Annotated in this window: 51 protein-coding genes and 1 pseudogene (1 of these 52 running past the window's edge); 29 read left to right on the top strand and 23 right to left on the bottom strand. The window is 46.4% G+C overall.

Annotated elements, in window-relative coordinates; translation table 11 throughout:
* From bioA to QUA44_RS05300, 4 genes are all read left to right on the top strand, one after another.
* A protein-coding gene (gene bioA, locus QUA44_RS05315) for an adenosylmethionine--8-amino-7-oxononanoate transaminase (protein ID WP_333309541.1) crosses the window boundary here: on the top strand, window positions 1-263 show its 3' portion. 1,066 nt of this gene lie to the left of the window's left edge; the window shows 263 of its 1,329 coding nt (coding positions 1,067-1,329); its start codon lies off the left edge, out of view; its stop codon occupies window positions 261-263.
* Window positions 264-280: 17 nt separating this feature from the next.
* Window positions 281-1,306 carry a biotin synthase BioB gene (gene bioB / locus QUA44_RS05310; protein WP_333251867.1) on the top strand — a complete coding sequence of 342 codons (1,026 nt, stop codon included), beginning with the start codon at window positions 281-283 and terminating at the stop codon, window positions 1,304-1,306.
* A gap of 156 nt (window positions 1,307-1,462) precedes the next feature.
* Entirely contained in the window at window positions 1,463-2,074 is a 612-nt protein-coding gene (locus QUA44_RS05305; protein ID WP_333251868.1) for a class I SAM-dependent methyltransferase, read from the top strand.
* Window positions 2,075-2,231: 157 nt separating this feature from the next.
* The gene (locus QUA44_RS05300; RefSeq protein WP_333251869.1) at window positions 2,232-2,906 is read left to right on the top strand and encodes an SDR family oxidoreductase; all 675 of its coding nucleotides are present in this window, start codon (window positions 2,232-2,234) and stop codon (window positions 2,904-2,906) included.
* Between the two features lie 104 nt (window positions 2,907-3,010).
* On the opposite strand, the gene QUA44_RS05295 is transcribed toward QUA44_RS05300, so the two are convergent.
* Window positions 3,011-3,550, bottom strand: a complete 540-nt coding sequence (locus tag QUA44_RS05295; RefSeq protein WP_333309538.1) for a hypothetical protein — start codon at window positions 3,548-3,550, stop codon at window positions 3,011-3,013.
* 82 nt (window positions 3,551-3,632) lie between these two features.
* On the opposite strand from QUA44_RS05295, the gene petN reads away from it, so the two are divergent.
* The 4 genes from petN (at window position 3,633) to QUA44_RS05275 (ending at window position 5,183) form a co-directional block, all read left to right on the top strand.
* Window positions 3,633-3,722 (top strand): cytochrome b6-f complex subunit PetN, encoded by a 90-nt coding sequence (gene petN / locus QUA44_RS05290; protein ID WP_071883976.1) that lies wholly within the window; start codon window positions 3,633-3,635, stop codon window positions 3,720-3,722.
* A 136-nt stretch (window positions 3,723-3,858) separates the two neighbouring features.
* A complete protein-coding gene (locus QUA44_RS05285; RefSeq protein ID WP_333251871.1) occupies window positions 3,859-4,458 on the top strand; it encodes a DJ-1/PfpI family protein in 600 nt (199 codons plus the stop codon).
* Window positions 4,455-4,709, top strand: coding sequence for a DUF167 domain-containing protein (locus QUA44_RS05280; protein ID WP_333251872.1), 255 nt, complete (start codon window positions 4,455-4,457; stop codon window positions 4,707-4,709). The genes QUA44_RS05285 and QUA44_RS05280 overlap by 4 nt, the downstream gene beginning before the upstream one ends.
* 285 nt (window positions 4,710-4,994) lie before the next feature.
* The gene (locus tag QUA44_RS05275; protein WP_333251873.1) at window positions 4,995-5,183 is read left to right on the top strand and encodes a CsbD family protein; all 189 of its coding nucleotides are present in this window, start codon (window positions 4,995-4,997) and stop codon (window positions 5,181-5,183) included.
* Between the two features lie 269 nt (window positions 5,184-5,452).
* Here QUA44_RS05275 and QUA44_RS05270 read toward each other — a convergent pair whose 3' ends face one another.
* The 4 genes from QUA44_RS05270 to QUA44_RS05255 all read right to left on the bottom strand — a co-directional run bounded on the left by QUA44_RS05270 (window position 5,453) and on the right by QUA44_RS05255 (window position 10,251).
* The gene (locus QUA44_RS05270) at window positions 5,453-5,707 is read right to left on the bottom strand and encodes a DUF4926 domain-containing protein (protein WP_333251874.1); all 255 of its coding nucleotides are present in this window, start codon (window positions 5,705-5,707) and stop codon (window positions 5,453-5,455) included.
* Window positions 5,708-5,717: 10 nt separating this feature from the next.
* Window positions 5,718-6,053, bottom strand: coding sequence for a DUF6883 domain-containing protein (locus tag QUA44_RS05265; RefSeq protein WP_333251875.1), 336 nt, complete (start codon window positions 6,051-6,053; stop codon window positions 5,718-5,720).
* Window positions 6,054-6,508: 455 nt separating this feature from the next.
* Complete coding sequence (locus QUA44_RS05260; protein ID WP_333251876.1) at window positions 6,509-8,497, bottom strand: calcium-binding protein; 1,989 nt, start codon at window positions 8,495-8,497, stop codon at window positions 6,509-6,511.
* 620 nt (window positions 8,498-9,117) lie between these two features.
* Window positions 9,118-10,251, bottom strand: coding sequence for a cob(I)yrinic acid a,c-diamide adenosyltransferase (locus tag QUA44_RS05255; RefSeq protein ID WP_333251877.1), 1,134 nt, complete (start codon window positions 10,249-10,251; stop codon window positions 9,118-9,120).
* 227 nt (window positions 10,252-10,478) lie between these two features.
* Between QUA44_RS05255 and fraC the strand changes: the two genes are divergently transcribed.
* The 5 genes from fraC (at window position 10,479) to larE (ending at window position 14,947) form a co-directional block, all read left to right on the top strand.
* A complete protein-coding gene (fraC, locus tag QUA44_RS05250) occupies window positions 10,479-10,997 on the top strand; it encodes a filament integrity protein FraC (RefSeq protein WP_333251878.1) in 519 nt (172 codons plus the stop codon).
* A 5-nt stretch (window positions 10,998-11,002) separates the two neighbouring features.
* Window positions 11,003-12,001: a DUF5357 family protein gene (locus QUA44_RS05245; RefSeq protein WP_333251879.1), complete on the top strand. Its 999-nt coding sequence runs from the start codon at window positions 11,003-11,005 to the stop codon at window positions 11,999-12,001.
* A 217-nt stretch (window positions 12,002-12,218) separates the two neighbouring features.
* The gene (locus QUA44_RS05240) at window positions 12,219-12,992 is read left to right on the top strand and encodes an ABC transporter permease (RefSeq protein WP_333251880.1); all 774 of its coding nucleotides are present in this window, start codon (window positions 12,219-12,221) and stop codon (window positions 12,990-12,992) included.
* Window positions 12,993-13,149: 157 nt separating this feature from the next.
* On the top strand, window positions 13,150-13,950 hold the full coding sequence (locus tag QUA44_RS05235) for a Uma2 family endonuclease (RefSeq protein ID WP_333251881.1): 801 nt from the start codon (window positions 13,150-13,152) through the stop codon (window positions 13,948-13,950).
* Window positions 13,951-14,086: 136 nt separating this feature from the next.
* Window positions 14,087-14,947: an ATP-dependent sacrificial sulfur transferase LarE gene (gene larE, locus QUA44_RS05230; protein ID WP_333251882.1), complete on the top strand. Its 861-nt coding sequence runs from the start codon at window positions 14,087-14,089 to the stop codon at window positions 14,945-14,947.
* Between the two features lie 561 nt (window positions 14,948-15,508).
* On the opposite strand, the gene QUA44_RS05225 is transcribed toward larE, so the two are convergent.
* On the bottom strand, window positions 15,509-17,371 hold the full coding sequence (locus QUA44_RS05225) for a polysaccharide biosynthesis/export family protein (protein ID WP_333251883.1): 1,863 nt from the start codon (window positions 17,369-17,371) through the stop codon (window positions 15,509-15,511).
* Between the two features lie 333 nt (window positions 17,372-17,704).
* Between QUA44_RS05225 and QUA44_RS05220 the strand changes: the two genes are divergently transcribed.
* Window positions 17,705-18,388 carry a class I SAM-dependent methyltransferase gene (locus QUA44_RS05220; RefSeq protein ID WP_333251884.1) on the top strand — a complete coding sequence of 228 codons (684 nt, stop codon included), beginning with the start codon at window positions 17,705-17,707 and terminating at the stop codon, window positions 18,386-18,388.
* A gap of 39 nt (window positions 18,389-18,427) precedes the next feature.
* Here the strand turns inward: QUA44_RS05220 and QUA44_RS05215 are convergent, their stop codons facing one another.
* Complete coding sequence (locus tag QUA44_RS05215) at window positions 18,428-18,718, bottom strand: type II toxin-antitoxin system RelE/ParE family toxin (protein ID WP_333093098.1); 291 nt, start codon at window positions 18,716-18,718, stop codon at window positions 18,428-18,430.
* Window positions 18,706-19,041, bottom strand: a complete 336-nt coding sequence (locus QUA44_RS05210) for a hypothetical protein (RefSeq protein ID WP_333251885.1) — start codon at window positions 19,039-19,041, stop codon at window positions 18,706-18,708. The genes QUA44_RS05215 and QUA44_RS05210 overlap by 13 nt, the downstream gene beginning before the upstream one ends.
* A 130-nt stretch (window positions 19,042-19,171) precedes the next feature.
* Between QUA44_RS05210 and QUA44_RS05205 the strand changes: the two genes are divergently transcribed.
* The 5 genes and pseudogenes from QUA44_RS05205 to QUA44_RS05185 form a co-directional block, all read left to right on the top strand.
* Complete coding sequence (locus QUA44_RS05205) at window positions 19,172-19,810, top strand: histidine phosphatase family protein (RefSeq protein WP_333251886.1); 639 nt, start codon at window positions 19,172-19,174, stop codon at window positions 19,808-19,810.
* 115 nt (window positions 19,811-19,925) lie between these two features.
* A complete protein-coding gene (locus QUA44_RS05200; RefSeq protein WP_333251887.1) occupies window positions 19,926-20,693 on the top strand; it encodes a YebC/PmpR family DNA-binding transcriptional regulator in 768 nt (255 codons plus the stop codon).
* Window positions 20,694-20,880: 187 nt separating this feature from the next.
* A complete protein-coding gene (locus tag QUA44_RS05195) occupies window positions 20,881-22,470 on the top strand; it encodes a hypothetical protein (protein WP_333251888.1) in 1,590 nt (529 codons plus the stop codon).
* Window positions 22,471-22,509: 39 nt separating this feature from the next.
* Complete coding sequence (locus tag QUA44_RS05190; protein WP_333251889.1) at window positions 22,510-23,070, top strand: restriction endonuclease; 561 nt, start codon at window positions 22,510-22,512, stop codon at window positions 23,068-23,070.
* A gap of 50 nt (window positions 23,071-23,120) precedes the next feature.
* Window positions 23,121-23,315 (top strand): annotated as a pseudogene (locus QUA44_RS05185) (YebC/PmpR family DNA-binding transcriptional regulator); the annotation flags it as partial.
* Between the two features lie 10 nt (window positions 23,316-23,325).
* On the opposite strand, the gene QUA44_RS05180 reads toward QUA44_RS05185, so the two are convergent.
* The 8 genes from QUA44_RS05180 to QUA44_RS05145 all read right to left on the bottom strand — a co-directional run bounded on the left by QUA44_RS05180 (window position 23,326) and on the right by QUA44_RS05145 (window position 35,676).
* Complete coding sequence (locus tag QUA44_RS05180) at window positions 23,326-23,928, bottom strand: Uma2 family endonuclease (protein WP_333251915.1); 603 nt, start codon at window positions 23,926-23,928, stop codon at window positions 23,326-23,328.
* A gap of 254 nt (window positions 23,929-24,182) precedes the next feature.
* On the bottom strand, window positions 24,183-26,021 hold the full coding sequence (locus QUA44_RS05175; protein WP_333309535.1) for an adenylate/guanylate cyclase domain-containing protein: 1,839 nt from the start codon (window positions 26,019-26,021) through the stop codon (window positions 24,183-24,185).
* A 195-nt stretch (window positions 26,022-26,216) separates the two neighbouring features.
* On the bottom strand, window positions 26,217-29,525 hold the full coding sequence (locus tag QUA44_RS05170; protein ID WP_333251891.1) for a PAS domain S-box protein: 3,309 nt from the start codon (window positions 29,523-29,525) through the stop codon (window positions 26,217-26,219).
* A gap of 399 nt (window positions 29,526-29,924) precedes the next feature.
* Window positions 29,925-33,044 (bottom strand): AAA family ATPase, encoded by a 3,120-nt coding sequence (locus tag QUA44_RS05165; RefSeq protein WP_333251892.1) that lies wholly within the window; start codon window positions 33,042-33,044, stop codon window positions 29,925-29,927.
* Between the two features lie 65 nt (window positions 33,045-33,109).
* The gene (locus QUA44_RS05160) at window positions 33,110-33,451 is read right to left on the bottom strand and encodes a type II toxin-antitoxin system PemK/MazF family toxin (RefSeq protein ID WP_333251893.1); all 342 of its coding nucleotides are present in this window, start codon (window positions 33,449-33,451) and stop codon (window positions 33,110-33,112) included.
* Window positions 33,444-33,719, bottom strand: coding sequence for a hypothetical protein (locus tag QUA44_RS05155; protein ID WP_333093089.1), 276 nt, complete (start codon window positions 33,717-33,719; stop codon window positions 33,444-33,446). Before QUA44_RS05155 ends, QUA44_RS05160 begins: the two co-directional genes overlap by 8 nt.
* 337 nt (window positions 33,720-34,056) lie before the next feature.
* Window positions 34,057-35,166: a hypothetical protein gene (locus QUA44_RS05150; protein WP_333251894.1), complete on the bottom strand. Its 1,110-nt coding sequence runs from the start codon at window positions 35,164-35,166 to the stop codon at window positions 34,057-34,059.
* Between the two features lie 231 nt (window positions 35,167-35,397).
* Window positions 35,398-35,676, bottom strand: coding sequence for a hypothetical protein (locus QUA44_RS05145; protein ID WP_333251895.1), 279 nt, complete (start codon window positions 35,674-35,676; stop codon window positions 35,398-35,400).
* A gap of 149 nt (window positions 35,677-35,825) precedes the next feature.
* Between QUA44_RS05145 and QUA44_RS05140 the strand changes: the two genes are divergently transcribed.
* Window positions 35,826-36,365: a cyclic nucleotide-binding domain-containing protein gene (locus QUA44_RS05140; RefSeq protein WP_333251896.1), complete on the top strand. Its 540-nt coding sequence runs from the start codon at window positions 35,826-35,828 to the stop codon at window positions 36,363-36,365.
* A gap of 102 nt (window positions 36,366-36,467) precedes the next feature.
* On the opposite strand, the gene QUA44_RS05135 is transcribed toward QUA44_RS05140, so the two are convergent.
* The gene (locus QUA44_RS05135; protein WP_333251897.1) at window positions 36,468-36,881 is read right to left on the bottom strand and encodes a hypothetical protein; all 414 of its coding nucleotides are present in this window, start codon (window positions 36,879-36,881) and stop codon (window positions 36,468-36,470) included.
* A 531-nt stretch (window positions 36,882-37,412) separates the two neighbouring features.
* Here QUA44_RS05135 and QUA44_RS05130 point away from each other — a divergent pair.
* Window positions 37,413-38,099, top strand: coding sequence for a RusA family crossover junction endodeoxyribonuclease (locus tag QUA44_RS05130; RefSeq protein WP_333251898.1), 687 nt, complete (start codon window positions 37,413-37,415; stop codon window positions 38,097-38,099).
* A gap of 662 nt (window positions 38,100-38,761) precedes the next feature.
* On the opposite strand, the gene QUA44_RS05125 is transcribed toward QUA44_RS05130, so the two are convergent.
* Window positions 38,762-39,622 carry an FAD-binding domain-containing protein gene (locus QUA44_RS05125; protein ID WP_333251899.1) on the bottom strand — a complete coding sequence of 287 codons (861 nt, stop codon included), beginning with the start codon at window positions 39,620-39,622 and terminating at the stop codon, window positions 38,762-38,764.
* Window positions 39,623-39,816: 194 nt separating this feature from the next.
* Between QUA44_RS05125 and ribD the strand changes: the two genes are divergently transcribed.
* Together ribD and QUA44_RS05115 are read left to right on the top strand one after the other, a co-directional pair.
* Window positions 39,817-40,992 (top strand): bifunctional diaminohydroxyphosphoribosylaminopyrimidine deaminase/5-amino-6-(5-phosphoribosylamino)uracil reductase RibD, encoded by a 1,176-nt coding sequence (gene ribD, locus QUA44_RS05120; RefSeq protein WP_333251900.1) that lies wholly within the window; start codon window positions 39,817-39,819, stop codon window positions 40,990-40,992.
* Window positions 40,993-41,034: 42 nt separating this feature from the next.
* Complete coding sequence (locus tag QUA44_RS05115; RefSeq protein WP_333251901.1) at window positions 41,035-41,646, top strand: hypothetical protein; 612 nt, start codon at window positions 41,035-41,037, stop codon at window positions 41,644-41,646.
* A 191-nt stretch (window positions 41,647-41,837) separates the two neighbouring features.
* On the opposite strand, the gene QUA44_RS05110 is transcribed toward QUA44_RS05115, so the two are convergent.
* Complete coding sequence (locus QUA44_RS05110; protein ID WP_333251902.1) at window positions 41,838-42,752, bottom strand: PPC domain-containing protein; 915 nt, start codon at window positions 42,750-42,752, stop codon at window positions 41,838-41,840.
* A gap of 99 nt (window positions 42,753-42,851) precedes the next feature.
* Here QUA44_RS05110 and QUA44_RS05105 point away from each other — a divergent pair, with 99 nt between their 5' ends.
* The 5 genes from QUA44_RS05105 to QUA44_RS05085 all read left to right on the top strand — a co-directional run bounded on the left by QUA44_RS05105 (window position 42,852) and on the right by QUA44_RS05085 (window position 48,109).
* Window positions 42,852-44,549, top strand: a complete 1,698-nt coding sequence (locus QUA44_RS05105; RefSeq protein WP_333251903.1) for an NAD(P)/FAD-dependent oxidoreductase — start codon at window positions 42,852-42,854, stop codon at window positions 44,547-44,549.
* A 329-nt stretch (window positions 44,550-44,878) separates the two neighbouring features.
* Window positions 44,879-45,361, top strand: coding sequence for an FxLYD domain-containing protein (locus QUA44_RS05100; RefSeq protein ID WP_333251904.1), 483 nt, complete (start codon window positions 44,879-44,881; stop codon window positions 45,359-45,361).
* 80 nt (window positions 45,362-45,441) lie between these two features.
* A complete protein-coding gene (locus QUA44_RS05095; protein ID WP_333251905.1) occupies window positions 45,442-47,199 on the top strand; it encodes an ABC transporter ATP-binding protein in 1,758 nt (585 codons plus the stop codon).
* A 173-nt stretch (window positions 47,200-47,372) separates the two neighbouring features.
* The gene (locus QUA44_RS05090) at window positions 47,373-47,789 is read left to right on the top strand and encodes an element excision factor XisH family protein (protein ID WP_333251906.1); all 417 of its coding nucleotides are present in this window, start codon (window positions 47,373-47,375) and stop codon (window positions 47,787-47,789) included.
* Window positions 47,777-48,109, top strand: coding sequence for a XisI protein (locus tag QUA44_RS05085; protein ID WP_333251907.1), 333 nt, complete (start codon window positions 47,777-47,779; stop codon window positions 48,107-48,109). Before QUA44_RS05090 ends, QUA44_RS05085 begins: the two co-directional genes overlap by 13 nt.
* A 128-nt stretch (window positions 48,110-48,237) precedes the next feature.
* Here the strand turns inward: QUA44_RS05085 and QUA44_RS05080 are convergent, their stop codons facing one another.
* A complete protein-coding gene (locus QUA44_RS05080) occupies window positions 48,238-52,731 on the bottom strand; it encodes a WD40 domain-containing protein (RefSeq protein ID WP_333251908.1) in 4,494 nt (1,497 codons plus the stop codon).
* Window positions 52,732-53,236: 505 nt separating this feature from the next.
* Here QUA44_RS05080 and QUA44_RS05075 point away from each other — a divergent pair.
* Window positions 53,237-53,593, top strand: a complete 357-nt coding sequence (locus QUA44_RS05075) for a hypothetical protein (protein WP_333251909.1) — start codon at window positions 53,237-53,239, stop codon at window positions 53,591-53,593.
* Window positions 53,594-53,645: 52 nt separating this feature from the next.
* On the opposite strand, the gene QUA44_RS05070 is transcribed toward QUA44_RS05075, so the two are convergent.
* The 3 genes from QUA44_RS05070 to QUA44_RS05060 all read right to left on the bottom strand — a co-directional run bounded on the left by QUA44_RS05070 (window position 53,646) and on the right by QUA44_RS05060 (window position 57,383).
* Window positions 53,646-54,659 carry a YegS/Rv2252/BmrU family lipid kinase gene (locus QUA44_RS05070; protein ID WP_445243668.1) on the bottom strand — a complete coding sequence of 338 codons (1,014 nt, stop codon included), beginning with the start codon at window positions 54,657-54,659 and terminating at the stop codon, window positions 53,646-53,648.
* 135 nt (window positions 54,660-54,794) lie between these two features.
* Window positions 54,795-55,523 carry a DUF3891 family protein gene (locus QUA44_RS05065; RefSeq protein ID WP_333251910.1) on the bottom strand — a complete coding sequence of 243 codons (729 nt, stop codon included), beginning with the start codon at window positions 55,521-55,523 and terminating at the stop codon, window positions 54,795-54,797.
* Window positions 55,524-55,778: 255 nt separating this feature from the next.
* The gene (locus tag QUA44_RS05060; protein WP_333251911.1) at window positions 55,779-57,383 is read right to left on the bottom strand and encodes a metallophosphoesterase; all 1,605 of its coding nucleotides are present in this window, start codon (window positions 57,381-57,383) and stop codon (window positions 55,779-55,781) included.
* Between the last annotated feature and the right edge of the window lie 288 nt (window positions 57,384-57,671).

Here is a 57,671-nt window from a genome sequence, read left to right as displayed (position 1 = left end):
ACCTGAATCAATGGCTGAGAGATCATCCTAAACTCGAACGGATTCGGACTTGCGGCACCATCGCAGCAATGGATGTGAAAACCGAAAGCAGTTCCGGTTATTTTAATGAGATCGGCCCTGTATTGAAAGCCAGATTTCTCGAAGCGGGGTTTTTGCTCCGTCCCTTGGGAAACACGCTTTATGTGATGCCTCCCTACTGCATTTCTCCTGATGAATTAGAATCGATTTATCGGGTGATCCGTCAGGTTTTGGATACTTTGTAAACCCTTTAATTTTAGTGATGAATTTACCCAATTGGAACGATTTGGCTGACGACGCGCTGGCGGGCAAATGTATCTCTCGCGAGCAATCTTTAGCCGTATTGCGTGCACCGGATGAGGTTTTGCTGGAACAACTAAACGCAGCTTATCGGGTGCGCCGCCATTACTGGGGAAACCGCGTCAGATTGCACTATTTGCTAAACGCTCAAAGCGGCCTTTGTCCTGAAGATTGCCATTATTGTTCTCAGTCCAAAATCTCGACTGCGGAAATAGAGAAATATCCGCTTTTAGCTAAGGAAAAAATTCTGGAGGCGGCCGGGCGCGCGGCAGATTTAAAAGCTGGTACGTTTTGTTTGGTAATTTCTGGCCGCCAACCCAACGCATCTACTTTCGATCGCGTTTTGGATGCTGTCGAGACTGTGAAAGCAAATTATAACCTGAAAATTTGCGCTTGTTTGGGGTTGTTGAGCGAGGAGCAAACTCACCGTTTGGCTAAAGCTGGAGTCGATCGGGTAAATCACAATCTCAACACTTCCGAATCATACCACACGGAGATTTGCACAACTCACACTTTTGCCGATCGCACAGAAACCGTCGAAAACGTCAAAGCAGCCGGAATCACCACTTGTTCCGGCGGAATTTTGGGGATGGGCGAATCGGATGATGATGCGATCGATTTAGCGCTGTCGTTGCGGAATTTGGGCGTTACCAGCGTACCAGTCAACTTTTTCATTCCAATCCCCGGAACGCCCTTTGCCGAGGTTAATCGCTTAAATCCCCGCCAATGTTTGCGGATTCTCTGCTTGTTCAGATTTTTGCTTCCCAGCCAAGAAATTCGGATTGCTGGGGGACGGGAGGTGCATTTGCGTTCCTTACAACCCCTCGGACTCTACGCAGCTAATTCTATCTTTGTGGGCGATTATCTGACTACTCCCGGACAAGCGGCCAATCAAGATTGGGATATGATTCGAGATGCGGGATTTGCGATCGAATCTCCCGACGGTTCTATCTTAGAAGTTAATTCAAAAGATCAGACGGCGGTTTAAACCGCGCCTACAAAAACGATGTCCGCCTCCGCGGACTAAAGAATTTCACCGCCAATTCTTCAACCCGCGGAGGCGGGTTTTGTCTGTGTAGACGCGAATTCTATTCGCCCGGTCTTCTTGAATTAACCAATATCAAATCATACAATAGGGGAAACTGTGGACAAACGCGAAGAAATTACGATCGCAGAATACCAAGCAACCGCCGAATCTTTCCTGCAAGGAACATGGCATCACGACGTATCCCAAAATCGCGACGCACTCACCGCTGCCATGCCCCGCAATCCCGGTAAAATCCTCGATATAGGATGCGGGCCAGGACGAGACTTAGTAGCGTTTAAAAGCCAAGGACATACAGTTGTAGGATTAGATGCAACTCCGGCTTTTGTAGAAATAGCAAAGAAATTATCCGGCTGCGAAGTTTGGCAGCAATCTTTTCTGAATCTCGACTTACCAAAGGCAGAATTTGACGGTATTTTCGCCAACGCTTCCATGATTCACATTCCCAGCGACAAAATGGTGAAAGTGCTGCAAGATTTGCACAAAGCCTTAGTTATTGGCGGTGCAATTGTCATGTCAATGTGCCGGGGAAATTGGGAAGGCTACGACGAACGGCCGACAGGAAAACGCTACACCGCGGGATGGGAATACGAAACTTTAACACCCTGTTTAGAACAAGCAGGATTTGCAATTGTCAATCATTACTATCGCCCTCCCGGCTTACCGCGCGAAGCTCAATCTTGGCTAGTAATGGTGGGAAAAAAAATCTAATATAAATCAGCAATTGCCAATCTTTCCCCTCTCTTCCTCTGCGCCCTCTGCGCCCTCTGCGGTAAAAAAAAACTAATTCAAAAAATCACAGAAGATTGTTGTATACTATTCCCAAGTCAAAAAAACCAACTTCTGCACAAATTAAAACAAAATTAATATGACAGATAAATCGCACATCTTTTTAGCAGGTGCTAGTCGAGGCGTCGGCCTAGAAATCGCAAAATGTCTCGTAGCACAAAAGATGCAAGTAACAGCACTTTTGCGATCGCCCGCAACGCGCACCGAATTAGAAGCAATGGGCATCAAAGTCATGACTGGCGATGCTTTGGACACTGCGGCTGTCGAAGCTGCAATGGCTGGCAGCGAACCAATTCATGCCACAATCAGCACCGTTGGCGGCTTGCCAAAAGATGGGGAAAGAGCCGATTATTTGGGAAACAAAAACTTGATTGATGCTGCCGTTAAAGCAGGCGTGCAAAAGTTTATTTTAGTCTCATCTATTGGTAGCGGTAATACTGCCGCCGCTTTGCCGCCGCAAGCTTTAGAAACTTTGCGCCCGGTGTTAATTGAAAAGGAAAAAGCGGAAAATCATTTGATCGCAAGCGGGATGATTTATACTGTGATTCGTCCGGGCGGATTGAAATCGGAACCGGCGACGGGGAACGGTGTTTTAACGGAAGATTGTCGGGTGGCGGGAACGATTCACCGCGCGGATGTGGCGCAGTTAGTTTGTCAGTGTTTAGTTTCTGATGCTGCTAACAATAAGGTTTTGTCGGCGGTAGACAAGCAAATGGTTTACGGCAATCTAGAATATGAAGTATTAAATCTCTAGGGGCGGGCTAGAAGCCCACCCCACAAGAAAATTTACTTGTTGTGGAACAGGCAAGATGCCTGTTCAAAAAAATGGCGCCTGATGCGAGTAAAATCCGATCGCACTCAAGAATCAAAAGGTTTAATCAATGATCGCCCGTTAGCGAAGCCCGCCCCTACGGGGGCTACGCCAACGAAGAGGATCGCCCAATCCAACACCAAACGTGCGATCGCAAACAATACCACACTCTCGACACCACCAACCGCAAACGGCAATAACTCCTGTGGGGCGGGCATCTTGCCCGCCTCAAAAAAAAGTCCCGCCTCAAAAGACAATCCAGCATCCAACTGTCCAAAAGCGCGCACCAGCCCAAAAGCCAACACCACACCAGATTTAAGGTGCGGGTTAGTATCGCGGCGGATAGCGTAACGGTAGGTAACGCCGAACAAGAAACCGCCCAAAAGCGCCATCACTCCTCTGAAGGCAAAATTTAGGTCAATTGCCCTTACCTGCAAACTCGCCAGAGAATCCCACCTCTGGGCTAGGATTAAGCTGTTAACAAGGGCGATCGCCCCAAAACCCAGCAAACAAGACAAAGCAGCTACACTCCCTGCCTTCAAAGATTCTACCCGTTCAGCCGCACTAAAATTTGATGAATCCTTCACAGCACCTTCATTCCAAAAATGGCTCAAATTAAATTATCATAAGGGTTGGAGTCACTTTGTACAGTTCGTTCAGTAAATAGCTATGGATATTTTGTCACTCGGTTGGGTTTCGGTGCTAGTTTTGTTCTCCTTCTCAATTTCAATGGTGATTTGGGGCCGCAACGGTTTCTAGATCCCAAATAAGATGTACGGTTGAAACCGCCGAGTCTTCAACCCGCGTCGGCGGGTTTTGTTTGTGTAGACGCGGTTTCAACCGCCGAGTCTTTTAAATCCTATTTAACCAAAACTAAATAACAGGAGTTACAAATATGACAGCCAAAAAAATCTTAATGCTAGTCGGCGACTTTGTAGAAGACTACGAAGTAATGGTACCATTCCAAGCACTACAAATGGTAGGTCACACGGTCCACGCAGTCTGCCCCGACAAAGCCGCAGGTCAAACAATTCGCACTGCAATTCACGACTTTGAAGGCGACCAAACCTACAGCGAAAAACCCGGTCACAACTTCACTTTAAACGCGACTTTTGACGAAATCAACTGCGCCGATTACGATGCTTTAATTATCCCCGGAGGAAGATCCCCAGAATACATCCGCCTCAACCAAAAAGTGCTGCAAATTACCCGCTACTTTGCTAATAATAAAAAGCCGATCGCATCTATATGTCACGGCTTGCAAGTCCTCACCGCCGCCGGCGTGCTCGAAGGCAAACGCTGCACTGCATACCCCGCTTGCAGCCCCGACATACTCCGGGCCGGCGGCAAATATACCGAAGTTCCCGTTACCGAAGCCGTAGTAGATGGCAACTTAGTCACAGCCCCCGCGTGGCCTGCTCATCCTAACTGGTTAGCTGAATTTCTGAAGGTTTTGGGAACAAAGATCGAACATTCAGAAACAGTTGAAGTATGACGATTTTTACAGTCAAAGTCAAACCAAATTCCCAACAGCAAAGCATCGAAGAGCAACCAGACGGCAGCCTCAAATTACATCTCAAATCGCCACCAGTCGATGGAAAAGCTAATCAAGAATTAATCGTGTTGTTGGCGAAAAAGTTTAAAGTGCCTAAATCTGCGATCGCCATTAAATCGGGTTTGTCGTCCAAAAATAAACTTGTCGAAATTGCGATCGAACCTTTCATTCAGTTGACAGTTGACAGATGAGTGCGACCTCTACCTAGAAGGAAGAGGATTGAAGTAATGAATAGTTTTCTTTTAATTTCTCCCGATCAGGGAGAGGCTTTAAACCAATTCTTTCTGGTAACTTAGAAATAAGCTGTTAGTCATTTAAATTTTTTGCTTGAACCCCTTACAGTATGGGGTATAGACCACAAATAATGCAGTTTAAATGTAGAACAGCTTAAAGGTAATAACAAATCTATCTAAAGAGAGATACAGACTCAAATTTAAAGTCCTATATTAATAGTTGTAGAGTTAGAATATAAAATTATGAGCATTGAAAATAGAGTCGAAGCAACAGCGAAGAATATTGAAGGCAAAATCCAAGAAGCTGCTAGCGAAGTTACAGGCAATCAGAAAGATAAATTAGAAGGTCAAGCCAAGCAAGACCAAGCATCAGCAATTCACCTGAAAGAAGACCTCAAAGATAAAGCAAAAGAGATTGTAGACAAAGCTTAGTAACAGTATTTGCTACAAGTTTCCTGCCTACTAAATCCCGCAAACGATATGTTTGCGGGATTTTTTATAATGATCCTAAATTATTTGTACCAATATCTTGGGGCGGGTTTTACCAACCATAATTGCCCAAAACTAACCATCTCATAAACCCGCCCCCACCCACCCAAAATTCAGAATTAATTGAATTTAACGGTTGGGCGACGATGCTTAATCGGGGTTATTCGTTGGGTGGGGGCGGATTTATCAACATTATTGGTGCGTGGCAAAATTCATCGGCGAACCGCCCCTACAGATTCTAGTAATTCATAATGCAAAAGCATTAATTTTGTGGCGGGAATTGTTTCCATTGCATAAGTTGTGCCATCTTGATGAGAAAATTCTACCTCAAAAGCACTGCCATCAAATTCCATCACAACTGTTCCTACTTGTCCTTTATATAATTTAAGGATTTGTTTTGTTTCAAAATGGGTTGCTTCTAAATCTTCAGTTAAAGCAACAATATCTAGGTCTTTAATTGTTTTCATTGTTTTTACCTCACTTTTTGACGGGATAACAACTTGTTAATCTGGGGAAACTTTCACCGGAGCGGACGATCCAAGCTGCTAGAATCAGAGATTCACCTACTGCGGTTTTTAGCCCGAATTTCATGTTGTAATGTGTTCCGTATTCATTGTTTTTTTGAATAACAACATCTTCGTTGATAGCAGCTTCTTTTAAAGCCTGTTTGAGCATTTCAGCATTTTTTAGGGTAATGCCTAACTTACTGGCAAACAAAATAGCTTTATTTTTTCCTTCTTGGTGATTCAGATTTAGAGAATATTCTTCTATTTTATTGCCTAAATCTGCTAGATGACCATTGGGCAGTTTCACTATTGACAACTTTTTTTGAAGGACAAAAAAAATATTGGTCTGCTACGATAATCGACTTTTACCAGAAAGAATTGGTTTAAAGCCTCTCCCTGATCGGGAGAAATTAAAAGAAAACTATTCATTACTCCAATCCTCTTCCTTCTAGGTAGAGGTCGCACTCATCTGTCAACTGTCAACTGTCAACTGAATGAATCATATCTCAATTATATCGTCTTTGAGTTGGGGGCTGGTTTATCAAGATTAATGGTGGGTGGCAAAATTCATCGGCTAACTGCCCCTTCCTTCCAATGCCCAATGCCCGATTCCCAATGCCCAATCCCCAATGCCCAATCCCCAATGCCCAATGCCAATAAAAAAGCCAGGGATGGATATCCCCAGCTCGAAACATAGCACAATTAGTTTTGAGAGTTGGTAGGGCGATGTTTCACAATCGACCCCACCCACTTTTACCCAAATTAAATCAGGGTAATGTCAGCAGCCGTAATGCCAGGTCTGCCATTCAGAATTGCCAGCGTAACGCCTGGGTCAGAACCACCAAAACCGTCAGAGTCAAATCCTAGTCGTCCAGTTGAATTTTCATAAAAGACGAACGGCTCTGTCGGCCCCGCCCCTGCTGGACCAAAACTGCTGTTGTACACCCCACTCTCAAGCGCCAAGAACGCCTGCGAAGAAAGTCGATTCGTATTTTGCACTCCCCTCAAGTTGGGGAAGCCGTTGGAGTTATTGATTTGGAAGATAAACTTGTCTTGCCCGATCGTAAAATCGCCGATTTGGTCTGCGTTAGTAGTACCCGCCGCGACGCCCTCGCCGAAGTTGTTGTAGTAGAAGCTGTCATTGCCCAATCCGCCAGTCAGGGTGTCAGCACCAGGCCCCCCACCGAGAGAGTCGTTACCTTCACCTCCGCTCAAATTGTCGTTACCAAAGCCGCCCAGCAACGTGTCGTTTCCGGCACCGGCATTTAAGGTATCGTTCCCGGCTCCTCCGAGGGCGTCGGTAGCATTGAATGAGTCGCCGAACAGGATGTCATCCCCGTTACCAGTAGTGACCACATCAGTGCCGTTGCCACCAATAATGAAGTTGCTGCCTACAGTATCGGTAATCAAGTTGACGACTGTGCCGGTAAAGGTGACGCTGCTAGCGTAGGAGATGAAGTCGTTACCCGCAAAGTTGCCAATCAGGCGATCGAACTGGCTGCCAAAGATGATGGTGTCACTTCCCTCGCTACCGTTCATGAGGTTGGTGACGGTGAAGCTGCTGGCAGTAGTAGGATTGGTGTAGCCAATTAACGAATCGTTACCCAGCCCGCCTTCGAGAGTAATCAAAGCAGTACCAGTACCACCAAAAAAGGCCTTGGTAGCATCGATAGTATCGTTGCCATCTCCACCGGCTGCGTTAGTAAATGTACCGCTCAAGCTGTCGTTGCCTTCGCCGCCGATCATTGTATCAGTCGCAAAAGCTGCAACGATCGTGTCATTGCCTACTCCGCCGTCGAGCAAGTTGCGACCCGCGAAGCCTGGAAATGAACTGGAGGCGCCTACGCTCGAAATTACATTCGGCACCGACGCCGACATGATGAAGTCGTCGCCTGCACCTCCCAACGCAGTATCAGAAGTGGCAAAAACGTTGATTGTGTCGTTACCGTCGCCACCGTCAAAGAAGTTTCTGCCACCGCCAAACTCGCCGATCGCGCCTTTGAGAGAATCGTTGCCGGCACCGCCGAGCAAGGTGGTTCTCTCAATGCCGATCGTGATCACGTCGGAAGTAAATGGGCTGGTTTGGGTACTGTTGGTAATGACTAAGATGTCGTCATCAAGATCGCCCGACAGGTAGCTGTTGCTGGCCACACCGTACAGTGTGTCGTTGCCTTTACCGCCGAAGAGAGTGTCTCTTACATTGATACCTACAACCAAGTCGTCGCCCAAGTCGCCCCGCAAGAAGTTGCTGCCTTCATTGCCAGCGAAGCCAATACCCAAACCACCCTCTAAGGAGAGGTTGTTGCCACCGCCTGCGATGAAGAAGCCGATCGAGTCATTGTCCTTGCCGCCGTAGAGCGAGTCTCTTCTCTGCGCTCCTCCCAGCATCGTATCCGCGCCCTCATTACCAAACATGAGGTTAGCTTCGACAGTACCTTGGAGGAAGTCTTCTCCCGCACCGCCGTACACCGTAGCGCGGGCTTCAGCGACTATGGTGTCTGAGCCTCCGTCGCCAAACAGCAAAGCCGGAGTCCGCTGGGATCTGATTGAATCTTCGTCGTCGCCGCCGTACAGTGTATCGTCCGGGCCAACTGAAGTCAGAGTATCGTTATCGGCTTGGCCAAATATTAAGCTGCCGCCCAGGGTGGAAGTTCTAACGAAATCCGCTCCGGCTCCGGCGAATACTGTATCCGGGCCCAGTCCCGGAAGGTTTAAATCTAATTGATTAGGATCGTCACTTAAAGTTGTCATACAGCTTCACTCCTCTACTTGTTGGTCATCGCTGGTGCGACTACAGACACTGCCTAGAACACCGAATGTTTGGATTCCGCTGTAGTTTAACCTGTTTGCCAGCCGCAAGTCTAGCCTACTGGCGTTAACCCTGTCTAGACTTTCTCCCTCGCGGATTTTTTGCTTGTAAGCTTTTATTTTCAATGTCTTCACCCTTTAATAATCCTGGTGCGCTGTCTCTGGTGCTCACGCTCAAGAAGACGTGGCTCATATTCTTAATGTTCCATTCTGGATTGGCGATCGGGGATCGCGTCCAGGGGAGGAAATTAAAGATTACAAAAGGCAGATCTGGGTGATCGGGAAGACAAGGGAAATTGGGAGATTTGTTACTGGGTAACAAGGCTTTGTGGCAATTTCCGGTTTTCCAGGCAGGGCCGTCATTTAATAATTCTGGCTTGGATCGAACTCGCCAACCGCTGCAGGGCTGTTTCATTCTCTTGTAGGGGCTGCCCCCCGTGGCTGCCCCTATCTCGCCAAACACCTACCAAATCGTGGATGGGGAGGGTCGGCACGGGGGCACGACCCCTACAAAACCCTGGTTTTCCTGAGCAATGTTACAGCCCTCCGTACCGCTCCGGGCTTTAAAAGTCTACGCCCCGCTTGAGTTCTACGCCCCGATCGCCGTAGTGTTTGTGACAGTATACCTCGGAGTGTACGCTTGCCAAGTCAAAGTAAGCGTGGGGTTTGTGGCAACGCCCGGTGATAATAATTTCTGTATCCCGCGGCTTGCGTAGCAGGGCTTCGACGATCGGCTCTACTGGCAGCAGCTCTAAGTCTACTGTGGGATTGAGTTCGTCGAGAATAATCGTTTTGTACCAGCCGCTGGCGATCGCACATTTGGCGATTTCCCAGCCGCGTTCTGCTTCGATGCAGTCTAGCTCTTGCTGTTGCCCCCGCCAAACTATAGCATCCCGACCGCACCGCTGGTGGTCTACTAGCTGTGGGTAGCTTTGCCGCAAAGCTGCGATCGCCGCATCTTCTGTATAACCCGTGCCACCTTTGAGCCATTGCACGATTAACACCCGGTGAGATTGGTCTTGACTGATACCCCTACCTATTGCCTGCAAAGCTTTGCCCAAAGCGCTCGTAGACTTGCCTTTACCCGCTCCAGTGTATATTTCGATACCGGAAATATTATGCTCTGCCGCTGCGGGGTGATAGTGGGGCTTCATTTCTGAGTGTAAGTCGGCAATCTCCAGCAAAGCTTCCGGGGCCGCTCGGCCTGTGGCGATGACTTCTAAATATTCTGGTTTGTTTTTGAGGGTTTGGACTACTTCGTCAACTGGCAGCAAACCCAAGTCCAATACGGGGTTTAGTTCGTCTAGCACCACCACGGAATAGAGCTCGCTGGCGATCGCTCCTTTGGCGATATCCCACCCTCGCTGAGCTTCGGCGCGATCGAAGCGGGTGATTGCTTCGGCCCCAAAATATTCGGCTCTGCCGGTACGCACTTGGTCGATTAAGTGCGGAAATGCCCGTTGCAAGGCTTCTATTGCCCCGTCTTCGTCGTAGGAGCGGCCGGGGCCTTTGAGAAAGCGCAGCAACAAGACTCGCGTGGGCGAGTCAGAATTGATACCCAGCCCGATCGACCGCAACACTACTCCCAAAGCTGCCTGAGACTTGCCTTTACCAGCGCCGTCGTAGACGTGAATCTGACCCGCGGCGCGTTCCGACCGGGATGAGGCTGTCCGAATACCAATGCCATTCCTTACCATAATCAGCAGTTGTTTGAGTCTGTAGCGGGGTGGGTATTCGATCGCGCGCCTTGAATGTTTAATTTTTCCATTCTGTTGGCGGATCTCAACAGATTATACGATAAGTTCTAACCCCCAATCTTTTAAGCAGCGATTTAACGCAATCAGGTGCTCAAACCTCTGGTTAAGATTATTCCGTTTGTGCTGTACAATTAAAATTTAACACGGACTGATATACCTAAAGGCTTATGATTGCGAGTGTTTTCCCATTTCGGACTGTTTTGGTGCAAATTTTAATTATGTTTTTGGCGATCGCGATCGAATCGTGGTTTTTGCAAAAACTACTTAAACTCGGCCCCAAAACTAGCATTGAATATACAGCCATCCTCAATCTATCTTGCACTTTCGTAGGCTGGTTAGTTTTCTTCGGCATTGAAAGCGTTCTTCCCAAAGATTTGCGGGAACAGCTTATCGGTTATATTTTATTAGGACGTGGGGATAATGTTTACGCTCCAATAACTATGATAGCAGTCTCAGTATTAGCAGTGACTTTTCTAGCTAAATGGCAGGGATTAGAATTCATAGAAAACATGGTTTTAGGCAATAAAAAAGCTTCCAAACCTCAGTTTTTAGGACCACCCACCCTCACCCGCCGTCCTCCCAAAAAAACTTTTCAAGTAACTACCCAGTTTGGAGGAATTTTAATCGCCCACACTGTTAGCAATGTCGTTATTTTAACCGTGTTGTTTTTGCAAAGCGTCTATTGAAATTTATGATGAAGCAATTTTTTGATGCCACTCAGCAACTCACTAAGCTGACGAACAACCTTTGGGAAACCAATAAAAAAATCCAAAAGGCGATGATTCCGCCTAAAGTTGTCCACTGGAAGACTCCTTTACTGCTCAGCATCTTTTTAGCTTTGCTGACAGTGGCGGCAGTCACTGACTGGCGGACGAGAACTCTGCTTTTTGATATGAGCTGGTTATTTTTTACACTTTCAATGGGTTTGCTGACCAGCCAGCAACCTTTTGTGATTAAAGGAGTAAGTCTGAGTCCGTGGGTGACAAGCATCTTAATTGGCTTGTGGTTACTGATAAGATTGCCGTCGGATAGGAAGGAAATAGCATGGATATCCGGACCAATTATAGCAGTAGTAATTCTTGCTATCATAAGGGTTTGGAAGAGCGATTCAAAACGGGAAAGTATCAGCGAGTTGATGCGCCCTCAGTTTTTGATGATTACTCTAGTTCACCTGCTGTTTTCCTGTTGGTTTACTTTTCACTTTTTAATTCAAGGTTGGATACAACAGTATCCGAGCGTTTTATCTCAGGATTTGAGGCAAAGCGATTATGTGGTGACATTTCAACAGCCAACTATTAATCGCTCCAGAGGAGTTGTTATCCTCAATGAAATGGAGCGATACCTGCAAAATGAAGCCCGCACAAAACCGTGGGCGCAAGTAGAGCAAATGTTAATAGATATTGACAACGAGCGATTTTTTCTGCGGAATCAAGCCTTAAAAACAACTGGGGTAGTCGCAGAAGATGCGAGGTGGGATGTCAAAACTTCGATCGTCCAAGGAGAGTCCCGCTATCAGTTAGAGATGCAGGCAACTTGGCTGGGATTGGTTTTTAGACCGGAAATATATTCGTTTACCAAATCTTGCGAGGTGTTCGCGATAGCCAATAGGGCGACTGTAACCTGCGGTGCCATCAAACGCTCTCAACCCGGACAGAAAAAAGATGGAACGCCGGGGGACAGTCAAGTTTGATTCTGTCTCTGTTAACTAATTGCGATCGGTATAGCGGGAGAGTGGGAGAGTCTGAGAGTGGGAGCGCCTGAGAGTCTGAGATGGAAAAAATCCTCTTTCTTCCCTCTTCCCTCTTCCTTCTTCCCTCTTCCCTCTTCCCTCTTCCCTCTTCCTTCTTCCTTCTTCCTTCTTCCTTATATTAAAGTATGGCGAAAGTTTCCAGCGGGTTAATAACTAGATGAATTTAAGAAGAATCTTGACAGTCGCGACCAATGTATTTTGGGAAGTAATTCGCGATCGCATCCTTTACTTAATTATTATTTTTGCTCTGTTGATGGGAGCCTCGGTACGGTTGATACCGGAATTGGCGGCGACAACCGAGAAGAAAATTATCTTAGATGTCGGTTTGGCTGCTATGAGCCTCCTCGGTCTAATTGCCACAGTTTTTGTGGCTACCGGATTGGTCAACAAAGAAATAGAAAAGCGGACTGTTTACCTGTTAATTGCTAAGCCGATAAGCCGGGCTGAGTTAATTGTGGGCAAGCACTTAGGGCTGTCGGCGGTGCTGGCGGTGCTTGTAGCGGCAATGACTGTTATCTATCTGGCTATTCTGAGTTTGAGCCGCATTCCTTTCCCTTTGGAAAGCATTTTAATCGCTTCGTTGTTTGTCTGGTTTGAGCTGTGTCTCATGGCCGGTGTCGGGATTTTATTTGGGGTTTTTAGCAGTTCGCTGCTGGCAACTTTACTGACATTTGGCGTTTATTTAATGGGACATTCGACGCGGGATTTAGTGGCGTTGGGCAAGTTAACTAAAAATCCTGGCCTTGAACAATTGATGATGGGACTTTATCTGGTTTTGCCGGATTTAGCCAGATTCAATTTGAGAAACGATGCTGTTTACGGACAAGTTCCTTACTTGGCAGGTTTGATTACAGATGCTGGCTACGGTTTGGTGTATGTGGTGCTGTTGTTGTCAATTGCGATCGCCATATTTTCCCGTAGGGAATTTTAAACAGTTCGCAGCATCGGACTTTAGTCCTAGGATTGGGAGGACTAAAGTCCTGACTGCGAACCAATTTTATCGAATTAGCGCGCTAAGATATAGACAAGGTTATCGATCGCCCATCTCGACTAAAACTTAAACTTTTATTGGTAAAATGAGGTGACTTATGACTACTGTAATTCACAAACCGATATCGCAGCTCAAGATTACTTGGCCGCTGCTTCCCGATGATTTCATCCTACCAGACGACCCTGTAGACGATATAGACCATCCCTTGCTAGCTAACGGTTTGCGCCAGTCTGTAGTGGATTCCCCCGAACTAATGCAAGACGCACTCATAGTTTCTAATTTTGCTTTGTGCGCTGCAATTGACGATCGCACTATTTGCAAAGCCCCAGACTGGATGTACGTGCAGCCGGTTCAAAAGAGGCCTCACAACTATCCCCGCCGCAGTTACACGCCTCATACCGAAGGAACAGTTCCTTTTGTAGTGATGGAATTTCTATCAGCTACTTACGGCGACGAATACTCTGTCGAACACACAGAAGAAATCGGCAAGTGGTTTTTTTACGAACAAGTAATCAAAGTTCCTCGCTATGTCATTTTTCGGCCGCATACAGGCAGAATAGAAGTTTATGCGCTTGAATCCGAGCGTTATGAGAATCAAAATCCTGATGAAAACGGCCGTTATTTAATACCTGGATTAAATCTATTTTTGGGGGTTTGGCAGGGAACTCGCGAAGGTAGAACGGGATATTGGCTGCGCTGGTGGAATGCTGAAGGAGAACTGCTTTTGTGGCCGGAAGAAAGGGCAGAAAATGAACGCCAGCGGGCAGAAAATGAACGCCAGCGAGCCGATCGCCAACAGCAAGACAAAGAGTTAGCCCAGACGCTGCTGGAACAGGAAAGACAGCGAAATCAAGAACTTTTGGCTCGATTGGCAGCCCTCGGTATCGATCCAGAATAGCATTAGAAGTCCGATGGAAGTCGGAAGAAGGAAGAGGTTCGAGGGAAGAAGGGAACCCGATCGAGATATGCTTTCTTCATCCTTCTTTCTTGAGTTTGCTTTCTTACTTCTCTGTTTGTAACAAAAAGTTGAAATTATGTTAGTAGAAAAACTAGAACAATTAAAAGATATTTTCGCACAGATGGAACGGGCTTTGATTGCCTACTCGGGCGGAATTGACAGCACTTTGGTGGCAAAAATAGCTTTTGATGTGTTGGGCGATCGCGCTTTGGCAGTTACTGCTGTTTCCCCGTCTTTACTGCCAGAAGATTTAGAAGATGCGCGGATTCAAGCAGCAGAAATTGGCATTGCCCACCAGGAAGTAGAAACTCAGGAAATGGCCAATCCCAATTACACTTCTAACCCGGTTAACCGCTGCTATTTCTGCAAAAGCGAACTGCACGATACTTTGAAACCCTTAGCACTAGCAAAGGGTTATCCTTATGTCGTGGATGGGGTTAATGGTGACGATTTAAAGGATTACCGTCCCGGAATTCAGGCTGCGAAAGAACGCGGCGCGCGATCGCCTTTAGCAGAAGTAGGCATGACTAAATTTGAAGTGCGGCAATTGGCAAAAGAATTGGGTTTGCCTTGGTGGGACAAACCCGCTCAACCTTGTCTGAGTTCGCGCTTTCCTTACGGCGAAGAAATCACCGTGGGAAAGTTGCAAAGAGTGGGGCGCGCTGAACGCTATTTGCGACAGTTGGGACTGAAAAATTTGCGAGTGCGATCGGATGGAGATACGGCCCGCATTGAGTTACCCGCAGAGGAGATTCAGGAGTTTGTGGTAAATACGGATTTGCCTGCATTGGTGGCGGTGTTTCAGGAGTTTGGTTTTGTGTACGCGACTTTGGATTTGGAGGGGTTTCGCAGCGGCAAATTAAATCAGGTTTTGCAACCTGAGCTTTTGGGTGGGAAAGGTGGATTAATTTTCTATAATGCAAAAAATTTCTCATGATTGATGTAGTTTGGGACATGAACACAGGGGATCAATCTCCATCGAACCTTTACCAAAAAAAATTGGTTTAAAGCCCCAAGCCTTGTAGGGAGAAATTAAAAGAAGACTATTCATTACTCCAATCCTCTTCTTTCCAGGTAGAGGTCGCTATCAACTATCAACTGTCAACTGTCAACTGAACTTTGATGTAGCCACTTATAGCTTTCAAGGCTCGAATTGTGAGGATTACAGGACTTACGCAAAAGTAACGTATTTCTGTCGCCCAGCGAACTCAGTGAAGCAATCTCAGGCGTTGCTTAATCAGGGTATGAAAAAAAATCTCTTTAAAATCCAAAAGCTTTGTGGATACTGGTTTCTATGAGGGTCCTATTTAGCTTTTCATACCGTAAATCAGCAACGCCTAGGATGTTTGCCGTAGATTTGGGATGTGCCATGTCATAGCAAATCCGGTTTTAATACCCCTTTTATTTCTTAGTCCGCGTGGACTTCGTTTGACTCTATGCAGCGGTTTCAACCGCCGATTCATCAAGAGGGTGGCTAACTTTCAACGCCCGAGTCTTATCAAGGAGTAGTTGGCTGAATTTGCTGTGGCTGCATTTGCTGCTGATTTTGGAGCTGAAGTTGCTGCTGCTGAAGTTGAAGTTGCTGATTTTCAACATTTATCTGCCTCTGTCTGTCTTCGAGTTGCAAGCGTCTGTCTTCAAATTGCAGCAGTCTGTCTTCAGCTTGCCGCTGTCTTTCTTCACGTTGTAGCTCTCTTTCTAGCAGTCTGTCTTCACGTTGCTCTTGTCTGTCTTGACGTTGTTCGCGAATCTGTCTGAGCTGATTTTTTCGCTCGAAATCCCCTCCCAAAAATAAGTTTTGAAAAGCGTTGATAGTTGTTTGAAACCCAGTAAGAACGCCGCTAACAGCGCTGATCCCCGTTGCAGCTCCTGCGATCGGCTGTAAGAAACTGTTGATATTGTCTCCTACCCTAGCATAGCCCGATCGCGCTACCAGAATCACATCCTCGTTGCGCAGAATTGGGTTATTTTCAGGATTCAACCCTTGAGCAAAATCCACCTCTATCGTGCGGCGAGAAACAGTACCGTTGGGGTTCAAACGCAATAGTTCCACTCTGTCTTTTTTAGCCCGCAATTGATTGAAACTGCCTGCGGTCAGCAAAGCTTGGTGCAGGGATGTACTAGGCCGCACCTGCAAAGCCCCAGGCCTAATTACTTCTCCTACAATATTGATGCTAATCGCGTTCGGAGAAAAACTGCTATTTGCGACTTGAGAAACTTCAGCTACATCTACAGTAGCTGCACTCGGGATAATGACGCTATCTCCTTCTTGCAGCAAAATATCTTGAGTTGTGTCGCCTTTTTGCAGCAAATCCCACAGATTTACCATGATAGTTTGTTCGTTGCCACCTCTGACTCGGCGGCGGATTTGCACGCGGCGAATGTCAGCTTCTGTAGTGATACCACCAGCAATTTTCAGTGCTCTAGTTATTGTTGGTAAGCCTACAACTGCTCCTTGCTGTTGGTCGATAGATACAAAACTCAACTCGGTTTGTTGGTTGCTCGATCGCACATCCGAAGCAAATACAGTATAAGGCCCCGGCCGGTTTACTTCCCCGACAATTACCACGCCAATTGGTTTAGTAATATCAGCGGAAAAATTAGCACTGGCTCTTTGACGAACTTCTTGAGTATTCAGGGCCCTTGCTGTCGGTACAAAAATTGTATCTCCATCTCGAATCGTGACATCTTGACGCAAATTTCCCGTGTCTAAAAAATCCTGCAAATCAACATTAGTAACTTGCTCCGGCGCGCCCCTGCGGGGACGACGAATTTGGACATTTCGCATATCTCCTGCTGATGTCACCCCTTGTGCAAGTTGCAGCATTTCCATCAAAGTCGGGAATTTTACTCCTCCTCCTTCTCTAGTGGGATTAATCTTGTAGGAACCCGGGCGAGTAACTTCACCGGCAAGACCTATATTTAGGGGGCGAGCGACGATCACAGTCACGGTAACAACGGGAACATTGATGAAGGGTTCGTATCGCTGGGTAATCACATTAGCGGCTTGTTGCAGCGTCAACCCTTGAATTGAGACGCTGCGAATGATTGGCAAATTGAGTGTCCCATCAACTAACACTTGATATTCCTTGCTGAATTCAGGGACGCCAAAAATATCTAAAGCAATGCGATCGCCCGATCCTAAAGTATAAGCTGCTTCTTGTGTGAGCGAACCAAGATTGCCGCTCGGTGGCAAACTCGAACCCGGAAGAGGCGGGGGCGGTACTCTCGGCCGGTTTGGGGTAGGAGTAGCTGCAGGAGTTCTGACGGCAGGCAACTGAGCTCTACTGGGCAGCGAACTTAATAGCACCAGGAGTGCTGACAAACTCAGACTTGTAGCGGTTTGAATGGTATGTTTCATCTTTCTTCCCTGGTTGCAGCCTGCCAATGAACAAGAGCAATTTAGCTAGTGGATTTTAGTTTATTTTCCCTGCTGTCCAGTGTAGCCTCGCTGCGCTGCAAAATCCACAGGTGCAAGCATAAAAATTGTGCGATCGCACTTAACTATTTTGCCGCTTCTTTGTAAAGAAAGTGTAAAGCCCGCCAACTGTTGTCAGGATTAGGATCTCGTTTGAGCAAAATTCTTCATACATAACTCGGGATACAAATCAACCCGCCACAGAAAGGAGATAGGAAAAAACCACCCTGATTTGAGGTAAAATATTAGATAATTCTATCTGCAGGACAAAGACAAGTGTCACTAAAATTGGATAAAGTAATTCCCTGGGGACGCTGCTTGGATGAATACATAGGAATGTTTAGCTTGACCTCAAGTGACCTCAAGCTGGCAATTCTTGATTGTGCGGGCGGCCCGGCGAGTTTCAATGCCGAAATGACTCGCCAAGGTAAAAAAGTAATTTCTTGCGATCCAGTTTATCAGTTTACGGCGGTGGAAATTGGCGATCGCATCCAAGAAACATATCAAACTGTGATTGAGGGCGTTAAGGCAAATGTAGACGGCTATTTGTGGAACAATTTTGAATCGCCGTACCAGCTAGGCGAAGTGCGGATGAAGGCGATGCAGGAATTTTTAGCAGATTTTCCCTCTGGTTTGGAGCAAGGCCGCTACATAAATGCTGAATTGCCAGTTTTACCTTTCGAGAACGGTCAATTTGATTTAGCTTTGTGCAGCCATTTCTTATTTGCTTATTCTCATCTGCTTTCGGAAGAGTTTCATATAGAAGCAATTACAGAAATGTGTCGGGTTGCAAAGGAAGTGCGGGTATTTCCGCTGTTGCAGAGTTTTAGCGGGGAGGAATCCGAGCACTTAAATCCAATTATTGCCGAATTGAAAAATAGAAGTTTTCGTGTGGAAGTTCAAGAGGCTCCCTATGAGTTTCAAAAAGGCGGAAATAAGATGCTGCGAGTTACCAAGTGACTGCTAAATCGCGTCTTTATAAACTTTCGTCTGCACAACTCAGGTTGGACGCTGTTGTCGTCCGTGATAAATTTGCAAAATTAGGACTTCATCGTTTAGGATAGCGTAATGTAGAACAAAACCCACTTTCCCAAAGGTCACAATTAGTTTGCGCAGACCAGGGGCTTGTTCAACGATCGCACCTCTTTGTGGATATGTCTGCAAACTTTCTGCCACCTCTACAATCTTTTGAATCGCTTTAACCGCAAGATTGGGGTCAGTTTCGGCCAGGAATTGGCGATGCCGATCGAGTGCTGCTAGGGCTGGGGGTGTCCAAATTACTGAGGGCATGGCAATTCGCGATCGCTTCCTAAACTATCGGCCCATTCCTTAACCCGATCGCCAGAAACACCTATCTTGCTAGTCTGGTAATCTTCCAAGACGGAGAGACTGCTTGCGATGGTTTGTTCTTCGCTAAGGGGGTAAAACTGGTTTGCTGTATCAATTTCTCCCCACTGATATCCCTCATTTTCCTCCACAATTTCTGCGATTAAGCGTTCAAAGTCGCTGAGATTAGCGTTGGACAGATTCAGCCATGAAAGCACGATCGCCTTAACTGCATCGCTAGGCATGACCTGAATTTGGGCGTGGAGTTGCTTTATAGATTGAGCCATTGGATCATAGAGAGTGACTGATTCAATTCTAGCGCAATGTCAAATAGTTGCGATGATTATAACGCACAGTACGGTAAAATAAATTAAAGACTTTAATAGAAATCGCCCGCAGCCAACTTAACAAGAACTAATGCCGCAAACAGTCTGGATCGCACGACACGGAAACCGCATCGACTTCGTTAACCCCGACTGGTTTCTCACCGCAGAACACCGCTACGATCCGCACCTTTCCGAAGACGGTCACGTTCAAGCCAAACAACTCGCCAATCGCCTCAAAGGTGAAGGAATTTCTCACATTTTCGCTTCCCCTTTTCTGCGAACTGTCCAAACTGCAAATCACGCGGCGGAAGCTCTCGATTTGTCAATTAAACTAGAGTGGGGACTGTGCGAATGGCTGAATCCTGAATGGATGACTGAAATGCCGGAAACTGAATCTGTCGAAGATTTGTGCAGGCGTTTTCCGAGGGTTGATGCTTCCTACAAAGGCGGTATTGCTAATTATCCCGAAACCGGAGAAGTTTGTCTCAAAAGGGCGGGGGAAACTGCTAAACGCCTCGCGGCTGAGTTTCCCGAAGATATGTTATTAGTAGGTCACGGTGCTTCGGTTTTGGGAAGTGCGATCGGGCTGGCCGGCGGTGTTGAAACGGAAATTAACGCTTCTCTGTGCTGTTTGGTGAAAGTGGTGCGGGGTGAGGACGAATGGTCGATCGCACTTAATGGCGATACTTCCCACCTCACCGACACTCAAGCTGTTGTTCGCTTTAATTAAAGTTGAAATTCGTGCAAAAAATCGCATTTTATGCTATGTGTGTAAGGTGCACACTCCGCACCCTACGTTTATTTGATGTCGATCGCACATTATAAATTCAAAATCTTAAATCAGTATGTCTGGACACAGTAAATGGGCGACTATTAAACGCCAAAAAGCGAGAGTTGATTCCGCTAAAGGCAAGGTTTTTGCTAGAATATCTCGCGAAATAATTGTCGCCGCCCGCAGCGGAGTTCCCGATCCCGCTGGCAATTTTCAACTGCGGACTGCTATTGAAAAAGCCAAGGCGGCTGATATTCCTAGTGAAAACATCGAAAGGGCGATCGCCAAAGGTGCCGGTTTAGCCGGGGGAAGTTCGGAATTAGAAGCTATTCGCTACGAAGGTTACGGTATTGGCGGAGTTGCGATTCTGATTGAAGCGCTGACAGACAACCGCAACCGCACGGCGGCTGACTTGCGAGAAGCTTTTAGTAAAAATGGCGGCAATTTGGGCGAAACTGGTTGTGTGGGCTGGATGTTTGACCACAAAGGAGTTTGTACGATCAGCGGCCAGATTGATGAGGAACAATTGTTTGAAGCTTCCCTAGAAGCCGAAGCAGAATCCTATGATTTGATATTAATTGATGAGGATACTGAAGGTGCAGAGGTTTTTACAAGTGTGCCTAATTTGGAAAAGCTTGCTGATGTTTTAAAGCAACAAAATTTTACAGTTTTGCAGTCAGAAAATCGCTGGATTCCGAGCAATACAGTTGAAATAGAAACTCCTGAAAAAGCCAAATCGCTCCTTAAGTTAATGGATGCGCTGGAAGATTTGGACGACGTGCAAAGCGTAACGGCTAATTTTGAAATGACCGATGAATTGATGTCTTTGAGTATGACTTAAACTCTCTTGGTTCGTAGTGAGGACTTTAGTCCGCATCCATGACTAGCAAAATTCGTAGGTGCGTCGCCATCAACAATCATCAAAAAAGAGCGACAATTTAATAGCGACGCACCTGTTATTTTCAAGAACTAAGGAAACAAATCTACTATTTTTTTGTACCCACCTTTTTTATAAATGGTATAAACCCATGCCAGATAAAAACAAAATCAACCCAGACAGCAGCGACTCAGAAGAACTTCCATCAGCAACCGAAGTAGCAGAAATTAGCGATCGATCCAAATCGGATGTGCAGGCTAAACCAGAGGATACATCCAATTGGTTCGGTTCCGTTTTCGGAGCCGTCTCTGCAAGCGCGAGTGCGGTAGGGAGTGCGGCGGCGAGTGCTGGAAGTGCGATTTTTGTTAATACGGCGAGTGCGGTAGGGAATGCGGCGGCGAGTGCTGGAAGTGCGATTGTTGATACGGCTAGTGCGGTGGGGAATGCAGCCGGCAGTGCTGGAAGTGCGATTTTTGTTAATACGGCGAGTGCGGTGGGGAATGCAGCAGGCAGTGCCGGAAGTGCCATTGTTGATACGGCGAGTGCGGTAGGGAGTGCGGCGGCGAGTGCCGGAGGTGCGATTGTTAATACGGCGAGTGCGGTGGGGAATGCAGCAGGCAGTGCCGGAAGTGCGATCGTTAATACCGCAAGTGCTGTGGGGAATGCAGCGGCGAGTGCTGGAAGTGCAGCACTGCAAGTTCCCAATTTTTTCGGTTCAGCCCTCGGTTCGATTTCCCAAAGTCCTATCTTGAAAAAACTGACTGAAAATTTCAAAATCGACTGGTTAGTTAATGCGATCAATAAAGTTGATGTCGTGAAGGCCGAGGCGAAAGTTCGAGAGTTACAGCGCCAATATCCTCACGAGAAACCCCAAGAGATTGCACATCACTTGATGGTGCAAAAAGCCTTGCTAGCGGCAGGAACTGGCTTGGCTAGCAGTTTAGTCCCCGGCACGGCTTTGGCTTTGGCTGGCATGGATTTAGCGGCAATTACGGCGTTATCTGCCGAGTTGGTTTATCAAATTGCTGCTGCCTATGGAATGGATTTGCGATCGAGCGATCGCCAAAAAGAAGTTGTCGCTATTTTCGGTTTATCCTTGGGGAGCAATTTAGCGATCGAAGCTGGAGTTACCCTTGTCAGCAATATTCCCTTGGCGGGTGCCGTGATTAATGCTAGCGCCAGTGCAGCAATGATTTACGCGCTGGGATACGGTGCTTGTCGGTTTTATGAGGCGCATCTCGATTCCTCGAAAATCGAAACTAAGCTGGGAGATTTACGAGAGGTATTGCAAGCGGAAAGTGAGCAATATTTAGAAAAAGCGATCGCACAACAAACCGTAATGGATTGGATTTTGGTGTATGTCGTCTATGCCAGCCAAAAATTTACCCGATGGGATCAGTTATTACCGGAATTACAAGCAACGAATTTAAATCCCAGGACTTTAGCTGAGATTGAAGCTGTGACAAATAAGTCTAAATTGCTTCCCAAGTTGGATATTTTACTCGCACAACTCGAACTTGACTTTGCCGAACCACTTTTAAAGCGATGCACTGAGATCATCGAGGCTGACGGTGAAATTAATGAACAAGAGGGAAAAATTTTGCTGACAATTCAACGGGCTGTTTTGAGCAAAAGAAAGCAAGCGAAAAAACAAGCCCCGCCAACTTTGATCGAGGATGCGGTATCGCCACCCACTGAAGCACAAACTGAAGTCCAAGCTGCATCACAAATTCCCTCTTGATCTTCTGATTCTGCTTCTACTAATAAATTGAATCCAAATATGCTACAAAACTTCAAAAAAATCTTAAAAGTTGCTACGATATTAGACCTGCCCAAAATTGCTGATTTAATCGATACTGAATCACCAACTCCCTCTCGACCTGCTCATTCTCCTTCTGCTAAGTTGAGTGCAATTCTGCTGAAAAAATTTAAGCAGATTTTAGCAGGTTCTACGCGGTTAGAAGTCCCAGAGATTGGGTATTTAATCGATCAGGTCGATCGCATGACGGGAGAAGAATTTGAGGAATTTTTAGCCTGCTGTTTCCGCAATCTCGGTTATGCGGTCGAAATGACACCCAAAACGGGGGATTTTGGTGCGGACTTGATTCTCTCTAAAGCCCGCAAAAAAACCGTTGTTCAGGCAAAACGCTATCAAGGCAAGGTGGGAAATTCCGCTGTGCAAGAAGTGGTGAGTGCTGTTAAGTATTACGGGGCCCAGGATGCGATCGTTATTACAAACAGTATGTTTACATCCAATGCTCATAAACTGGCTCAAGCGAATGGGGTACAACTCTGGGGACGAGAACAGTTAATTGATTTAGTAATTAGAGCTAAAAAATAAGGGATCTATGAACCAAGAATCCCAGTCTATGAAAGAGCGGGGAGTGTCATTTGAAGCAACAAGATTTTACAGTTTTGCAGTCAAAAAATCGCTGGATTCCAAGCAATACAGTGGAAATAGAAACTCCTTAAAAAGCCAAATCGCTCCTTAAGTTAATGGATGCACTGGAAGATTTGGATGATGTGCAAAGCGTGACGGCTAATTTTGAGATGACCGATGAGTTGATGTCTTTGAGTATGGTGTAACGATCTCGCATTACCAGATTTTTGCCATCCGCAAGACAAATCCCGGTAAGTCTGGATCTGCGCTGACTGTTTCAGGATTCTCCAAGATTTCAGGTTCGCGATCGGGACGGTAGATGTAGACTTTTCTATTTTTGCGATCGATCAACAAGCCCAGCGATACACCGTTGTCAATATATTCTTGCATCTTTTTTTGCCATCCCTTGAGAGTGTCACTAGAAGACCGCAATTCGATCGCAAAGTCTGGACAAATCGCGGCGAATGAGGCTTTGTGTTCTTCAGTTAAGGCATTCCAACGCTCTAGTTTAATCCATGAGGCATCGGGGGAGCGGGTTGCTTCATTGGGCAAGGTAAAGCCTGCACTGGAGTCAAACGTTTCACCTGTGCCATCTTGTTCTGCCCAGTTCGCAAGTTGTAGGGCAATCTTACCGTTTCGGTTCCCTGTATCTGAAAAGGCTGGTGGCATAATGATAGCTTCCCCACTGGCTGTACGCTCAATTCTCAAATCGCGATCAACCAGACAAAATTCATAGAACTGTTCAACAGTCATCGATTCGATCGCAGGGAAATTGACCGTCATTGGGACGCTTTGGGTTTGAATTAGCAGCGTCGTCATGGTTTTTCCTTTTTTTGGTGCAGGCGTGAGATAATACCTTGAGCTTACCAGAAAGAATGGGTTTAAAGCCTCTCCCTTGTAGGGAGAAATTAAAAGAAGACTATTCATTACTCCAATCCTTTTCCTTTCAGGTAGAGGTCGCACTCATCTGTCAACTGTCAACTGTCAACTGTCAACTGAAACTATTTTAGCTTGGCGATCGAAAGTCTTATTCGATCGGGGAATCGGAGGCTTGTATCCGTTTGCGGGCGGTGTCAATACTCTTTTTTCCCAGTTAGCAAATAAGTAATCATGTATCCCTTGCCTTTAATTTGAATGGCGCCGCGCTTCTGAAAAGTATATTTATCTTTTAATATCTCGTAGGTTTCGGCGGTGACTTGAATGCAGCCGGTAATCCCGTGGGATTCCATGCGCGAAGCAATATTTACTGTGTCGCCCCAGAGGTCGTAAATAAACTTTTTTAAGCCGATAACGCCGGCAACGACAGGGCCACTGCTAATCCCGATCCGAATGCTGAAAGGTTCCGAATGTTCTAAACTTAGCAGCCTAATTTCGTGCAGCATATCGATCGCCATATTCGCAACCGCCTCGGCGTGATCCTTTCGGGGCGTAGGCAAACCGCCGACAACCATGTAAGCGTCACCAATAGTCTTAATTTTCTCCAAACCGTGGCGATCGGCCAAATGGTCAAAAGCCGAAAAAATATCGTTGAGAACTTCCACCACCGCAGTCGCTGAAATTCTCGACGAAAGCTCTGTAAACCCCACAATGTCGGCAAACATCACAGTTACTTCCGCAAAACTTTCGGCGATATTGTGTTCATTGTCCTTCAAACGCAGGGCGATCGCAGCCGGCAAAACGTTCAACAGCAATTGCTCAGATTTAGCTTGTTCGAGTTCCAACTGTAGGTAAGCAGCCTGCAACTGTTCGGCTTGGCGAATTCTTTCTCCGGCTAGCTTTTCGATTTGGGCCGTGCGGCTCAAAGATGTCAGCATATATGTCACCGGAATCAAAGTCCACAGCATCCCCATCGTCAGAGTTCCCCAAGAGCGCCAGTGCTTGCGAGTTTTGCGAATTTCCGGCGTTGCCGACACGTACATAGACCACTGGCGGCCGCTAATTTTCAGCCGCCTTCTGCAAGCTGTATAGTTCGGGCCTGGATTGTCAAGAATCGGGCAGTTGGGCCTGAGGGCTCGTTCCGCAGCGGCTGATGCGGTCAGCACTTGTTGGCTGGCGGATTGGAACAGCACCGCAAATTGCTGAATTTGACCGTCAGCAGGCAGATTTTTGAGAACTGGGTTTGCCCTTTGCGGTAACAGCGACGCTGGTTGTTGCTTGGCTGGAGCCTCGCTGGCGAGATAAATAGTGAGGTAGTCGGTATTGCGTCCTTTTAAAGAGGTTTGGAAAATATCTTTGCCTCGAAATACGCCCAGAACAAATCCTTGTAGCAGTTGGCGACGGGATTCCAGGGTAGTGGGTTTACTGCTGTTTTGGTAAATCGGAACTATAGCCAAAAGACCCTGTTCCGGGGAATTGCCCTGAGTTAGGCCGCCGTAGTTCGTGACAATCATTTCTCCAGTATCACGCCCTTGATCGATCGCGACGCGGATTTCTGGGTGGGAGGCGAGGTCAAAGCCCAATGCTGTCTCGTTTCCGGCTGGTGGTTCGACGTAGAAAGCCGGGAAGTATTCGGAACGCTGGAGAGCCTTGCGGAGTTCTCCTCGCGGGCCGCGCTCTGTAATCTCGAAGCTGGGATCTGTTTCGGTTCTAGCTTTGGTTTCGTAGTTGCGCCGCTCGGAATTGGGGACGCGGGGGGCCCAAGCCAGGAGTTGCAGGCTGGGGTGGACGGATAGGGGACGGGCGACAAATCGGGCAAAAGAGGAACGCTCGACGGCGCTGAAGGCTTTCATGTAGTCGCTGAGGGCGAGAACAGTATCTAAGTCGGAGTTTAGCTGGCGTTCGATGCCGATCGAAATATCGTCGATGCGGCGCTGCATTTCGTAGTCGCGGCGATTGTCTTCCCAGTCCCAAACCAAGGCGAATGCCAGGATCGACAGCCCGACACCCAAAGCCAGCGTCAACCCGGCTGGCATATAGCGAGACCTGGATAAAGGTAGTTTTTTCAGCATAATTGCCTAGCGAATAAGGGCAGCAGATTAGCACACCGCTGAGTGCGATTTATTTCGGCCTCTGAGTGCGGTTAATTCAAAACCCTGATAACTCAAGCACCGACGGCAATTGGGAATTAAAAGTTAGATATTTAAACTTTTAGATTAATGGACGATCGCTCAGCAGGGGATTTCAATCCAGAATTCCGCTCCCTGTCCGGGCGCACAGATGCACCGCAGGCTTCCCTTATGTTTTTCTACCACAATCTGATGGCTGATGGATAATCCTAAGCCAGTTCCAGCCCCTACGGGCTTGGTGGTGAAGAACGGGTCAAATAGCCGCTTGCGAACCTCTTCGCTCATTCCCGGGCCACTGTCGGCGATACAAATGAGGATGCGATCGCAATCACTGAGCTGGTTTTTACTGTGACTTTTCAACCCAGCTTTTTTCATGAGGGTGCGAATCACGATCGTCCGAGGTTCCGGTTGGTTTTCTAGAGCGTCGATCGCATTGCTGATAATATTTAGAAATACCTGGTTTAACTGACCCGCACAACAGTAGATTTTCGATATCTTTCCGTATTCTTTAATGATTTCAATCCGGCTTTTTTTAGTTGCATGATGCAATCGGTGCTGCAAAATTAACAGCGTGCTGTCAATTCCTTCATGAATGTCTACCAACTTCATTTCTGATTCATCCAGTCGCGAAAAGTTCCGCAGCGACAACACAATATTACTAATTCTTTCTATTCCTACTCTCATGGAATTTAGCATTTTTGGCAAATCTTCCTTCAGAAAATCCAACTCTAAGTCCTTAACTTTTTCAGCAATCTGAGGCACTGGGGACGGGTAGCATTCCTGGTAGAGACTTAAGAGTTCTATTAAATCATGAAAATAGTTGTATGTATGAGAAATATTGCCGTTAATAAAAGTTGCTGGATTGTTGATTTCGTGGGCGATGCCAGCCACCATCTGACCGAGACTCGACATCTTTTCGGATTGAACTAATTGGATTTGAGCGTTTTGTAGCTGTTCGTAGGCTTCTTGCAATTGGGCGGCTTGTTTTCTTAATTGAGATTCGGAAGCTTGGAGTGCGGCGGCGGAAATTTTGCGGTTCGTTATATTTTCAATCATCCCTAAGTTGTAAATAGGTTGTCCTTCACCGTCTCGAATCATAGTAGCTGTCACATTTACCCAAACAATTTTACCTGTAGCGGTAATCTGGCGGAGTTCGATTTGATAGTGAGTAATTTCTCCCCGCTCAAGAGAATCAGCAACTTGGACATTTTTTGGATAATCGTCGGGATGCCCAAGCTCTATAAATGTTTTGCTCAGCAACTCTTCGGCGGTATATCCCAGCATTTCGTAGTAATTTTTATTGACTCGCACTAACTTGTTATCATCTAAATTCGCTAAGTAGATAGCGATGGGTGCATCTTCAAAAATTGTGCGAAATAGTTCCTCGCTAGCCCGGACTTTAGCTGTTAGGGAAAGCCTATCGGTGATGTCTTCAAACGTAGACAAAATGCCTACAACATTGCCAGAATTGTCGTGTAAAGGTATTTTATTTGTATCCAGACAGCATTGGGTGCCGTCGGCTTGCATTTTGGATTCTATGATGTGATATTCTGGGGTGTTTGTTGCCATGATGCGGCTGTCGCCGGCTCGAAAAATTTCTGTTTCTTCCGGCTTCCAGGGCATATCGAAGTCGGTGAGACCGACGAGTTCACTGGGGTGATTGAAACCTGCGACTTTGGCAAAGTTTTTGTTGCCTCCCAAGTAAACTAAATCTCGATCTTTCCAGGCGATTAACTGAGGGATGTTATTGATTACCAACCACAGCATTTTTTGCGATGTTTCCAAAGCTTCCGTGCGTTCTAGGACGCGCTTTTCAAGTTCTTGATTGGCTTGTTGCAGGGCGATTTTTGACTCGCCCAGAGCCATTTCTGCTAGCTTGCGATCGCTGATGTCGATTGTGACACCCTCCCACAGTATGTCGCCCCCCGCTTGCAGTTCGGGGCGGGCAATGCCGCGAATCCATTTCAGTTTTCCCGATCCGGTTACGATCCGGCCTTCATATATCCAAGGTTTTAAAGTTCCGCCGGAAATTGCGATTGATTCTAACATGGGTTTTAGGTCTTCTGGATGCACCATTGACCACATTAAACCGGAGTTTTTTTTAATTTTTTCTGGCTCTAATTCGTAGAGTTCCCAACAGCCTGAACTCACATAAATGAATTCATCCGAACCGTCGGGATGCAGCAAGTATTGATAAATCATTCCCGGCACGTTGGCGGCCATTTTTTGGAATCTGGCTTCGCTTTGCTGCAGTGCTGATTCTGCAAGTTTGCTATCGCTAATGTCGATCAACAAGCCGTCCCAAATAATGTCATCTTTTTCGCCCCGTTCTGGTCGCGAAGCCCCGCTAATCCACTTGATGCGATCGCCCGGAAAAACTAATCTGCCTTCCCACCGCCAAGGTTCTAATGTTTTAGCTGACACAGCCAGAGATTCGTGGAAGCTTGGCGCGTCGTCTGGATGAAGCATTTCGATCGCGCTAATAGCAGAATTTTGGAGCACCTCTGGTTCTAATTCGTAGAGTTCGCGGCAGCCGGAACTGAGGTAGGGAAATGACACAGTTCCGTCTGCTGCTAACTGAAATTGATAAATCATTCCGGGAAGGTTGGCGGCTAGTTTTTGAAACCTGGCTTCGCTTTGCCGCAGTGCTGTTTCTGCTTCTACGCGATCGGTAATATCGTAAAATGCCGATAAAATTGCTGCTTCGCCGTTAAAATTAATCGATCGCATCGACATTTTTACCCAAAACAAACTGCCGTTTGCTTTTTTAAGGCAGATTTGTTCGCTGTCGCTAAAGCCATTTTGTTTGACTAATTCTAACAATTTATGGCGATCGCTCACATTAGCATAAAAGTCGCTCTTTTTGCTGCCTATCAACTGTTCTGAACTCAAACCTAAACTTACCCCTAGGGCTGGATTGGCGTACAAAATCACGCTGTCTTTCAGGCGCGTAATTAGCATGGGAACGGGAGTAACAGTGGCGATCGCCCGCAATCTTTCTTCGCTTTCTTGCAGCGCTGTTTCGGCTGCTACTCTTTTGGTAATATCGTTCTGAACTCCGATAAAATGAGTTAATTTTCCCTCATTGTCTAGGATGGGGGAAACCATTAATTCGTTCCAAAAAGGAGTTTTGTCTTTGCGATAATTTTTGAGAACCACCTGAATTTCCGTTCCCGATCGCAAGCTGCTGCGGAGTTTGTCTAATTCGGCGCGATCGGTATCGGCACCCTGCAAAAATCTGCAGTTGCGTCCAATAACTTCTTCGGCACTGTAACCGGTCAGTTTCTCAAAAGCAGGATTGCAGTAGATAATAGGTGTGTCAGGCGTGCGAGCATCTGCAATTAGGATGCTGTTGCTCGAAGCTGCGATCGCCCGCTCTAGGAGAGACAGGTTGAAAGAGTCTGTTATCATAAGTGGCAATACCCAAACTCCCAAGGAGTGGACTGAACTATAAAAAATTTTAAATAAGTTGAGGTATTCTTATTTTATAGTCTTATTTTTAGTTTAACCTAACAAACTCAGCAGCCCCAAAAAGCCGACGGGGAAATGAAGAGCGGGCTAATGGAAGAGCGGGCATACAACAATACGGTTCAGTTAAGCCCGGAGATCCCCCCTAACCCCCCTTAAGAAGGGGGGACAAGAGTGCTGTCAAAGTCCCCCTTCTTAAGGGGGATTTAGGGGGATCTCCGGCGAATAAACAGTCTTATCTTCAACCCGCGCACCATCCGGGTTTTGTTTGACAAGACGCGGTTTCAACCGTACGTCCGATCTTGAATCGAAAATCAAAAATTGAAAATGGTATAACCATATCTAAACCGACAAGTTAATGCAAGAACCCTGAGCAGTTTTGCTTACTTCAATCCTGGCTTGAAAAACTTCTTTGAGCTGCGCCATGTGGGTGACGGTGAGGATACAGGCGAAATCAGGAGCGATCGCATTAATTGCAGCAATCAGCCGATCGCACCCTTCCGCATCTTGAGTCCCAAATCCCTCATCAATAATCAACATTTGCAAAGCCGTACCAGCCCGCTGAGACAACAATCTCGCCAGCGCCAGCCGAATCGCAAAATTAATCCGAAAAGCTTCACCGCCAGAGTAAGTTTCATAGGGGCGAGTCCCGCGAGCATCAGCAATTAAAATGTCTAAAGTATCAATCAACTTAGTTGATTTTTTAGCAGCAGCCGCCCGCTGAGTAATAAATTGAACGTGCAACTGATTCGCGCTCAATCTCGACAAAACATGATTAGTTTCCGCTTCTAGTTGAGGCAAAACATTTTCAATCATTAAAGCTTGAATGCCGTTTTTGCCAAAGGCTTGACCCAACTCTTGATAAACTCGGTATTGGCGTTTAGCAACTTGCATTTGCTCTTTTTGAGCTACTAGCTGAACTTGCAAATTTTCCAGATTTTGCTGCTGCTGCTGGAGGCGTCCGAGACTTCCCAAATGTTGGTCTAGCTGCTGGCGGCGGCGGCTTATTTGCTGTTCTACGGCGCTGATGCGAACAGTTGGATCGGGATGTTCTTGTAACTGCTGATTCATCGCGGAAGTTTGAGCGCTGACAGCTTGCAAATCTTGATCGCGCACGGCGATGGAATTAGCAATTTCATTAACCCGCTGCTGCACTTGCGGGTACTGCACAGTTGCCGATCGCAATTTTTCGGCGCGGGCGATCCAAAACTGCGTTTTACGCATTTCGCTGCGGACGTGTTCGTGCTGTTCCAAATTATAGCCAACTTCCGCAATGTATCTATCTAAAGACAGAATTTGTTGCTGAATTTCCGAGCTATTTTTTTGCTGTTCTAACTGTTGTTGTACGGCGGCTAATTGAGTTTGCAAATCCGGGCGGCGGGCATTAATTTTATTCAGTTTCTGCTGAGCATCTTTGATTTGAGCTTGCTTAATTTCCGCCCACCGCAAGCGCTTTTCATCGCTGCGGGCGAGGGAGTGACTGCGATCGCTATAATTAAGCTGTTGCAGTTGCTGTTCGACTTGCTGAAGTTCGCCCAAATCATCGGCTGCATACTCGCCGGTACTGAGTAACCGCTCTATTTCATCCGCATCTTGACGCATACTTTGCAGCCTGTTTTCCTCTTGGCCCAGGCCGTCCAATTGTGCTTGCAAATGGCTGCGGCGTTCCCGCAATTCTTGATAGGGCGCTAATTCCTGTTCTAGTTCGCGGTATTCATGTCTGAGGACTTGAATTTCGCGCTCGGAAACGGCCAACTGTTCGCGCACAACCCACAGTTGGTTCCAAATTTCTTGCTGTTGGGAGTGGTGTTTTGTGACTACCAAATTCCAGTAGTGTTCGTCTAAAGGTCGATCGCACAAAGGACAATTGCCAAAATTTGCATCCCGCACCATTAAACGCGAATTCGATTGCTCGTTTTCCTCAAAATTCGAGACTTTAGCTTCGCCTGCGCTGGTTTCTCCTTCATTTTTCCGTAGCAGTTGCAGTTTTTGGTCTATTTCGGCGAGTCTGGTTTGATAGTCGCGGCTTTTGGCTTGCAGGTTTTCCAGAAAACTGTGCCTTTCCTGGCCTTTCTCGCGGACTCGTTCTTGATAAACTCGCTTGTTTTCCAACTGCAAAATTTGATTGGCGATGGCGGAGATTTCTTGCTGCAATTGCGGCTGTCGCTGCTGCTGCTGAACTTGCACCTGTCGGTTGATTTCCTCTAAGCGGGCTGTTAAACCGGCGCGGGCGCGATCGAGCTTTTGTTGCTTTTGCTGCTGCTGTTGTAGCAGGGGCGAAACTTGCAATTGCAGTTGGTCGAGTTCGTTGATGCGCGATCGAACTGCTTGCAACTGTGCGAGTCCTTTGTCAACCTCCGGCTGCTGTTTGAGAACACCTAGAACCTCTTTTTCATCCTGTTCTAAAACCTCTAACTGAGCTTGCAACTGCTGAATTTTGCTTTGCAAAAAGCTCAGTTCTTGCCGCTGCTGTTCTTGCAATTGCTGACGCTGATTTTGGGCTTGTTGGTTAGCTTTGAATTTGCCAGCCAGTGTTTCTTCTGTGGCTTGCAAGCTCTGGAAATACGCGATGCCTGCTGTTATTTCCTTTTCTTGTCCTAGGAGGGCTTGTAGATCATTTTGCTGCTGTTTTGCTGCAGCGAGTTCTTGCTGCAGGCGGCGGCATTCTTGAGAAATATTGTAGTGCTGTTGCTGGTGGCCGACGAGGAGTTTTTGCCAAGTTTGACGGTTGTGGTGCTGGAGTTGCAGTTGCTGTAACTCGGTTGTGTCGGCTTGCTGCTGCTGCTGAAGCAAATCGGTTGCTTGCTGCAATTGAATTTGTTCGTCGCAGATTGCCTCTTTTTGTTGCAGTTGCTCTTGTACGGTTTGCAAACTCTGTTTGAGCACTTCGACTTGAGCTTTAAATTGTTTGGACGTATCCTTGGCTTGTTCGGATAAAGTATCGTAGGAGTCGAGTTTGAGCAGGTTGGCTAAAACTTGTTTGCGTTCGATCGGCTTTTTGAGCATAAACTCATCAGCACGCCCCTGCCGCAAATACGCCGAGTTAATAAAAGTATCGTAATCTAATTTGATATGTTCGAGAATTTTCTGCTGAGTATTTCTCAGCCCCTTGTCGGTGAGGGTGCGAAAACAGAGTTGATCCTGAGTTTCAGCAGCATTCAAGCTAACTTGAAATTCTAAACTTCCCGATTGTCCGCGCCTGCGGTTGCGAATCACCCGGTAGATTTGGCCGCCGGTGGAAAAAGTGAAATCAACGCGCACGTCAGTTTCGCCGATATGAATGATATCGTCTTCTGTATCGCTGCGACAACAGCCCCAAAGCGACCAGGCGATCGCCTCTAGCAGAGAGGATTTGCCAGCACCGTTAGGCCCGCAAATGCAAGCGGTGTGCAGGCCGCGAAAGTCTAAAGCAGCTTCGCGATAGCTGAGAAAATTTTTGAGTGTAAGTTGTATAGGAATCATTTAAGGCCATCGCGCCATACAATCTATCTATAAATAACACTATTTGTACGTTGTTGCCTAGTTATTCAATCCAGATCCAGAACAATTGTCAGTGATTCTGCAATTTCTTCCATAATTGTCTCGGAAAGGGTTCCGAGTTGTCGGACAAACCTTTGTTGGGAAATGGAACGGACTTGAAAACAATCGGCGGCTGAGACTTTACTCAAGCCATTTTCGCCACTGGGTTCTAGTCGAACCATCCAATTTCTCGGTGTATATCGCTCTTTCCAGTCAGTGATGGGAACAATAACTTCCAGCAACAAAATTCCCACCGTCTCATCGCTGACAATAACTACGGGACGGGTTTTGCCTATTTCAGCGCCCACAGTAGGATCGAGTGCAACCAGCCAAATTTCGCCTTTACGCATTGGTTTTTACCCCTGCCTTAAGGTATTCTTCTTCGGATTCAAAATATGGTTCGCTCTCAGGCGACCACAAATCATGTAAAGCACCTCCCGGCATATAATCTGGGACTGCTGCTTCTGCGGCGGCTCTGAGTTTCAGCTTTCTCTCGGCTTTGCGCTGGGCTTTTTGTTCTATGTCGTCGCGCATCATCCGCGAGGCTGTTTCGATGATTTCTAGGCGTTCTTCTGCTGTCAGATTTTTGAGTGCGGCTAAGATTTCTGTTTTGGTCACGGTTTTTTTGGGGTGATTGGTGAGAAAGCGCGATCGATCTCATATCTTGCACCATTTTCAAGAACAGGCTGTCCGGCCTGTTCCACAAACAGTGAATTTAATTGTGGGATGGGCAGGAGAGCCCGTCCATAAAAAGCTTATTGAAAATGGTACAAGATATAAAATCGATCCAACCATCATTATATCTTTCACAAAAATCAATCTTGCCCCTCTCTGCTTGTGGCGTACCCTAGATCGATCGAATTGGCAGATTTTCTACCATCAAAAAGGGTTGACTGTATTCCTACAGCCAACCCCGCGCCTATTTATTTGTCCTGCGTTTGCTCAAACAGCAACACTACCGGGCAATATTCGGGAACGTATAGCCGACACCGACTAACAATCCCACTTCAGCTCCGTCAACAAAACCAATATTCAGTCCCGCTGTTGCTGTAAAATTTCTCGACAGCGGCACATCTACACCCCCCGAAATCAGGAAGCCAAAATTACCGTCATCGCCGGTAGAAATTAGCACGCCAGCACCTGCATAAGGAGCAGCAGTAATCACAAAATCCTCGCTGACTTCGACGGTCTCTTGAGATACAAAATCGTAGGTAACGGGAATTAGAAAAGCTAAGTTGTCGCGGAACAAAACAGTCGGTCTCACCGAGAAATTGTTCGTCAAACCGATTTTGCTAATAATCGCAAATGAACCGTCGCCTAAGGCTGAATCTCCGCCAAAACCTAGATTGCCACCAATGCCGATGTAGCTGGGCCCAGAACGAGTAGCTCGGCCTGGTCGGATTTGAGTTCCTTGAGCCACTTTTTGAGTCGGTTCCGAGACAGTTGCGGGTTTTTCAGCAACTTTCGGTTGGTTTGTCAAAGCTGAGGCGGAAGTGCTGACAGGATTGCTCAACAATTCTTGTGCTGTTTTGACTTCTTTTTCTTCCTTCGTTGCTGTTACTTCAAGATTATTGCTCTCGGCAACAATTGAGGTAGGTCGATCGCTCTTTTTTGCAGTCTCGACTGTTGACTGCTCTTTGACACCATTATCAGCAATTTTAGCGGTTTCTTCCGAATTTTCAGTCTCAGCAGCAGTGGAGGTATTTGGCGCTGTTTCTGTCTCAGCAATTTCCGATGTTGCTGCTTCCGATTTTTCTGGTGCAGCAATAGATACTTGCAAATTGGCAGTAGGTTCAGAGGCGACTGGCTCTGCCGCTTCTGCTAGTTCGCTCCAACTGATCGAATCAATTTTTTTATTACTAGCCGTTGTTTCTGCGTCGGGTTTAACTGCTGAAGTTGCCGCAGGCTCAGAAATTTGGTCAATATTTTGAGCTGCGATTGTTGCAGTTGTAGCGACATCGGGCAAGTTGCCAGTTTCAGCTTTCGCTGACATGGTACTGCAACAAACAGCTAAAGCTGCAAGATTTATTAACGCAAAAGTAGACTTGGAAAATAGACTATTCATAGAAACTCCTCACTGAAGGGTGTGTTAAAAGTGTAAGTGTTTGAGGGCGACCGTCGAGAGCTTTGCTGAAAAAAGACACAAATATGAGTTGTGTTGTTCCTAGATTGCCATTTTACCGTTGAATAGTCAACTCTCAAGCTGATTAGATGCAAGAACGGACGGTGGGTTTAGAAGCTAATTTTAATTTACAGAGCGATCGGCTAAAAATCAATCCTAGGGATGATTTCACCCTTAATCCTGTTTAATTGAGGGGTCGATCGTGCGTCTGGCTTGCATTCTACAATACTGTACTTGGGGGCGCTGCACTCTCCGCCACGCCGGAAAAACCCGGTTTTTGAGGGCGCACCAGCTCGAAACCAAGAGACAACAAGCTTTCAAAACAGTTTTGGCAGCATGGCCATCCACAGCAAGTGCAGTTAATACAACGCGATCGGCTGCTGCACAGTCCATGACAATTAATGTAGAATAATACCACCGATCCGAGAAATATTTGTGGCTCGATCGTGTCAAAATTACTGAATATTATGAAAATTGTGTAAAATTTAGTGTTCTATTTGTAAAGTTTAGCCTTCGCTTTCGCTCAGGGTCTGACCATCTAACAACAGCACGCAACTAAACAAGTAAAAAAAATACAAATTATCTCATCTCAACCTGACTTTATGAGCAAAGTTCTAGTCATATTAGGCGAATTGAGCGATCGCGACATCGATTGGATGCTCGCCAACAGCACCCGCACCCAAGTCCTCCCCGGCACAACTCTGATCACCGAAGGTAAGCCCTTAGACGCCCTGTACATAGTTCTGGAGGGAACTTTGAGCGTTGCTGTATCATCTTTGGGCGAAAAAGAAATTGGAAAAATTATTTCCGGCGAAGTTTTGGGCGAAATGTCTTTTGTAGACGGGAGGCTTCCTTCTGCTAGCGTCACGGCAATTGAAGAGTGCCTCATCCTGTCAATTCCCCGGCGGCTGCTAACTGAAAAACTCGAGCAAGACGTGCTTTTTTCCCTGCGGTTTTATCGGGCGATTACCAAATTTCTGTCGTCGAGACTGCGGGGTACAGTCAAACGCTTCGGCGATGATAGTGATGGTTTAATATATCAAGAACCCGACGACGAGGGTTCTATCCCGGAAAATGTCGAAAATCCCGATTTGGCTGAATCGAGATTTCAATGGCTATTGGAGCGTTTGAAGGGGAGTTGAAGTTCGGCAACGAGCAGTGTACAGGATTTAATGGATTTAACACCAATTCCCAATTCCCAATTTCTAGTTACCAATTTCTAGTTACCAATTTATAGTTACCAATTAGAAAACATATTTTTCAGCGACGCGCCAGTAGCGGGAAAAACGCTTTAAATCAATGTAACCATCGTAGCGGACAAAGGGTTCGGGTGGCAAAACTTCTACGGGGTGCGATCGCCTAATTTCCCGGCAAATATCCTGAAACCGAGGACTGGGACTTTCCGCCGTCACCACTTGATTCGCGCCGGATTCGATCGCAAAAGCGATAACTTCGGCAGCCACATCGCCCCGCCGAATAACTACCGGCAACTCCAGCAAACATTCGTAAATAAACACCATTCGTTTGAGACTCAACTGCCATTCATCAATGAGCGCATCATCCCAAACCCAGATGGCCGGTGCCTCTGGGTGCGCTTGAAAAGCGGGGCCTTCAGGACTCAAACAGTCACCGTGCAGCCAAATAATCGGATTGTTCATAAATTAGTAATTGCGAATTGGTAACTAACGGGACTTAGACAGAATTTAGCGTAAAAACAGGCTCCAACCCCTTCTCCAAGGGGATTTGAGCATTTGTGTTTTTTCTTGCTACGACTGGGTTTGAGCCTCATACATCCCATTCAAGCTAAAACCCTTTCCCACAAAGAAATACAGGTCGATTTAATCCCAAAATTTGTTTAAGTCCCCTTAGCATTTTTCAGGTACAAAAACTTTACTTCCATCGATCTCGTCATACAGCATAGTAAGCAGTCAGGTGATCGAGTTGAAAATATACGGATTTTTCTCGATAATCTCTTGCGACAGGGATATCGTGGATAAAACTTCTCGATAATAGCCCGATTTAGGTATTACCCAGACCAAATTCCGTACCATAAGGTGTTAGCTGTGCTTAAGTTTTTTGTAAGGTAGCTTTATTTAATACCATCTCTTGTTAATTTATATTAAGTTTTGTATTAATTTTGGCAATTCCAAATACTATGGTTAAGTGATTTGAAGGCACTGTAAATATTGATGTCACACTCGGAATGGGATAAAAACAGAGATTTTCTTGAAGGAGGTCACATAGTTCTGTGTCTTCCTATCGAACCTGTTTCCTTGCAAGCTGACCGAGATAAGAAAAATGTTGTTACTTCTGAAATTCAAAATATCACTAGCAACTTCAGCTTTATCCTGGTTGGAGATGTCCAAATTGATATAGAGTGGCAAATTCATGAGCAAAAGCGTTATGAATCTGACTCATCGCCTGATATAGATAATATATTGAAGCCTATATTAGATGCTCTTTCTGGCTTAAAAGGAGTCCTTATAGATGATTGTCAAGTTCAAGCAGTCTCTTGTCATTGGATTGACTGGGATTCCGATGAGCAGCAAATTACAATTAGAATTCGGATGTTTGGTAATGACGAATGGTTGCTGAAGGATGGGCTTATTTTTGTTCATATGGGAAAAGGATTATGCTATCCCATTGTTTTAAAGGAAATAGATCCACAGTGTGCTTTGGATATTCTAGAGAAGTTAGAGGCCTTGATTATATTACGTCAAAAGCTTTTAGATAGAAACATTAACTATTATACGCGAAAAATTATGTCTATTCAACGAGTGTTTCATATTTCAAGACTCAAAGATTTTAATGTAAGGAAAATTGCTGATTTAAAAGCAGAATTGCTGGACAATATCCAGAGAAATCAACCTTATTAAATTTAAGCGCGGAGTGTATGACAAGGGAAATTCGCCATTGCAGATAGTAGCTATAAGCAACACACAAGCTAACAAGACCCACGCATACCGACCGCTGAGAGTTGATCGGTTATGATGCAAAGGTGATCTGTGGCGGGTGATAGGTAACGTTAGCCCTCAATCTTTCGATAGGGGTGTAGCGAGAGGGCATCTTTGGGTTGTGATGTCCTGGTGAGCAGCAATGTTATCGCAGATTCTCTGTAGTTTGGGTTAAGGAATGAACCCAGCATTTCCAGGATCAAGTGCGATTGTCCCTTGCCTCGTAGATACTTTAATGGGTGATCACTGCTCAATCGCTTACGGCATTTAGAATGAGTATGGCGAGTCAGATGGGGTTATGAAATGGGATTAAAGGTGCGATCCTAAACCCATTTTCGATTTATTGAGCCTGCTTCGACACGGTTAGCGGGACTTAGACAAATTTTGGTCTTAAATCGACCTGTATTTCTTTGTGGGAAACGGTTTTAGCTTGAATGGGGTAGATGAGGCTCAAACCCAGTCTTAGCAAGAAAAAACACAAATAGACCTCAAATCCCATGGGAGAAGGGGTTTGAGCCTGTTTTTACGCTAAATTCTGTCTAAGTCCCGCTAATGACAACAGTCAACAGTCAACCAATAACTTTTTAATTTCTGCGACCTTTTTTAGGGCGTTCCCAACTTTTAGAACCGCCGCTGCGATCGACCTTTTCTCCATTAGGAAACAACTTCCCTTCCAAATATTCGTAAGTTCCCTCAAAATCGCATTGCCCATACAGAGGACAATCACGACAATAAACCGCCTTAGTGTAACGCTCCAAATTTTCGCGATTAAAAAAATAAGGTTTGTGACTAAAAGTGCTTGCTACCCACTGCCAAGAAAGATTATTACTTGCCGGATCTCCATCTAACAAATGTTGCAAAAACCAGCGAGCTCCGGCTTGCCAACGCACGCGGCGCCAGTGTACGAGATAAGCGGCAGTCCACATCCGCTGGTGATTGTGCAAATAACCAGTGTCTCGCAACTCGCGGCTGAAACTGTCGATGCAAACCAAACCAGTCGATCCCTCGACGACATCCTGCGGGAGAGTTTCGCTGTAATCTTTAGCAGTGTAACCAGTTTTGTAGGGTTCCCGGTCTTGCCAAATCCCGTTGCCCAATTCGGCGTACAGTCGCTGCCAATAATCCCGCCAACCCAACTCATTGACAAGTTTCACAGCATCTTCTGGATGCCGCACCTTCTCCAGCACGGCATCCCGGACTTCGGCAAGACTCAAAACGCCGTAGCGCAAATAGGGCGACAAGCGCGTTACCGCACCGTTGAGGAAATTGCGGGTTGAGGCGTAGTTGCCGGGGTCAATTTGTTGCAGCGCTGTCTCGGCTGCTTTGCGCCCGCCTAGAGTTGCGGGTACGTTGCTATCCTGGGCGGCGGCTTCGGGGAACTGTTGGCTTATGTAGGCTATTAATTCGTCGCGGCTGGCAAATTCCCGCTTCATGTCCTGACTCATTCTTTTCTCAAGCACCTGCTATTGTTTCTTAATCTTAAAGCTATGCGATCGGGTCTGCGGGGGTCGATCGCCCTAAATTGCCCGCTTACTCTTGGTAACGTACAGTGTGCCTCAGCAGCAATTGATCGTCGGTTCGCAGCCAAAATTAGCATCAAAGTCAGTACACTCAGGGATAGATATCATAGCAAAATCTTATGGAAACTTTTTCGGCGGACGCTCAAGCGATCGCCAATTCAGCTAATCGACAGCAGCAATCTACCAAACAACTGGACAACAGCCAAGTTCAAGAGTTCGATCGAGCCATGATGCGCCGCTGCATAGAATTGGCCCGCCGTGCTCTCGGCAAAACCGCACCCAACCCCCTTGTCGGTTCTGTAATTGTCCGAGACGGCAAGATTGTCGGCGAAGGGTTTCATCCCGGTGCCGGTCAACCTCACGCCGAAGTTTTTGCGCTCCGGGAAGCGGGGGAACTCGCCGAAGGAGCGACTGTCTACGTGAACCTGGAACCCTGCAACCACTACGGCCGGACTCCTCCGTGTTCGGAAGCTTTAGTTAAGGCCAAGGTGGCAAAAGTAGTGGCTGGCATGGTCGATCCGAATCCTTTGGTAGCTGGAACTGGGCTAGCCCGGTTGCGAGAGGCTGGCATTGAAGTGGTGGCGGGAGTGGAAGGGGAAGCTTGCCAAAAACTCAACGAGGCTTTCGTACACCGAATTTTGTACCGCCGGCCTTTTGGAATTTTGAAATATGCAATGACTTTGGACGGTAAAATTGCTACCACTAGCGGCCACAGCGCTTGGGTGACAGGCGAGGAGGCTCGGAGTGAGGTACACCGGGTGCGCGTCGGCTGCGATGCTGTGATTGTTGGGGGAAATACGGTGCGTCTGGACAATCCCCTACTGACGAGCCACCAGCCTGATAGGAATAATCCCCTGCGGGTGGTGATGAGCCGCACTCTGGATTTGCCGAAGTCGGCTTGGTTGTGGGAAACCTCTGTGGCGGCTACTTTGGTGCTGACTGAGCCTGGGGTTAACCCGGAATTTCAGGAATTTTTGATCGCCAAAGGGGTGGAGGTTGTGGAGCTCTCGCCGCTGACACCGACTAATGTTATGGCTTATTTGTACGATCGATCTTTTCTTTCTGTACTGTGGGAGTGCGGTGGCACTTTGGCGGCTCAGGCAATTACTGAGGGTGCAGTTCAAAAAATTATGGCTTTTATTGCTCCTAAAATTGTCGGGGGTCAAGATGCTCCAACTCCTGTGGGAGATTTGGGGTTTTCGGCAATGACTGAGGCTTTGACTTTAGAGCGGGTTTCTTGGCGCACAGTGGGTGCAGATTGTGTGGTAGAAGGCTATTTAAAAATTAAAGATTGAAAGTTAAAAGCGAGTCTTTTGAGTTTTTAATTTTTAACTTTTATGGTTGAAATTCTGATTTGGAGTTTGATGATTGGCAGTCTCGGCTTGGAGGCTGCGCTTGTGGGTCTTTTGGTGAACCACGAGCAATTGGATGCGGGGCAAAAATGCGATGAGGAGGAGGAAGTTTTGACTCGGTACGAATCTCAAGAAGATAATTTTAATGCGCCTGAAAATGCGCGATCCAAGGGCAATCCCAAATCCGATCCCAATCCTGTTGATTTGACGGTTTGGGAGTACAAGATTGTCCGGGCTAGCAACGATTTGTTCCGCAATCCTGCGATTTTTAACAAGCTGTGTCGGGAAGAGGCGGAAGTTGGCTGGATTTTGCTCGAAAAGCTCGACGACAGGCGGGTGCGCTTCAAACGTCCGATCGCGCTGCGGGATGCCCCGATGCCTAATTTACCAACCTTTGACCCTTACCGCACTCATTACGGCCCGATCTCGAATGCGATGAGTTGGGCGGCGGCGATCGTGTTTCTGAGTGCGATCGTGCTTCCTGCTGTTTTGGGCTATGCTTTGGTGTCTACTACTCTCACCAGAAGTCGCTCTAATTGGCCTCCGACACCTGTTCAATCTTTGCCCTCTCCCGGCGGGCCAGCAACTAATAAGTGAAACCTGGGCAAATTGCCACTCGCCCTTTTTGCAGCCAGTTTTATAGCAAGTCTAAATCATTTGTGAACCAGATGTTTTTTTACGAACAGCGAAGCCGCGCGTAAGCGCTAGACCGCGAAGGAAGAGAGGAGAAGAGAGGAGAAGTGTGTGTTTGTTTGACTGATTTAGGCTTGCTATATATTAATTCGATTTTAAGTTTGGGGCGGTATTACTGAGGGAGCGGACAGCAATCTCAAGTCATAATTTGTATCGCCTTGAAATTGAGAAACGCGGACGAAATAAGTCCCCGCAGGCAAAGCTCCATTGCTGACAATTGTTTCTGAAGCCGTGCCTAAATTGTTAGACGAAGCAATAATATCGTCTAATCCAACTGCGCCGTTGCCGTTGAGATCTTGAATTAATTCTACATCAACATCTGCACTCAAACCGTCAACAGTTACACTGAAAAGGCTGGGAGTATTGAGGATGAAACTGTAAATGTCGGCTGGTTCAGAAGCGCCCACAAAATCGCTCGCAGTTTGAATTTCTCCAAGAATTTCTAGGTTTTGTGCTGCGTTCAAGTTGTCGGCGGGATCGGGGAGAGTGCTCAACAGTCCTTCTTGTTGGCCGAATTGAATGTAGTGGTCGATCGCACTTTTAACTGCGCCGCTATTGACTGCTGTTGCTACCAGCGGATATTTTTCTAGATAAAAGCTGGGATCGAAGAAAACGCTGGATTTGCGGTTTTCTAATTGACCGGCTTTGAAGTAGTGTTCAAATGGGGTAAATTGATTTGTTTGGACTGCTGTCTGAATGTCGGGGTTGCTTGTTAGATAAAAATTAACATCGAAGAATGGGTTGGGGTTGCGAACTTCAAATTGACCGAATCTAATAAAGTGATCGGCTGCTGAAAAGCCATTGAGTTTGGCTGATACCGCTACATCTGTATTGGTTTCTAAATAATAGCTGGCGTCGAACAGGGAATTCGGGTCGCGATTTTCAAATTTGCCAATTTTTCGGTAGTGATCGAAGGGGCTCGATACCGTGCCTCTGGCAACTGCTACGGCGACATCGGGGTTGCTTTCGAGATAAAATTTGCTGTCGAACAGTGTTCTGAGGGTTAGCATTATTCAAAAAAATCTCTTTGTACTTTAGTCTGGAAAGTGCATAATCAAATTCGATCGACAATCCAGTTTACACCGAAGTTTTGTGAGGGTGGCTCAATTATGGCTAAATCTGCACTGATGGCAATGCTGCGCCGCGCTGCGAGTATTGCCCAAAAGTCTCGGGAAACGGGCATTCCGGCTGATGAACTGCTGGGGATGCTGACGGAGCGCAGTTCTAATTTTCCCATATCTCGGCGCCAGTTGCTGCACGGGGGTTTAGCTGCTGCGGGGGCTGTAGCTGCTGCGACTTTTACCCGGGAGGGAGCTTTTGCTCAACAAGGTGGACGATCGCCCATTTTGGTTGTGGGTGCGGGAATTGCGGGTTTGACGGCGGCTTATCGCTTGCGTCAAGCGGGCGTGCGTGCCGATATTATTGAGGCAACTAACCGCGTGGGGGGGAGGATTCGCACGGGTTCCAAGGTGGCTGGAACGCTTATTTCGGCGGAGTTGGGGGGAGAATTTATTGACACCGGTCATACTACTTTAATCTCGCTGGCGACGGAATTGGGTTTGCGGGCGATCGATGTCATCCAAGTGCAGCAGGGATTGGTGAAGGATACTTTTTTCTTTGATGGGCGACGCTTTTCTCTCGAACAATTAATCGCAGATTTTGCGCCGCTATCCACTAAAATTAGTGCTGATTTGGAAGCAGTCGGAGATGAATTTAGCTATCTTGATTTTACGGAATCTGCGGAAAGATTGGACAATCTTTCGATCGCTCAATATCTCGATGGAGCTGATACTAGCACGATTGTCCGGCAGTTGCTCCGCATTGCTTACATAACGGAATACGGCAGAGATGCCGAAGAACAGTCGGCGTTAAATCTGCTGTTTTTAATCGGTGCTGAAGCTGACAGTTTGGAATTGTTCGGCAACAGCGACCAGCGCTATCAAATTGACGGCGGTAATAGTCAAATTATCAACCGTTTGGCGGGTCAATTGTCTGGTTCGATCGAGGCGGGGACGGTTTTGGAAGCGATTACTCTTTTGCCGGATGGCCGCTATCGGGTAAATTTGCGATCGGGACAAAGCGCCTTCGAGCGCACTTACGAGCGAGTTTTGTTAACTTTGCCGTTTAGCACTCTGCGAGATGTTAAAATTAACGTACCTTTGCCACAACCGAAGCGCAGGGCGATCGAGCAATTAGGCTACGGTACCAATTCTAAGTTAATTACCGGCTACCGCAGCCGCATTTGGCGAGAAACTTATCAATCGACTGCTTCTGTTTATACCGATTTAGGATTCCAAAATAGCTGGGAATCTACGCCTTTTGCTCCTACTGGTAACGGTTTAGTTACTAATTTTACAGGAGGAAAGCAGGGTTTGGCGATCGGTGCGGGAACTCCAGAAGACCAAGCACAAAGATTTTTGAACCAATTTGAAAGAGTTTTTCCCGGAGTGAGAAATTTGCGATCGGGTAAAGCTGTACGAGCTTATTGGCCGGGAGAACGCTTTTCTAAAGGTTCTTATTCCTGCTATTTAGTCGGGCAGTGGACGCAAATGTACGGCGTTGAAGGCGAACGAGTTGGGAACTTATATTTTGCCGGAGAACACACTTCGCTGGAAAATCAAGGTTATATGGAAGGCGGTTGCGAAACCGGACAAAGGGCGGCTTTTGAAATTTTACAAGATTTGGGTTTGACAAGTTCTGTAGATGCTTTGAATACTCGCAGTGCGAGCAGTTTGAACCAGCGCCGTCCGAGTCGAAAAGTTCCCGGATCTCGGAATCTTAGAAATAGGAATCCGAGTATTAGATAATCCAGTAATTGCAGACACTGGTTTTAATCGAAGTCTAGATCCCCCTAAATCCCCCGAAAGCAAGGGGGACTTTGACGCTGACTTTTGTCCCACCCTTTTTAAGGGGGTTAGGGGCAATACGGTTTACTTAACACTATTTATGCGCCGGAGATCCCCCTAAATCCCCCGAAAGCAAGGGGGACTTTGAGAGCATTCTTGTCCCCCCCTTTTTCAAGGGGGGTTAGGGGGGATCTGTCTTAAGTGAACCGTATTGGGTTAGGGGGGATCGGTCTTAAGTGAATCGTCTTGAATTATCTTGTATAATTAATCTCAGAAAATCCCGAATAAATATGAAAATTTTACATTTAACCGTAGCTTTATCAAGTTTGCTAATTTCACCGATATCGGCTCGCCCTTTGATTGCATACTCTACAGATATCATGGCCCAAAACTCTCAAATTGACGAGCCGTTTTGCTACCTAAAAACTCCCGATGGTAGAATAGTAGACCTAGGCAAGTTGTGCGAAAAACAACCCAATTCGGAAACTTCTCAAACTTGCATTGCCGGTGCCAACATTGCGGCAAAACTTTCAATTGCACAGGCAAATTATGACGGCAACTTTTTCAGCGGTAAAGTTTTGAATCAAGGCTGCAAAATCATCAAAAATGTCAAAGTCAATTATGAAGTTTTGGACGAGTCGGGTAATTTAATTGATAACGGATTTATTGACGCTCAACCAGCTACTATTGCACCCGGAGAGTCCGCTACCTTTCGGGGCGCAGTTGTCGCAGGGGCTAAGGTGCAGGCGACTTATGCAGATGCTCTAGATTGATTGTGGCGATTTGCCCGATCGCTGATATTATATTCTGGCTCAGATATCTCTAAAAACAGAATTTGCGAGGGCAAAATATCTTGAAAACTCGATCGACATACTGGCAAATTTTACCTTACCTCCGTCCCCAAAAACAAACCATCGGTAAAGCATTAGCTTGTACCGTAGTATTTACCATATTTTGGCCGATAATCGCGTGGCTGGTTGGCGAAACAGCAAAATTTATAGGAAAAGGAGATTTACAAGGATTCGGTCAAATTGCTGCACTCAGCGCCATTATATTTCTGATTCGCGGTACGGCCCAGTACGGTCAAGATACGCTGATGGCAAAAGCAGCTTTGACTATTGCTTTAGAAATCCGTAAAAAAGTTTACGCACACCTGCAAAACCTCAATCTCGGCTACTTTGAAACTGCCAAAACCGGAGATTTATCCTACCGCCTCACCGAAGATATTGACCGCATTGGCGAAGTCGTAAATAAATTTTTTCATCAGTTTATTCCTTGTGTTTTGCAGCTAATTGCCGTCCTGGGATATATGATTTATCTCAACTGGCAATTAACTTTAGGTGCATTAATTATCGCACCGTTGATGGCTATTTTAATTGGTTGGTTTGGCGAAAAACTGCTAAGTTACTCGCGGCAAAGTCAAAATCGCATTTCTGATTTATCCGCTTTGCTGACAGAAGTATTTAGCGGCATTCGTTTAATCAAAGCATTTGTGGCTGAAGATTACGAAATTGCCCGCTTTGCAGAAGAATCTGAACAAAACCGCCGTGCTAAGTATTTGTCGGAACGCATAAAAGCGCTTCAGTTCGTTGTAGTTGGCTTTCTGGAAGCGATGAGCGTGATTTTGCTGTTTTTCCTAGGAGGTTGGCAAATTGCTCAAGGAAACCTCACAGGTACTCAATTTATCAGTTATATCGCAGGGGTGGCACTGTTAATTGACCCGATCGCCATTACAACTGCAAATTACGGTGATTTCAAGCAGGGAGAAGCTTCTAGCGATCGCATTTTTGAACTTTTAGCCATTCAACCCGCAGTCGTCGAAAAGCCAGGGGCGATCGAACTTCCCCGCGTTACAGGTAAAGTCGAATATCGCAACATTAATTTTGCCTACCCCCCTCAACCCCCCCTTGATAAGGGGGGGCAAGGGGGGGTTCCAATTTTGCAAAACATGAGTTTACTGGCACTTCCGGGAGAAATGATCGCCCTTGTTGGTGCATCCGGTGCGGGTAAAACTACTTTAGTAAACTTGTTACCCAGATTTTACGATCCGCAAGCGGGACAGATTTTAATTGACGGTATTGATATTCAAGATGTCACCTTAAATACTCTGCGCCGGCAAATCGGAATTGTACCGCAAGAAACGATTTTATTTTCGGGTACAATTGCTCAAAATATTGCTTTTGGTCAATCTTATTATGAGCTAAAAGATGTTGAAAAAGCGGCGCAAATTGCTAACGCCCATCAATTCATTACTGAGTTTCCCGACGGTTATCAAACTTGGGTAGGAGAAAGGGGTGTAAATTTGTCTGGCGGACAAAAACAAAGAATTGCGATCGCCCGTGCAGTTTTGCTCGCTCCCAGAATTTTGATTTTGGATGAAGCGACATCGGCGCTGGATTCGGAATCTGAAGGTTTAGTGCAGGAAGCGCTGGAAAGATTGATGCGCGATCGCACGGTGTTTATTATCGCACACCGCTTGGCTACTGTGCGGAAAGCCGATCGCATATTAGTTCTCGAAAAAGGTAGAGTGATGGAATCTGGCACGCACGAAGAATTGTTGGAAAAGGGCGATCGCTATGCTCGTTATTACGCTCAACAATTTAGTCAGTAGGGTATCTTAGAAACCGGGTTTTTGGCCGAATCTGCTGGCCTCAACGAAGTATTATCGAAAAAACCCGGTTTCTGTTTACCCGCGCGTAAGTTCGAGCGGAATTTACTGCAAATCGTATATAATTAAAATACAACAACTATCCAAGATACTAAATACAACGAGTCAGTAAAGCTATGTCTGCTAAAGATGCCTTTCACGAAGTCGTTAAAAACGCTCTCCAGAAAGATGGATGGCAGATTACTCACGATCCATACACTTTACAAGCAGGAACTTTAGAACTTTACATCGACTTGGGTGCCGAAAAGGTGGTTGCAGCCGAAAAAAATGGACAGAAAATAGCCGTTGAAATCAAAAGCTTTACTGGCCCATCCAAAATATCCCAATTTTACACAGCTTTAGGACTATTCATTAGTTATCGAGCCGCTTTACAAAAACAAGAAACTGACCGCATTTTATACCTAGCAGTACCCACCAATGTTTATGATAGTTTTTTCACAATGGGGTTTATTCAGTCTTTAGTTCAACAAAATCAAATTCATTTAATTGTTTATGATATAGAACAGGAGTCAATCGCACAATGGCAGATGTAAACCTTTATCGGCAGCACATCCAAAATCTGCTCTCCCAACACGCTAGTCTGGTGTGGGATGAGCGAATTCAGGCTCAAACTATCTTTGATATCGAGCGCGACCATTATCAATTAGTATATGTGGGCTGGCGCAATCAGCAGCGAATTTATGGCCCGGTTTTGCACCTGGATATTATGGACAATAAAATCTGGATTCAGCAGGATGGTACGGAGGTGGGTATTGCTAACGAACTGGTTGAGTTGGGAGTTCCTAAAGAAGACATTGTACTTGGGTTTGACCCGCCGATTATGCGAAAATTGAGTGAATTTGCGATCGGATAAGTTTGGTTTTTTTTATGTTAGATTGTCGTATGAATGCGATGATGTAGATGTAGATTAAGGGTAAACCCCCAGTCCGGCAAGGGTTGAAACCCCTGTCGGACTTGGTGGACTGACAGCCTTTGCAACGATCAATTTTCCACAGCACCTAAAGCTTTGAGCGTGGCTTTTTCAACTTCCGTTAAACCAGTAACCCCTGTAATATTCATGTTTTCATAAGGTCTGTCACTTTTGAGTATTTTGAGGCACTCACCGGTCTCAATCTCCCAAATCATAATTATGCCATCGCGACTGCAAGTAGCAATCAATTTACCATCATAATTGAAGGCAAATGAGTTAATTCTACTGGTATGACCTTGCAAAAATTTTAGACATTCACCTGTACGAATATCCCATAATCTTACCGTTTTATCGACACTTCCACTAGCAACTAACTCACCCGAATAACTAAAGGCAACTGAACGTATCCAATCAGTATGCCCGTGAAAAACATTGAGGCATTCACCGCTGTTGATATCCCATAGTCTTACTGTTTGATCGATACTTCCACTGGCAAGTATTTCACCGTTTTGGCTAAAGGCGATCGCGCGTGCCCAACCGGTATGCCCCTGCAAGATTTGGAGGCATTCACCAGTATGGATATCCCACAGCCTCAGCGTTCCGTCATAACCTGTACTGGCAAATATCTCGCCCAAAGGACTGAAGGCAACCGAGTATAATGAACTGTTATGCCCCTGACAGGTTTTGAGGCATTCACCAGTGTTGACATCCCACAGCCTCACCGTTTGGTCATAACTACCACTGGCAAGTCTTTCACCCGAAGGACTAAAGGCGATCGATCGTACTTCCTTTCCACACTCTGGCAAAGTATGGAGGCATTCACCACTTTTGACATCCCACAGCCTAAGCGTTTGGTCATAACTTCCGCTAGCAAGTATTTCACCGTTTGGATGGAAGGCAACTAAATGTACCCGATCGAGATGACCCTGCAAGATTTGGAGGCATTCACCAGTGTTGACATCCCACAGCCTGACTGTTTGTTCGTCATCGCCGCTGGCAAGAATTTCACCGTTTGGACTAAAGGCTACGGACCTTACTTGAGTGCTATGCCCTTGTAACGTATTCAAGCATTCACCAGTGTTGACATCCCACAGCCTCAGCGTTTGGTCATAACTACCGCTAACAAGTATTTCACCCGCAGGATGGAAGGCAACTGATCCTACTTGATTGCTATGCCCTTGCAAAGTATTCAAGCATTCTCCAGTGTGGATATCCCACAGTTTCGCTGTTTGATCGTAACTTCCACTAGCGAGTATTTCGCCATTTGGACTGAAGGCTACTGACCGTACTTGACCCAAATGTCCTTCCAAAGTTTTGAGACATTCACCGCTACCGATATGCCACAGCCTCACTGTTTTGTCGGCGCTTCCACTAGCCAGCATCTCACCAGCAGAATTGAAAGCAACTGAAAACACATTTTGAGTATGACCGTGCAAAATTTTGAGGCATTCACCAGTACCGACATTCCATAGCCTCACTGTTTTGTCACCGCTGCCACTAGCAAGCATTTCACCAGCAGGATGGAAAGCAACTGAAAATACAACTTTAGTATGGTCTTGCAAAGTTTTGAGGCATTCACCCGTGCCGATATCCCATAACCTTATGGTGCGATCGAAACTCCCACTAGCAAGTATATTTCCATCAGGATTGAAGGTGACAAACATTACTGATTCGGTATGTCCCTGCAACACTTTTAAACATTCACCACTCTTGACATCCCATAACTTAATTGTTTTGTCATAACTCGCGCTAGCGAGTATGTCCCCGTCAGGACTGAAGGCGACAGACTCCACCACGTTGGTATGTCCTTTGCAGGTCAATATTTCTCTGCCACTGCTAGCTTCCCACAAGGCAACTACGCCATCACTATCACCTGTAGCTAACAGTTTGCCATCAGGACTAAATATTACTGACCGAAGACTGCCGAAGATTTTAGTAAAAGCTGAATTAGCCAAATTCGCTTCAGCAAAATTGACGTGGCGCAGATTAGCATTTGTAAAATCAGCACCTAAAATAACTGCACGAGAAAGGTCTTTTGTTTCTAACGCAGTGCGATCGATTTTCACCAACAGCGTCGCCGCATTCCCTCCCACATAACCTACCTCACTTTCAGTTTTTCCCCGCGTTGCTTCCAGAATTTCCAATAATTCCTCCGTAGCTGCCCCTACATCGAGGCAGGGCCGGCACGAGTGTACAGCCCCTACCATTGGTAATAACAAATCCATCACTGCTTTTGTCAGCGGCGCGTGTCCGAAACTATTACGGAGTTGTCCTAAATCTTCCGCTGCAAATCCTTTTAAAGGCGCAATAAGCTCACCATTATTTCTCTTCTGGGCTTGCAATCGACAATAATTAGACCAAGTGTATGATTGAGGCGCTGCATTAGGATCTAAACAAGACTGTTCCGGCGCAACTAATTCAGTAAAATCTGCCGCTAAAACTCCCAATTCTGCTGCAAATTTATAAGCGACAAAAAACTCTAATAACGAACGGTGCGCCGGAGTATAATCGCCGTCGGCATTACGAATCAGCATCGTTTGACCCATCATGTCGTAGTGCCAGTGGTCTAAGTCTTTTTCCTCTTGCACGATGGAACCAAACAAGCTGCGAATGCGATCGGGAAAACCGCGATAATTCAGGCTCATTTGGTTGGTTGACAGCATTTCCCAAGACAGTTCGCACAAAAAGTAAAGCTTATCTGCTAAGGAAGTAAAAGTGCGTTCAGCTTTGATATCTCTCTCTATCTTCCGCCGCACCGCATACAGATATATCCGCGACATATCGACTGGTTTTCCAGCTTCAATATCCGGCAATGCTTCCAAAATTAACTCGGTCATCACCGGGCGGCGCGCTAAATCCAATAACTGCGGGTTTCCCATCACTTTTTCGACAGTCGCGGCTTCTGTTTGAAATGACAGCGCTTGCCCAATTTGCTCGTCGTTAAATTTCTCTAATTCTAATACTTCAAATTGGGGAATTTCACCTGTCAAAATGGTTGTTGACGCTTGCAGTTCTGCATTGAACAATGCCCGTCCTTCCTTGCCTTCAGGAAAGTGTTCGGTACGGCAAGTGAGGATGACTTTTGCGCCGGGAACGACGGTTTTTGCTAGTTCCCAGAAGTTGTTAATGGTTTCTTGCCGATCGCACTTAGCGGCCATTTCATCAAAACCATCGAAAATCAACAGAAACTTACCCATGCGATTCAGTTGTTCAAAGGCCGAATAACCCGCCAAAGGTATCTCGTGTTTCCGAAAGAAAAACTCGGAAAATAGCGACTCCACACTAACGGCTTTCGCGTAATCTCGCAGCGGAATTACTAACGGCAAACGCGGACGTTCCAAACCGCGCTTTTGAGCTTTTTTGTAGCGTTGCAGCGCCATCCAAGCATAGTGCATCACAAACCAAGTTTTCCCCGTCCCAAATTCTCCTAAAACTGAAATATGTTCTTTTACGGGGTCATCCAACCACAGGTCAATATAACCTTCAATCCAGCCATCTCCCTCGCCATAATGACTCACTCCTATTTTGCGGTGAGTATCGGGATCAATTTCTTCTTTTGTACAAGCTAGTGGCACGTATTTTGTATTAATTTTCCGGCTGGTAATTTCAGTTTCTAGCCAATCCAGATAAGCGGTAAAATCGGCATCTTGGTCGAGCAATTCATCGAAAGTATAGCAAGCTAAATCGCGATTTTCATCTTTTTTTACTTCATCCCGCGCGGCGCTACTGATGCGGCGGGCGGTGACTAACCAGCCTTCATCGGTGCGCTGTTTTTCCACCGACTCGCGCAGGGCTGAGATATCCTTGATTCCGGCTTCTCCGGCGATACCGCGCACTAAAATGCGATCGTACCGATTGCGTCTGACGGGAACATTGATAATCCATTCAAAATAGTTATCTTCCCAAATTTCATATTTCTCAAACCGATAACTTAATGTCTCAAACCAACCTCGAACTTGTTGCGATAAAATAAAAGCTTGAGACTTTTGAATCTTCGTTGATTCGGCGGGCGGAAGTGCGGGATAATCTTGAGATTCCAACCGCGCAAATTCGGTGCGAATTCCTTCCAGCGTGGGAAGGCGTTCGATGCGATCCATTACCATACATAGGCGTTTTTGCAAAGAGGCGAGCGAATTTCCCACCATCACATCTCCCAGCGTCCGCGTCCGCTTTGCTACTTCCATAAACACGGCTGCAAATGCCATGAATTCCCGTCTGGGATCAATGCCTAAATCACGAATTTCCTTGCCCAAAGCAGACTCGTTCAGATAATATTCGCCTGCTTGAATCAAAATGGCTGGGCTATCGGACTCGAAAGCTTTGCGAAATGCTGATTCAATTTCTTTTTGGCGAAACAGTTCTAAAATTTGTTTGGGTTTGCCTGCGCCGTATTCTACTAAAGTATAAACATAAACTCCGCTAAAATCTGCTGGCGGCGCGTCGGGGTCGAGGTTAAATTTTTTTAATAATTTGATTACAGCTTCGTTGCGCTGAAGCTTGTCTTTGACGATGCCGAAGGGAATGGCCGTCACGAGGCTGATAACTAAGTCGAGACTAATTAGCATGATTTAGGCTTTCCTGTTTATCGGTGGGAATCATTCTCGAATCTCAAAATCGCAAATTGCTTTCATTCTATGTTAACGCATTAGCCAACTGTCGCGCACCGACAGTCCGAGATTTGCCATATTCCGATAGTCCGACAGGGGTTTCAACCCCTGTCTCATAGCGAAAGTTCTCTCAAGAGGACTGTGGAATCATATTTTATTTAGTTATTTGATTTAACCCAGATATTGAATGATATCAAACCTGTCAACATCGGAATCATTCATCTCTCCGATCTTTCTCTGTGTTCTCTGCGCTCTCTGTGGTTAAATAATTCCGATCCAACCGAAATGGATATGATACTGTTGAGTTCTTATATTAAATGTTAGCATTTTTTACTCAATTTGACAACTATAAAACAGAGAAACAACCGACATATATCGTAGTAAAATTATCTATAATATTAGTTGTTATATCATAGTTATAAAAGTTAGAATATAGATAACTAACAAATAAAACTTGCTATCTATGAAAATACAATCATCAGTGCTAGTCCACCTCGGATTTGGTAAATATGTACGCTCCGATCGGGTAACAGCAGTAATCCCAATTGAAGATGAACGTGGGCCTGGTCGGCGCACTTTCGTACACGTAGACGGCGAAGCAGACCCGATCGTTGCTTCCCGCGCTGAAGATACAATCGTTCGCGATTTGGTGCAGGAACCGCGCGAAATAACTCAAGCTCGGCAGCAACAAGAAATCCTCCAAGATTTGCTGGCAGATTTGAGCAATGTTAACGTCACCGTGCGCCGCATTAGCCGCGATGAAGGTGGACTTGATCTCGAACTTTTGGAGCGTCGGATTCGCCAAATTTTAGAAGCCTAAAAACAAAAGACCGCCCCTGCGGTCTTTCTGATTATTTGTGTCGCTAAAAAGTTTAAATTAAGGGTTTAATTGTAATTTCGATGTCCGCTAAACCGGTGAGTTTTTCCACGACTGGCGGTTCTTCAACTCGCGGTACAAAAATAGTTAAACCTCCTGGAATGCACTCAATAGTAATCGGAGTCATGCCGAAAATTTCACCGTCTACAACTACTTTCTGAGGCGGATCGGTAGTAATTTTTATTTTTTTTGCCCGCAAATAACCGATGTCGTCGCGATCGCTAGGATTGCCACTCAAAGCTGTTTGCAATAAGTGATAAGAAGCTGCGATCGCCCCAGCTTTATTCTCAGGTGCCACCAGCGTCACGTCCAGCAAGCCGTCATCAAAAACAATCCCCGCCGGGCCTTGAGCTAAAATGGAAGTAGGCGGCGCTGCATTCGCCACTGTCACCGCCACAGCAGTAAGGCTGATAATTCTATCTTCGGTTTCGATTTCCGCTTCAAATCTTTCTAAATTGTTTAACTGTTTAATTCCAGACAAAATGTAAGCCAGCATTCCCCAGCGATTCTTCATTTCGCGATCGGCTAATTCGACAGTTTCCGCCTCAAAACCCACTCCAGCTAATAAAACCATCGGCATTTCACCGTTGCAAATCGCCGCATCCACCACCCGCGTCAACCCTCCCAAAATAGTGGCGCAGGCGGTTTCAATTGTATTTGGAATGTCTAAAGCATTAGCAAAAGCATTAGCAGTTCCTCGCGAAATAATTCCTAAAGGAATATTTGTGCCGACAATCGCCCCAGCAACTGCGGATAATGTGCCGTCGCCCCCGCAAGCAATAATTGCCTCAACTCCTCTAGCAACTGCTTCGCGGGCGATTTGATCTGCGTCTAATTCTGGGGTTGTCAGCCGAATATCTAAGTCAATAAAAGGCTCTAAAAGTTCCTGAATTCTAGCTAAGTCTTGGTCGGGGTCGCTGTTACCGGCGACGGGATTAAAAATTAGGCAAGCTGAACGTTTCATGTTTGGTAATTGGTAATTGGTAATTGGTAATTGGTAATTGCTCATTGATAATATTATGTCCGGTCAATCGGCAACAATCAAATTGGTTTGTAGTGAGAACTTCAGTTTTCAGAAAACTCGCTGGGACTTAAGTTCTCGCTACAAACCTAGAACGGTGCAGTATTTGTGCTAGAGGTTTAATTAAGACTTGACAAAAGTCCACTCTAAGACTTCGCGGGGAGCTTTGTACAACGCTTCCTTGATTTCCTTGTTGCTGTCGAACTTGACTTTATCCAAAAGGCACGCTTCGACATTCACCGTAAACTTATCTTCTTCAAAAGGCCAAGGAGTTACAGTCACGAGTTCGTTGCTGTGCTGTAAAATATCGTAGCGCTTGCCGTCCGGGCCGACACTAATTTCTAAAGCTCGTTCTCCGGCGGGTAACTCGCGGCTGCAAAGAATTAATGATAGCCGATCGCACCACTGGAAAAAAGCATAAGCTGCCTTAGCATCTTCCTCGGAAATTTTCAACTCTTTGCGCCATTTTTTTTGATTTTCCAGTTGTTCGTCCAAAAACTCGTCGAGTTCCTTCGACTCTCCCCGCTTTCCTTCATTGAGAAAGCTCATGTGCATAGAAATCAGCATTGCTACCCACCTACCGCGATATAGGGCATTCTGCGTCATGGCTTTAATTTTAGGCAGTGAAGTTTCGGTCTGCAAGGTAAAATCAAAGGGCGCGCCCGCTTCTGTCAAAATATTTTCTTCCCATTCTTTCTCCAAATCGTCGTGATGCGAAATCGCTGCTATGGTTTCGTAAAGGCGAACCGGAGATTTCGAGCGCTTCCACTGTCCGCCAAGTTGGGCCGCGAGCAAAGCGTGGGCGCGGTGGTAAATAATTTCCCAGCCGGTGGCGGTTAAGTTAGCAATCATTGAGTTTTTTTCCTGAATTAAGTTGAGTGCAAAGATGAGACTTGTATTGCATTAATCTTTGATTGATAGATCGATCGCAGATGCAAGGCAGATTAACGCCCATTAACGCAGATAATTTCCTGTTATGGCGATCGAATGAATGCAATGCGAGTCTATTGAAGATTTCCGGGTTTGAGAGAGAATCTTGAGAGTTTCAAGCTGAGGAATTAAGCCGTTTGCTGCGGCAAAACCCGCTCATGAGGGCAACTTCATTCGTTAAATTACAAAAGGTTCGATCGAGATCTCGTGCCATTTCCCCTCAAATCGTTCGACAACCAAAGGTCGGATGCGGAACTTGGGGGGGCTCCCGTCGAGAACATCAATCCGCAAACACGAATAAGGACGGCGTTTGTGGGAACCTTGGCCGCTGCGGCCGACAAATAGCAAAGATTCCGCTATCGGGCGATCGCCTTTTTGCGATCGCCCGCCCTCACGCCCCAATCGATCAGCTTCTGGACTCGATGGTTCCTGCAACATCGGTCCTTCCGGGCGCTGGCGGCGGAGACTGTGGCCGCTTCCCCCGCAGACAATCCAATTAATCCCAGAGTCGCCGTGTCCGGTATTCCCAGTCCGCAGGTATTCCAAACAGTGAGCGTGGCCAGTCAGCACCAAATCTACTAGCGGACGCCCCCGCGCTACTTCCCCAACTGCATCGGCCACCGCGTCGAGCACCTCGCGCAATCGCAACCGCACCGCCAAAGTTTGAGCTTGATTCCACTTTGTCGCCTCTGTCACGTAGGGGGGATGGTGCAGGTAAATTACCCGCCCCCGCACCTCGGAATCGCGCCAAGAGTCAATCAGCCTTTTTTTGAGCCATTCGAGCTGTTCAACGTCGGTGGCGGCTGTTTTGTGGGACGACAGTTGTTTGTCAATATCTATGAGCATTTCGTCAAGTTGCTCTAATTTGGCGCTCAAGTCGTCTAGCTGTTCGGCTTCAGAAGGAATTTCGGGGTTCAGCCGATCGCACATTTCGAGCATTGCCAATTTTTCTTGTTCCAATTTCTGGCGATCGAGTTCCAAATTCTGGCGGCGAATGTCGCCCTGTTTGGTTTTCGGGATCGGTAATGGTTCGTTGAAGGTGTTGGAGTCGAGGGCGAAGAAGTCGATGCCGCCACTGCAGAAGGTGTAGTAGCGGTTGGGTAAGCGCGTAAAGCTTCCGGGTTGGTAGCGGAGGCAGCGGCCTGTGCTGGTGCTGGCGGTGTAGTGGGCGTCTAGGTGGCGATCGAGTTCTCCCGGCATTTTGTGAGCTTGCAGGTAGTCGAGAAAGGCTTTGGCGTAGGCATTTCCGCGATCGGAACCGTGCCAGCCGACATCGAGATCCAACTTGGAACCCAACAGTCGGCGCAGCGGTAAGGCTGTCGCCGACAGAATGCCGTAGACTATGGGCAAGTCGTAATAGTCGTGGTTTCCCGGTACGGGCAAAAAGGGAAAGTTAAACACCATGCGATCGTAAGCAATCCGAGAAGGATGCTCGCCGCCGACTATAAATTCTCGGTAGGGGCGAATAAAGTTTTGCAAGTAATATTCGCTGGAACCTACGAGATAAACTACATCGCCCGTGTGGAGGACGAAACGGCAAGTTCTCCCCTCGACCAGCATCAGTTCGGCAACCTGGCGCTGGGGGTTGTGGCCGCGGTGATTGCCCGTGCCGCTGTCGCCTGCGACTAAAAACGAAAACTCTGGAGAGTCGGTGGTTGGAGATTCCAAAACCATCCGAGTTTGGTCGATTCCCCGATCGACGATCGACTGTTCTTGCCACCGCACCCGCTCTTTCATTTTGCGGATTTTGACTGTTATTTGCGGGTCGGAAACGAATTTCAATTCACCTCTTCTCCAAAATTGCTGAGTTCCTAGTTAATCATAGTGTAGCGATCGGGCGAGTTTTTACATCTCTCTAAAAGCTGAAAATTGACGCCCGGGTACTCAGAAACCTGGTTTTGGACGAGAATACAGCCCTGCAACTGACATCTTGCGCCATTCTCTTTAACCCGCCGGGGGTTGAAACCCCCGTCTGACAGCGAAAGTCGGTTAAAACTGAGATCTTGCACCATTCTCAATTAGCCATACTGCCAACCACTAACAGTGATGTCAAAACCCTGCTGACGAGCT

The sequence above is a fragment of the Microcoleus sp. N9_A2 genome, assembly GCF_036701775.1.
Lineage (GTDB): Bacteria > Cyanobacteriota > Cyanobacteriia > Cyanobacteriales > Microcoleaceae > Microcoleus.
Note: the sequence above shows the minus strand (reverse complement) of the source record. Positions and strands in the feature narration are given on the sequence as shown.

Bases quoted from the DNA above. Each gene is read 5' to 3' on its own strand.
- QUA44_RS05070 (WP_445243668.1), bottom strand. From the start codon at position 54,659: ATGAGCAATTACCAATTACCAATTACCAATTACCAATTACCAAACATG.
- QUA44_RS05075 (WP_333251909.1), top strand. From the start codon at position 53,237: ATGAAAATACAATCATCAGTGCTAGTCCACCTCGGATTTGGTAAATAT.
- QUA44_RS05150 (WP_333251894.1), bottom strand. From the start codon at position 35,166: ATGAATAGTCTATTTTCCAAGTCTACTTTTGCGTTAATAAATCTTGCA.
- QUA44_RS05215 (WP_333093098.1), bottom strand. From the start codon at position 18,718: ATGCCCTCAGTAATTTGGACACCCCCAGCCCTAGCAGCACTCGATCGG.
- QUA44_RS05085 (WP_333251907.1), top strand. From the start codon at position 47,777: ATGGCAGATGTAAACCTTTATCGGCAGCACATCCAAAATCTGCTCTCC.
- QUA44_RS05140 (WP_333251896.1), top strand. From the start codon at position 35,826: ATGAGCAAAGTTCTAGTCATATTAGGCGAATTGAGCGATCGCGACATC.
- QUA44_RS05175 (WP_333309535.1), bottom strand. From the start codon at position 26,021: ATGCCAGCCGGGTTGACGCTGGCTTTGGGTGTCGGGCTGTCGATCCTG.
- QUA44_RS05190 (WP_333251889.1), top strand. From the start codon at position 22,510: ATGCTACAAAACTTCAAAAAAATCTTAAAAGTTGCTACGATATTAGAC.
- QUA44_RS05280 (WP_333251872.1), top strand. From the start codon at position 4,455: ATGACGATTTTTACAGTCAAAGTCAAACCAAATTCCCAACAGCAAAGC.
- QUA44_RS05135 (WP_333251897.1), bottom strand. From the start codon at position 36,881: ATGAACAATCCGATTATTTGGCTGCACGGTGACTGTTTGAGTCCTGAA.
- QUA44_RS05100 (WP_333251904.1), top strand. From the start codon at position 44,879: ATGAAAATTTTACATTTAACCGTAGCTTTATCAAGTTTGCTAATTTCA.
- QUA44_RS05240 (WP_333251880.1), top strand. From the start codon at position 12,219: ATGAATTTAAGAAGAATCTTGACAGTCGCGACCAATGTATTTTGGGAA.
- QUA44_RS05205 (WP_333251886.1), top strand. From the start codon at position 19,172: ATGCCGCAAACAGTCTGGATCGCACGACACGGAAACCGCATCGACTTC.
- QUA44_RS05200 (WP_333251887.1), top strand. From the start codon at position 19,926: ATGTCTGGACACAGTAAATGGGCGACTATTAAACGCCAAAAAGCGAGA.
- QUA44_RS05255 (WP_333251877.1), bottom strand. From the start codon at position 10,251: ATGGTAAGGAATGGCATTGGTATTCGGACAGCCTCATCCCGGTCGGAA.
- QUA44_RS05105 (WP_333251903.1), top strand. From the start codon at position 42,852: ATGGCTAAATCTGCACTGATGGCAATGCTGCGCCGCGCTGCGAGTATT.
- QUA44_RS05065 (WP_333251910.1), bottom strand. From the start codon at position 55,523: ATGATTGCTAACTTAACCGCCACCGGCTGGGAAATTATTTACCACCGC.
- QUA44_RS05195 (WP_333251888.1), top strand. From the start codon at position 20,881: ATGCCAGATAAAAACAAAATCAACCCAGACAGCAGCGACTCAGAAGAA.
- QUA44_RS05165 (WP_333251892.1), bottom strand. From the start codon at position 33,044: ATGATTCCTATACAACTTACACTCAAAAATTTTCTCAGCTATCGCGAA.
- QUA44_RS05090 (WP_333251906.1), top strand. From the start codon at position 47,373: ATGTCTGCTAAAGATGCCTTTCACGAAGTCGTTAAAAACGCTCTCCAG.
- QUA44_RS05110 (WP_333251902.1), bottom strand. From the start codon at position 42,752: ATGCTAACCCTCAGAACACTGTTCGACAGCAAATTTTATCTCGAAAGC.
- QUA44_RS05270 (WP_333251874.1), bottom strand. From the start codon at position 5,707: ATGAAAACAATTAAAGACCTAGATATTGTTGCTTTAACTGAAGATTTA.
- fraC (WP_333251878.1), top strand. From the start codon at position 10,479: ATGATTGCGAGTGTTTTCCCATTTCGGACTGTTTTGGTGCAAATTTTA.
- QUA44_RS05225 (WP_333251883.1), bottom strand. From the start codon at position 17,371: ATGAAACATACCATTCAAACCGCTACAAGTCTGAGTTTGTCAGCACTC.
- ribD (WP_333251900.1), top strand. From the start codon at position 39,817: ATGGAAACTTTTTCGGCGGACGCTCAAGCGATCGCCAATTCAGCTAAT.
- QUA44_RS05275 (WP_333251873.1), top strand. From the start codon at position 4,995: ATGAGCATTGAAAATAGAGTCGAAGCAACAGCGAAGAATATTGAAGGC.
- QUA44_RS05210 (WP_333251885.1), bottom strand. From the start codon at position 19,041: ATGGCTCAATCTATAAAGCAACTCCACGCCCAAATTCAGGTCATGCCT.
- QUA44_RS05245 (WP_333251879.1), top strand. From the start codon at position 11,003: ATGATGAAGCAATTTTTTGATGCCACTCAGCAACTCACTAAGCTGACG.
- QUA44_RS05235 (WP_333251881.1), top strand. From the start codon at position 13,150: ATGACTACTGTAATTCACAAACCGATATCGCAGCTCAAGATTACTTGG.
- QUA44_RS05130 (WP_333251898.1), top strand. From the start codon at position 37,413: ATGTCACACTCGGAATGGGATAAAAACAGAGATTTTCTTGAAGGAGGT.
- QUA44_RS05285 (WP_333251871.1), top strand. From the start codon at position 3,859: ATGACAGCCAAAAAAATCTTAATGCTAGTCGGCGACTTTGTAGAAGAC.
- QUA44_RS05170 (WP_333251891.1), bottom strand. From the start codon at position 29,525: ATGATAACAGACTCTTTCAACCTGTCTCTCCTAGAGCGGGCGATCGCA.
- QUA44_RS05180 (WP_333251915.1), bottom strand. From the start codon at position 23,928: ATGACGACGCTGCTAATTCAAACCCAAAGCGTCCCAATGACGGTCAAT.
- QUA44_RS05300 (WP_333251869.1), top strand. From the start codon at position 2,232: ATGACAGATAAATCGCACATCTTTTTAGCAGGTGCTAGTCGAGGCGTC.
- QUA44_RS05115 (WP_333251901.1), top strand. From the start codon at position 41,035: ATGGTTGAAATTCTGATTTGGAGTTTGATGATTGGCAGTCTCGGCTTG.
- bioB (WP_333251867.1), top strand. From the start codon at position 281: ATGAATTTACCCAATTGGAACGATTTGGCTGACGACGCGCTGGCGGGC.
- QUA44_RS05080 (WP_333251908.1), bottom strand. From the start codon at position 52,731: ATGCTAATTAGTCTCGACTTAGTTATCAGCCTCGTGACGGCCATTCCC.
- QUA44_RS05160 (WP_333251893.1), bottom strand. From the start codon at position 33,451: ATGCGTAAAGGCGAAATTTGGCTGGTTGCACTCGATCCTACTGTGGGC.
- QUA44_RS05125 (WP_333251899.1), bottom strand. From the start codon at position 39,622: ATGAGTCAGGACATGAAGCGGGAATTTGCCAGCCGCGACGAATTAATA.
- QUA44_RS05260 (WP_333251876.1), bottom strand. From the start codon at position 8,497: ATGACAACTTTAAGTGACGATCCTAATCAATTAGATTTAAACCTTCCG.
- petN (WP_071883976.1), top strand. From the start codon at position 3,633: ATGGATATTTTGTCACTCGGTTGGGTTTCGGTGCTAGTTTTGTTCTCC.
- larE (WP_333251882.1), top strand. From the start codon at position 14,087: ATGTTAGTAGAAAAACTAGAACAATTAAAAGATATTTTCGCACAGATG.